Source organism: Rossellomorea marisflavi, from assembly GCF_009806575.1.
Taxonomy (GTDB): Bacteria; Bacillota; Bacilli; order Bacillales; family Bacillaceae_B; genus Rossellomorea; species Rossellomorea marisflavi_A.
Window position 1 is genome coordinate 1,350,578 of sequence record NZ_CP047095.1, and the last position, 56,951, is coordinate 1,407,528.

General features: G+C 49.7%; 55 protein-coding genes, 2 pseudogenes and 1 riboswitch (2 of these 58 running past the window's edge). Of the genes and pseudogenes, 37 read left to right on the forward strand and 20 right to left on the reverse strand.

The window, feature by feature from the left end; genetic code table 11:
• The 7 genes and pseudogenes from gltB to D5E69_RS07145 all read left to right on the forward strand — a co-directional run.
• Positions 1-227: pseudogene (gene gltB, locus D5E69_RS07115) on the forward strand (glutamate synthase large subunit); it begins 4,374 nt to the left of the window's first position.
• A 16-nt stretch (positions 228-243) separates the two neighbouring features.
• Positions 244-1,731 carry a glutamate synthase subunit beta gene (locus D5E69_RS07120; protein ID WP_159129491.1) on the forward strand — a complete coding sequence of 496 codons (1,488 nt, stop codon included), beginning with the start codon at positions 244-246 and terminating at the stop codon, positions 1,729-1,731.
• A gap of 260 nt (positions 1,732-1,991) precedes the next feature.
• Entirely contained in the window at positions 1,992-3,446 is a 1,455-nt protein-coding gene (gene nagE, locus D5E69_RS07125) for an N-acetylglucosamine-specific PTS transporter subunit IIBC (RefSeq protein WP_159129492.1), read from the forward strand.
• 147 nt (positions 3,447-3,593) lie between these two features.
• Positions 3,594-4,301: a DUF2161 domain-containing phosphodiesterase gene (locus tag D5E69_RS07130; protein WP_159129493.1), complete on the forward strand. Its 708-nt coding sequence runs from the start codon at positions 3,594-3,596 to the stop codon at positions 4,299-4,301.
• A gap of 85 nt (positions 4,302-4,386) precedes the next feature.
• The gene (locus D5E69_RS07135) at positions 4,387-6,237 is read left to right on the forward strand and encodes a terpene cyclase/mutase family protein (protein WP_249931577.1); all 1,851 of its coding nucleotides are present in this window, start codon (positions 4,387-4,389) and stop codon (positions 6,235-6,237) included.
• 69 nt (positions 6,238-6,306) lie between these two features.
• Positions 6,307-7,083, forward strand: coding sequence for an arylamine N-acetyltransferase family protein (locus D5E69_RS07140; RefSeq protein WP_159129494.1), 777 nt, complete (start codon positions 6,307-6,309; stop codon positions 7,081-7,083).
• A 51-nt stretch (positions 7,084-7,134) separates the two neighbouring features.
• Complete coding sequence (locus D5E69_RS07145) at positions 7,135-7,410, forward strand: hypothetical protein (RefSeq protein WP_048016220.1); 276 nt, start codon at positions 7,135-7,137, stop codon at positions 7,408-7,410.
• Positions 7,411-7,444: 34 nt separating this feature from the next.
• Here D5E69_RS07145 and D5E69_RS07150 read toward each other — a convergent pair whose 3' ends face one another.
• Positions 7,445-8,041: a hypothetical protein gene (locus tag D5E69_RS07150; protein ID WP_159129495.1), complete on the reverse strand. Its 597-nt coding sequence runs from the start codon at positions 8,039-8,041 to the stop codon at positions 7,445-7,447.
• 113 nt (positions 8,042-8,154) lie between these two features.
• Between D5E69_RS07150 and D5E69_RS07155 the strand changes: the two genes are divergently transcribed.
• The 3 genes from D5E69_RS07155 to D5E69_RS07165 all read left to right on the forward strand — a co-directional run bounded on the left by D5E69_RS07155 (position 8,155) and on the right by D5E69_RS07165 (position 11,653).
• Positions 8,155-9,033: an ABC transporter permease subunit gene (locus tag D5E69_RS07155; protein ID WP_159129496.1), complete on the forward strand. Its 879-nt coding sequence runs from the start codon at positions 8,155-8,157 to the stop codon at positions 9,031-9,033.
• Entirely contained in the window at positions 9,030-10,040 is a 1,011-nt protein-coding gene (locus D5E69_RS07160) for an ABC transporter permease subunit (RefSeq protein ID WP_159129497.1), read from the forward strand. The genes D5E69_RS07155 and D5E69_RS07160 overlap by 4 nt, the downstream gene beginning before the upstream one ends.
• A 104-nt stretch (positions 10,041-10,144) precedes the next feature.
• Positions 10,145-11,653: a flotillin family protein gene (locus D5E69_RS07165; protein ID WP_048005014.1), complete on the forward strand. Its 1,509-nt coding sequence runs from the start codon at positions 10,145-10,147 to the stop codon at positions 11,651-11,653.
• Positions 11,654-11,956: 303 nt separating this feature from the next.
• Here D5E69_RS07165 and ade read toward each other — a convergent pair whose 3' ends face one another.
• Positions 11,957-13,696 carry an adenine deaminase gene (gene ade / locus D5E69_RS07170; protein WP_048005617.1) on the reverse strand — a complete coding sequence of 580 codons (1,740 nt, stop codon included), beginning with the start codon at positions 13,694-13,696 and terminating at the stop codon, positions 11,957-11,959.
• A gap of 73 nt (positions 13,697-13,769) precedes the next feature.
• Positions 13,770-13,871, reverse strand: a riboswitch (purine riboswitch).
• A 219-nt stretch (positions 13,872-14,090) separates the two neighbouring features.
• On the opposite strand from ade, the gene D5E69_RS07175 reads away from it, so the two are divergent.
• The 5 genes from D5E69_RS07175 to D5E69_RS07195 all read left to right on the forward strand — a co-directional run bounded on the left by D5E69_RS07175 (position 14,091) and on the right by D5E69_RS07195 (position 19,230).
• Positions 14,091-14,876 carry a DUF4397 domain-containing protein gene (locus tag D5E69_RS07175; RefSeq protein WP_048005013.1) on the forward strand — a complete coding sequence of 262 codons (786 nt, stop codon included), beginning with the start codon at positions 14,091-14,093 and terminating at the stop codon, positions 14,874-14,876.
• Entirely contained in the window at positions 14,876-15,490 is a 615-nt protein-coding gene (locus tag D5E69_RS07180; protein ID WP_048005012.1) for a class F sortase, read from the forward strand. Before D5E69_RS07175 ends, D5E69_RS07180 begins: the two co-directional genes overlap by 1 nt.
• A 256-nt stretch (positions 15,491-15,746) precedes the next feature.
• Positions 15,747-16,724, forward strand: coding sequence for an alpha/beta hydrolase (locus D5E69_RS07185; protein WP_187427103.1), 978 nt, complete (start codon positions 15,747-15,749; stop codon positions 16,722-16,724).
• Between the two features lie 152 nt (positions 16,725-16,876).
• Complete coding sequence (locus D5E69_RS07190; protein ID WP_063191314.1) at positions 16,877-18,271, forward strand: FAD-binding oxidoreductase; 1,395 nt, start codon at positions 16,877-16,879, stop codon at positions 18,269-18,271.
• The gene (locus tag D5E69_RS07195) at positions 18,268-19,230 is read left to right on the forward strand and encodes a bile acid:sodium symporter family protein (RefSeq protein ID WP_048005009.1); all 963 of its coding nucleotides are present in this window, start codon (positions 18,268-18,270) and stop codon (positions 19,228-19,230) included. Before D5E69_RS07190 ends, D5E69_RS07195 begins: the two co-directional genes overlap by 4 nt.
• A gap of 46 nt (positions 19,231-19,276) precedes the next feature.
• On the opposite strand, the pseudogene D5E69_RS07200 reads toward D5E69_RS07195, so the two are convergent.
• From D5E69_RS07200 to D5E69_RS07220, 5 genes and pseudogenes are all read right to left on the reverse strand, one after another.
• Positions 19,277-20,589, reverse strand: a pseudogene (locus D5E69_RS07200) (short-chain fatty acid transporter).
• Positions 20,590-20,691: 102 nt separating this feature from the next.
• Positions 20,692-21,699: a FecCD family ABC transporter permease gene (locus D5E69_RS07205; RefSeq protein WP_048005007.1), complete on the reverse strand. Its 1,008-nt coding sequence runs from the start codon at positions 21,697-21,699 to the stop codon at positions 20,692-20,694.
• A complete protein-coding gene (locus D5E69_RS07210; protein ID WP_187427102.1) occupies positions 21,696-22,697 on the reverse strand; it encodes a FecCD family ABC transporter permease in 1,002 nt (333 codons plus the stop codon). Before D5E69_RS07210 ends, D5E69_RS07205 begins: the two co-directional genes overlap by 4 nt.
• A 58-nt stretch (positions 22,698-22,755) precedes the next feature.
• Entirely contained in the window at positions 22,756-23,679 is a 924-nt protein-coding gene (locus D5E69_RS07215) for an iron-hydroxamate ABC transporter substrate-binding protein (protein ID WP_048016105.1), read from the reverse strand.
• A complete protein-coding gene (locus D5E69_RS07220; RefSeq protein WP_048005004.1) occupies positions 23,630-24,475 on the reverse strand; it encodes an ABC transporter ATP-binding protein in 846 nt (281 codons plus the stop codon). The genes D5E69_RS07215 and D5E69_RS07220 overlap by 50 nt, the downstream gene beginning before the upstream one ends.
• 159 nt (positions 24,476-24,634) lie before the next feature.
• On the opposite strand from D5E69_RS07220, the gene D5E69_RS07225 reads away from it, so the two are divergent.
• On the forward strand, positions 24,635-25,687 hold the full coding sequence (locus tag D5E69_RS07225; RefSeq protein WP_048005003.1) for an NAD(P)/FAD-dependent oxidoreductase: 1,053 nt from the start codon (positions 24,635-24,637) through the stop codon (positions 25,685-25,687).
• Between the two features lie 46 nt (positions 25,688-25,733).
• Here the strand turns inward: D5E69_RS07225 and D5E69_RS07230 are convergent, their stop codons facing one another.
• Both D5E69_RS07230 and D5E69_RS07235 read right to left on the reverse strand, forming a co-directional pair.
• Positions 25,734-26,429, reverse strand: a complete 696-nt coding sequence (locus D5E69_RS07230) for a TerC family protein (protein ID WP_048005002.1) — start codon at positions 26,427-26,429, stop codon at positions 25,734-25,736.
• 119 nt (positions 26,430-26,548) lie between these two features.
• Positions 26,549-26,854, reverse strand: a complete 306-nt coding sequence (locus D5E69_RS07235) for a hypothetical protein (RefSeq protein WP_082139810.1) — start codon at positions 26,852-26,854, stop codon at positions 26,549-26,551.
• Between the two features lie 137 nt (positions 26,855-26,991).
• Between D5E69_RS07235 and D5E69_RS07240 the strand changes: the two genes are divergently transcribed.
• The 4 genes from D5E69_RS07240 (at position 26,992) to D5E69_RS07250 (ending at position 29,057) form a co-directional block, all read left to right on the forward strand.
• Positions 26,992-27,513, forward strand: coding sequence for a ferritin (locus tag D5E69_RS07240; RefSeq protein ID WP_048012528.1), 522 nt, complete (start codon positions 26,992-26,994; stop codon positions 27,511-27,513).
• Positions 27,497-28,093, forward strand: coding sequence for a DUF3189 family protein (locus D5E69_RS07245; protein ID WP_347566734.1), 597 nt, complete (start codon positions 27,497-27,499; stop codon positions 28,091-28,093). The genes D5E69_RS07240 and D5E69_RS07245 overlap by 17 nt, the downstream gene beginning before the upstream one ends.
• Positions 28,094-28,161: 68 nt before the next feature.
• Entirely contained in the window at positions 28,162-28,296 is a 135-nt protein-coding gene (locus D5E69_RS23810; protein ID WP_258523345.1) for a hypothetical protein, read from the forward strand.
• Between the two features lie 134 nt (positions 28,297-28,430).
• Entirely contained in the window at positions 28,431-29,057 is a 627-nt protein-coding gene (locus D5E69_RS07250; RefSeq protein ID WP_159129498.1) for an FMN-dependent NADH-azoreductase, read from the forward strand.
• 41 nt (positions 29,058-29,098) lie between these two features.
• Here the strand turns inward: D5E69_RS07250 and D5E69_RS07255 are convergent, their stop codons facing one another.
• The 4 genes from D5E69_RS07255 to D5E69_RS07270 form a co-directional block, all read right to left on the reverse strand.
• Entirely contained in the window at positions 29,099-30,373 is a 1,275-nt protein-coding gene (locus D5E69_RS07255; RefSeq protein ID WP_159129499.1) for an MFS transporter, read from the reverse strand.
• A complete protein-coding gene (locus D5E69_RS07260) occupies positions 30,370-31,683 on the reverse strand; it encodes an alkaline phosphatase family protein (RefSeq protein WP_048012525.1) in 1,314 nt (437 codons plus the stop codon). Before D5E69_RS07260 ends, D5E69_RS07255 begins: the two co-directional genes overlap by 4 nt.
• A gap of 131 nt (positions 31,684-31,814) precedes the next feature.
• Complete coding sequence (locus tag D5E69_RS07265; protein ID WP_048012524.1) at positions 31,815-32,603, reverse strand: polymer-forming cytoskeletal protein; 789 nt, start codon at positions 32,601-32,603, stop codon at positions 31,815-31,817.
• Positions 32,604-32,625: 22 nt separating this feature from the next.
• Positions 32,626-33,228, reverse strand: coding sequence for a DUF4004 family protein (locus D5E69_RS07270; protein ID WP_048016099.1), 603 nt, complete (start codon positions 33,226-33,228; stop codon positions 32,626-32,628).
• 180 nt (positions 33,229-33,408) lie between these two features.
• Between D5E69_RS07270 and D5E69_RS07275 the strand changes: the two genes are divergently transcribed.
• From D5E69_RS07275 to D5E69_RS07335, 13 genes are all read left to right on the forward strand, one after another.
• Positions 33,409-33,789, forward strand: coding sequence for a GntR family transcriptional regulator (locus D5E69_RS07275; protein ID WP_048012522.1), 381 nt, complete (start codon positions 33,409-33,411; stop codon positions 33,787-33,789).
• Complete coding sequence (locus D5E69_RS07280) at positions 33,786-35,396, forward strand: ABC transporter ATP-binding protein (RefSeq protein ID WP_159129500.1); 1,611 nt, start codon at positions 33,786-33,788, stop codon at positions 35,394-35,396. The genes D5E69_RS07275 and D5E69_RS07280 overlap by 4 nt, the downstream gene beginning before the upstream one ends.
• Positions 35,393-36,097 carry a G protein-coupled receptor family protein gene (locus D5E69_RS07285; protein ID WP_048012519.1) on the forward strand — a complete coding sequence of 235 codons (705 nt, stop codon included), beginning with the start codon at positions 35,393-35,395 and terminating at the stop codon, positions 36,095-36,097. The genes D5E69_RS07280 and D5E69_RS07285 overlap by 4 nt, the downstream gene beginning before the upstream one ends.
• A 204-nt stretch (positions 36,098-36,301) precedes the next feature.
• Positions 36,302-38,350 (forward strand): catalase, encoded by a 2,049-nt coding sequence (locus tag D5E69_RS07290; protein WP_048012518.1) that lies wholly within the window; start codon positions 36,302-36,304, stop codon positions 38,348-38,350.
• Positions 38,351-38,572: 222 nt separating this feature from the next.
• Positions 38,573-38,734: a hypothetical protein gene (locus tag D5E69_RS07295; RefSeq protein WP_156183417.1), complete on the forward strand. Its 162-nt coding sequence runs from the start codon at positions 38,573-38,575 to the stop codon at positions 38,732-38,734.
• Positions 38,735-38,810: 76 nt separating this feature from the next.
• Positions 38,811-39,155, forward strand: coding sequence for a hypothetical protein (locus D5E69_RS07300; protein ID WP_048012517.1), 345 nt, complete (start codon positions 38,811-38,813; stop codon positions 39,153-39,155).
• 168 nt (positions 39,156-39,323) lie between these two features.
• Positions 39,324-40,334, forward strand: coding sequence for a TAXI family TRAP transporter solute-binding subunit (locus D5E69_RS07305; RefSeq protein WP_048012516.1), 1,011 nt, complete (start codon positions 39,324-39,326; stop codon positions 40,332-40,334).
• 18 nt (positions 40,335-40,352) lie between these two features.
• A complete protein-coding gene (locus D5E69_RS07310) occupies positions 40,353-42,305 on the forward strand; it encodes a TRAP transporter permease (protein ID WP_048012515.1) in 1,953 nt (650 codons plus the stop codon).
• Between the two features lie 176 nt (positions 42,306-42,481).
• Positions 42,482-43,210, forward strand: a complete 729-nt coding sequence (locus D5E69_RS07315; RefSeq protein ID WP_048004986.1) for a FadR/GntR family transcriptional regulator — start codon at positions 42,482-42,484, stop codon at positions 43,208-43,210.
• A 33-nt stretch (positions 43,211-43,243) separates the two neighbouring features.
• On the forward strand, positions 43,244-44,647 hold the full coding sequence (locus D5E69_RS07320) for an FAD-binding oxidoreductase (RefSeq protein WP_430757494.1): 1,404 nt from the start codon (positions 43,244-43,246) through the stop codon (positions 44,645-44,647).
• A complete protein-coding gene (locus D5E69_RS07325; RefSeq protein ID WP_249931578.1) occupies positions 44,640-45,932 on the forward strand; it encodes a (Fe-S)-binding protein in 1,293 nt (430 codons plus the stop codon). The genes D5E69_RS07320 and D5E69_RS07325 overlap by 8 nt, the downstream gene beginning before the upstream one ends.
• Before the next feature lie 16 nt (positions 45,933-45,948).
• Positions 45,949-47,163 (forward strand): L-2-hydroxyglutarate oxidase, encoded by a 1,215-nt coding sequence (lhgO, locus tag D5E69_RS07330; RefSeq protein WP_048012513.1) that lies wholly within the window; start codon positions 45,949-45,951, stop codon positions 47,161-47,163.
• Positions 47,164-47,394: 231 nt separating this feature from the next.
• Positions 47,395-49,524 (forward strand): ATP-dependent Clp protease ATP-binding subunit, encoded by a 2,130-nt coding sequence (locus tag D5E69_RS07335; protein ID WP_159129502.1) that lies wholly within the window; start codon positions 47,395-47,397, stop codon positions 49,522-49,524.
• 49 nt (positions 49,525-49,573) lie between these two features.
• Here D5E69_RS07335 and D5E69_RS07340 read toward each other — a convergent pair whose 3' ends face one another.
• Positions 49,574-50,329, reverse strand: a complete 756-nt coding sequence (locus D5E69_RS07340) for a Cof-type HAD-IIB family hydrolase (RefSeq protein ID WP_048004982.1) — start codon at positions 50,327-50,329, stop codon at positions 49,574-49,576.
• Between the two features lie 530 nt (positions 50,330-50,859).
• Here D5E69_RS07340 and D5E69_RS07345 point away from each other — a divergent pair.
• Together D5E69_RS07345 and D5E69_RS07350 are read left to right on the forward strand one after the other, a co-directional pair.
• Positions 50,860-52,620: an ABC transporter ATP-binding protein gene (locus D5E69_RS07345; protein WP_159129503.1), complete on the forward strand. Its 1,761-nt coding sequence runs from the start codon at positions 50,860-50,862 to the stop codon at positions 52,618-52,620.
• The gene (locus tag D5E69_RS07350; protein ID WP_048007758.1) at positions 52,617-52,934 is read left to right on the forward strand and encodes an MGMT family protein; all 318 of its coding nucleotides are present in this window, start codon (positions 52,617-52,619) and stop codon (positions 52,932-52,934) included. The genes D5E69_RS07345 and D5E69_RS07350 overlap by 4 nt, the downstream gene beginning before the upstream one ends.
• A gap of 52 nt (positions 52,935-52,986) precedes the next feature.
• On the opposite strand, the gene D5E69_RS07355 is transcribed toward D5E69_RS07350, so the two are convergent.
• From D5E69_RS07355 to D5E69_RS07365, 3 genes are all read right to left on the reverse strand, one after another.
• Complete coding sequence (locus D5E69_RS07355) at positions 52,987-53,160, reverse strand: YfhD family protein (RefSeq protein ID WP_082139432.1); 174 nt, start codon at positions 53,158-53,160, stop codon at positions 52,987-52,989.
• Between the two features lie 96 nt (positions 53,161-53,256).
• The gene (locus tag D5E69_RS07360) at positions 53,257-53,379 is read right to left on the reverse strand and encodes a YfhE family protein (protein ID WP_079515356.1); all 123 of its coding nucleotides are present in this window, start codon (positions 53,377-53,379) and stop codon (positions 53,257-53,259) included.
• A 66-nt stretch (positions 53,380-53,445) separates the two neighbouring features.
• Entirely contained in the window at positions 53,446-54,351 is a 906-nt protein-coding gene (locus D5E69_RS07365; RefSeq protein ID WP_148795800.1) for a TIGR01777 family oxidoreductase, read from the reverse strand.
• Positions 54,352-54,441: 90 nt separating this feature from the next.
• On the opposite strand from D5E69_RS07365, the gene recX reads away from it, so the two are divergent.
• Positions 54,442-55,248: a recombination regulator RecX gene (gene recX, locus D5E69_RS07370; protein ID WP_048007760.1), complete on the forward strand. Its 807-nt coding sequence runs from the start codon at positions 54,442-54,444 to the stop codon at positions 55,246-55,248.
• A 17-nt stretch (positions 55,249-55,265) separates the two neighbouring features.
• Here recX and D5E69_RS07375 read toward each other — a convergent pair whose 3' ends face one another.
• Positions 55,266-55,937: an SDR family NAD(P)-dependent oxidoreductase gene (locus D5E69_RS07375; protein WP_148796072.1), complete on the reverse strand. Its 672-nt coding sequence runs from the start codon at positions 55,935-55,937 to the stop codon at positions 55,266-55,268.
• 359 nt (positions 55,938-56,296) lie between these two features.
• Between D5E69_RS07375 and D5E69_RS07380 the strand changes: the two genes are divergently transcribed.
• Complete coding sequence (locus D5E69_RS07380) at positions 56,297-56,626, forward strand: YfhH family protein (RefSeq protein WP_048007762.1); 330 nt, start codon at positions 56,297-56,299, stop codon at positions 56,624-56,626.
• Positions 56,627-56,656: 30 nt separating this feature from the next.
• Here the strand turns inward: D5E69_RS07380 and D5E69_RS07385 are convergent, their stop codons facing one another.
• Together D5E69_RS07385 and D5E69_RS07390 are read right to left on the reverse strand one after the other, a co-directional pair.
• Entirely contained in the window at positions 56,657-56,797 is a 141-nt protein-coding gene (locus D5E69_RS07385; protein ID WP_082139434.1) for a YpzG family protein, read from the reverse strand.
• A 17-nt stretch (positions 56,798-56,814) separates the two neighbouring features.
• Positions 56,815-56,951, reverse strand: partial view of a small, acid-soluble spore protein K gene (locus D5E69_RS07390; protein WP_048007763.1) — the 3' portion only. It continues 28 nt past the right edge of the window; 137 of the gene's 165 nt are visible here — the last part of the coding sequence; the start codon falls outside the window, past its right edge; it ends in the stop codon at positions 56,815-56,817.

The window sequence follows — 56,951 nt, forward strand, 5'->3', positions numbered from 1 at the left end:
AGCGATATGTCTCGTATACCAATAGTGATAACGGACGGAAGATCCTTGCGAACTGGGAGTCTTATCTATCGAAATTCGTACGGGTGATCCCGAAATCCTATCTGAAAATGAAAGAACGGATCAGTGAGTTTGAAAGCAAGGGCCTTGAGAAGTTCGATGCTGAGATGGCGGCATTTGAAGAAGGAACGAAGGAAGAGAAAAAGAAAGTGCTAGAAACGGCGAAGTAGAAAAGGAGGGGGACTCATGGGAAAAGCGACTGGCTTTATGGAATATAGTAGACAAACATTGAAGGAAAGGCATCCTGGGGAAAGGACGAAGGACTGGGACGACTACACACTCCCCCTATCGGAACAGGAAGTCAGGAATCAGGGAGCGCGCTGCATGGACTGCGGCGTCCCCACCTGTCAATCGGGAATGGAAATCAATGGCTCCACTACGGGTTGTCCTGTGTATCACTTGATCCCTGAATGGAATGATCTGGTATACCAGGGGCAATGGAAGGAAGCACTGAAGAGAGAGCACCAAATGAATAACTTCCCTGAGTTCACGGGATTTGCATGCCCTGCACCGTGTGAAGGGGCATGCGTGCTAGGCATCAACGAGCCGCCCGTTGCCATCCGTACGGTAGAACGTTCCATTATCGAGAAGGGATTCCAGGAAGGGTGGGTAATCCCTGAGCCGCCGGAGCACCGTACGGGCAAGCGGGTAGCCGTCGTCGGTTCCGGTCCTGCCGGGCTTGCGTCTGCTGCCCAGCTGAACAAAGCGGGTCATCTTGTAACCGTATTTGAGAAGCATGATCGCGTGGGTGGTCTCCTTACTTACGGAATCCCTGAAATGAAGCTCCCCTATTCTGTTGTGGAGCGAAGGGTCAAGATCCTTGAGGAAGAAGGGATCGACTTTGTGACCAATACAGAAGTCGGGAAGGACTACACCGTCGAACAGCTGCGTGAAAACTTCGATGCCGTCATCCTGTGCGGAGGAGCTGCAGTCCATCGCGATGTACAGGTGGAAGGGCGTGCACTGAAGGGCGTCCACTATGCCATGGAATTCCTGCACTCCAATACGAAGAGCCTGTTGGATTCGAACCACGGTGATGGGGAGTATATCTCTGCCGCCGGCAAGAATGTCATTGTGATCGGAGGCGGGGATACGGGAACAGACTGTCTCGCTACTTCCGTTCGGCACAACTGCAAGAGTCTCACCCAGTTCGACATTTACGATAAAAAAGGTGCCATGCGTGATGAAGTGGGCAATCCCTGGCCGCAATATCCTGTCATCCACCGGGTCGAATACGGCCAGAAGGAAGCGGAGGAAACATTCGGTACCGACCCCCGGGCTTATGCCGTCATGACGAAAAGATTCGTCGGTGACGAGAACGGGCATATCAAGGAAGTCCATACGGTCAACGTGAAGCTTCGTTATGATGAAGAAGGCAACAAAATCCGTGAGGAAATCCCATGTAGTGAAAAGGCATGGCCTGCTGACCTTGTTCTTCTCGCGATCGGATTCAGTGGTCCTGAACAGGATCTCATCAAGGCCATGGAACTTGAAACGAACCAAAATTCAACCGTGAAGGCGGAATATGGCGACTACAGGACCAACGTGGAAGGCGTATTTGCCGCCGGTGACATGCGACGCGGCCAAAGCCTGATCGTATGGGCGATCAATGAAGGCAGGGAAGCGGCGAGGGAATGTGACCGCTACCTGATGGGAACGACGCAGCTGCCTTAATGAGATGGAAAGACTCTTCGGAATATGGAATCCGGAGGGTCTTTTTTTGTGATGGGAGCCTAAAAAACACCCATTCCCCTTTCTTCTAAATTGCACAATCTGCGAATATCGTCTACTATAGGATTTTATGTCCTGTTCGTCTCTTCGTCAGAGGTGGATGCATGGGCAATTTATCATTATGTTCATTTTCCTATAGAATTGCCCCGGTTTATGAAATTATAATGTGTTGAGCATCTTAAAGAAAAAAGGGGGAAATGTGTATGATGAACTATTTGCAGCGAATCGGTAAATCTCTTATGCTGCCGGTTGCCGTCCTTCCAGCGGCTGCCATTCTCATGGGGATCGGATACTGGATCGATTCTGACGGTTGGGGAGGAAATAATCCCTTTGCTGCCTTCTTGATTAAGGGAGGCGAATCGCTGATTAGCAATATGGGCTTCCTGTTTGCCATCGGGATTGCACTCGGAATGACAAAAGTAAAAGATGGATCGGCGGCACTCAGCGGTCTGGTGGCCTTCCTGATCATTACGACCCTTTTGTCCCCGGATAGTGTGGCCATGCTTCAGGGTGTCGACGTTGGCTCTGTCAATATTGCATTTGAAAAGATCAACAACCAGTTTATCGGGATCCTTTGCGGGATCATAGCGGCTTGGAACTTCAACCGCTTCAGTGAAGTGAAGCTTCCTGATGCCTTCGCCTTCTTCAGTGGCAAACGGCTTGTGCCGATCATGACGGCCGTATCCATGCTTGTGGTTTCCGTCATCATGCTTTTCTTGTGGCCGCTGATCTTCTCAGGATTGATCGCCTTCGGGGAGGCCATCAGTTCCCTCAGCTATGTCGGTGCAGGACTCTATGGGTTCTTTAACCGCCTGCTGATTCCGACAGGACTTCATCACGCGTTGAACGCTGTATTCTGGTTCGACGTCGCGGGAATCAATGATATCGGGAACTTCTGGTCCGGAAAAGGGGATAAAGGCATTACGGGCATGTACATGGCCGGATTCTTCCCGATCATGATGTTCGGTCTTCCGGCTGCGGCACTTGCCATCTACCATACGGCAAAGCCTGGCAAGAAGAAGCAGATCGGGTCCCTCATGCTTGCGGCTGGTTTTGCATCCTTCTTCACTGGTGTGACAGAGCCCCTTGAGTTTGCCTTCATGTTTGCGGCACCTGTGCTGTTCCTTGTGCATGCGGTGCTTATGGGCTTATCCCTTGCAGTAGCGGCGTTCTTCCATTGGACGGCCGGATTCGGTTTCTCGGCAGGACTTATCGACTTTTTATTGAGTTCCAGACTGCCGATCGCCAATGCACCTTACATGCTCCTCGTGCAGGGAATCGTCTTCGGTCTGATTTACTACTTCCTATTCCGCTTCATGATCGTGAAGTTCAATCTGAAGACACCTGGAAGGGGAGAAGATGACTTGGAAGAGGCCGTACAAGAGACGGCTCAGCCTGAGACATCAAAGGAAGATAAGTTCTCAGCCATGGCCTCTGAGATCTATGCTGGTCTTGGTGGAGACGAAAATGTGACATCCGTTGATAACTGTGTGACCCGTCTGCGAATCGAAGTGGATAATATGGACGTCGTGGATCAGAACAGGATCAGGCGCACAGGTGTGCCCGGCATACATGTTGTAGGAGAACATAGCATTCAGGTAATCGTCGGTACATCCGTACAATTCGTCGCGGATGAAATCCACAAAATAAGAAAATGATTGGCTGCCCTCCGGATCGTTCAGGATCCGGGGGGTTTTTAGTGACAAGAGGTTTTTCATTTGCTGAAAATGGTCTATACTTTTCACTAACACTAGATTCATAGAGGAATCTGCAATCAACAGGCAGTGCCTGATAGGAGGATCAATATGAAAGAGTCCGATCTGTATCCACCTATACGCGATCATTTCCACTCACTGGGTTACCGTGTCAACGGAGAGGTCAAGGATTGTGATGTAACGGCCATGAAAGGGGAAGAGCTGATCATCGTGGAGATGAAGCTTTCCCTTACGGTGGATCTTCTCGTACAGGCCGCCAAGAGGCTCAGACTGACAGATATGGTATACATAGCGGTCCCGAGGCCGAAACGGACGAGGTCCAAAAGGTGGAGGGATGCCTGTCACTTGGTGAGGAGGCTGGAGCTTGGGTTGATCACCGTGTCGCCCCATGCCAAGGGGGATAAACTAGAATTCGTGCATCATCCGGCTCCCTTTGACCGGAAGGCAAGCCTTTCATATGGAAAGAAAAAGCGTGCGCAACTTGTGAGGGAAATCGAAGGAAGGAGCGCGGATTACAATGTGGGGGGAAGCAATAAGCTGAAGATCATGACGGCTTATAAAGAAAGCTGCATCCACATTGCCGTCCTGCTCGATCGCCATGGACCCCTTTCACCGAAATCCCTCAAAGAACTCGGGACAGGGGATAAAACCCCACTGATCCTTCAGAAAAATTACTATGGATGGTACGACAGGGTCAAGAGAGGTGTATATGAGCTCACGGATAAAGGGAAAAAGGAAATGCTCGACTACCCGGATCTCCTTGAAACGTATGGCACGGAAGAAGGGTCCCCGGATTGATGTCCGGGGTCCTTTTTGATTATTTCTACCACGGCCTACCCTGACATATACATGTGATGAGACCGAGCAAAAGGGGGGTGGCACTGTGAAGAAACGGATGAGGTCCAAGTTGGACAGGATGGCAGAACAACTAGAACAGCGTCAAAATCCTGACGGAAGCTGGACGTTTTGTTTTGAAAACAGCCCCATGACCGATGCGTTCATGATCATTCTTCTCTGTAGCCTGGGTCGAAGGGAAGACCAGTGGGTGGATAAACTTGTGGAGCGTCTCTTCTGTCTGCAAACGAGAGAAGGGACGTGGAAACTGTTCAAGGATGAAGAGGAAGGTAATCTTTCCTCTACAATCGAAGCGTATGTCGCCCTGCGGATGAGCGGAATAAAAGAAAATGATGAGAGGATCACACGTGCTAAGCGTTTCATCCAGGATAACGGCGGTGTAGGAAAAGCTCACTCCCTTACCCGCTTCATGCTGGCGATACTCGGCGGAATGAAGTGGAAAAAGGTTCTTCCGGTCCCGATTGAGTTCGTCCTTATTCCTCCTTCCTCACCCGTGGGATTCTGGGACTTTTCAAGCTATGCCAGGGCCCATATGGCTCCGATCCTGTTATTGAAAAGCCGAGGGTACGCACACGGTCCGCAGGGAATCGCAGGGGAATTGAAGGCGATGAACCGGGAAGGGGAAGAGCGAATACCTGACGGGGAGAGGCACTTCCTGAATAAGATCTCCGGTGCTCTTGGAAGCATGGGAGGACTGTCTTCATCCCTCAAGGAGCGTGCCGAACAGTTCACGCGGGACTATATGCTGGAAAGGATCGAGCCTGACGGGACCTATATGAAATACTTCAGCTCAAGCTTCTTCATGATCTATGCACTCCTGTCCATCGGGTATCGCAAGGATGATCCGTTGATCGAGAAATGCGTTGAAGGATTGAAGGCGATGATCCTTAAGACGGAAAGGGGCTATCATCAACAGAATTCCCCATCCTCCATATGGGACACGGCGTTATTGTCCTATGCCCTTCAGTCGGCGGGGAGATCGGCTGCCGATGAATCCATTCGGAAATCCATACAATTTTTGCAGAAGCATCAGCAGTTCCGATATGGGGATTGGGGAATGGAGTCCCCGGTAGCCCCGGGGGGCTGGGGATTCACCGCGGGTAATACGATTCACCCTGATGTGGATGATACGTCTGCTGCTTTGAGGGCCCTGACATCAGCAGCAGCCGGCCGGCCTGACATGCGGGACTCCTGGCAGCGGGGAGTGGACTTTATGGTAGGGATGCAAAATTCCGATGGCGGATGGCCGGCTTTTGAACCGAACAAGACGAATGAGCTCCTCACGCTCTTTCCCATCAACGGGGCAGAAGCAGCGGCCATCGACCCCTCCACGCCCGATCTTACAGGAAGGGCGCTTGAGTTCCTAGGTAACTATGCGGGACTGAAGAGGAACCGCAGGGGAATCAAGAAAGGAATCAGTTGGCTGAAGAAAGCACAGGAGATCGATGGCTCCTGGTACGGGAGATGGGGAGTCTGCTATATATATGGGACCTGGGCGGCGGTGACAGGCATGAGGGCCGTCGGTGTGCCGGGGGATGACCGTCATCTTGTCCTTGCCAAACAGTGGCTTGAAAAAATCCAGCGCCGTGACGGCGGATGGGGGGAATCATGTCTCAGCGACCAAGTGAAGCATTATATCCCCCTTTATAAAGCAACCATTTCCCAGACGGCGTGGGCACTGGACGCCCTCATCTCATTGGAGGAAGGACCGACACCTGCCATTGATACAGGCATGCAGACCCTGCTTGAACTGTTGGAGGAAAAGGATGATTACCCTACCGGTGCGGGCTTACCGGGAAATCTTTATATCCATTATCACAGCTACCAGTGGATCTGGCCCATGGTAACCATCAGCCGCTACCTGACAAAGTATGGATAAGCATATGTACTGCTAAATGAATGGAATCCTGCCATACTAATAGGAACGAATATGGCAGGAGGAAAGAACATGAAGAATTTACAGCAAGACGTAAATCGTAGAATCGGTATGGAAGAGCGTTGGTCACCCGCTTTTGCAGATATGCCAGTCCTTCTAGAGGCATTTGCCAAGGCGGTTCCCTTTGAGAATATGGCCATCATAGAAGGTCGGCTCACACCATTCTCGGAACAAACCTTGAAGGAGAAGATCCTGGTGCGAGGTGAGGGCGGACTGTGCTACGACTTGAACGGTCTGTTATACCTCTATCTCGAGGAGGCGGACTTCAGTGTCACGCTTGTAAGGGGAGTCGTCTATCATCAGGGGAAAGGGGATTTCCATGATATCGGACGGACCCATGTCCTGATCCTTCTTGAGCATGGAGGAGAAAGCTGGGTAGTGGACGGCGGGTTCGGAGGGAATATCCCGCTGAAACCGGTCCCCCTCACGGGTGAAGTCGTAACGTCTGCAAATGGAGGATTCAGGGTGGCAAAAGAACACACGCCCCATGGTGATTATATCCTCCAAATGAAGCTGTCGCACAAATCCGACGAGTGGCAGAACGGGTATGCATTCGACACAACAAGACCCGTAACCGATCTGCGTGAACTGGCAGAAGTTCAAAAGACAGTGTCTGTTCATCCGGAATCACCCTTCAACCGGTCACCGCTCCTAACAAAGCGGACAGAATCGGGCAGCATCACCCTTACAGAGGGGTCGTTGACGGAATGGAAGGACGGGAACATGGAAAAGAGGGACGTGGATGAGGGGTCCTTCAAGTATTACCGAAAGAAATGGTTCAATGGATGATCCCCCGTCACTTCCATGTGTGATAGACTGGGAGCAAGGAGGTCATTTATCATGTTCGACATACTGCTGGCGATCTTCTTCATCCCGATTTTCTTCTGGACAATCAGGGTCGTCATAAGGAAAAGGAAGGCGTATGGCATGACCGGGATCAAATCGGCCCTTACCCCGATCTGTTTTTTATCCGTCGGGGTCTTGAATATCCTTGCCCTGCTGTTTGATTTCATCGGTCTGATCAGTTGGGGTCTGTCTGTTGCCTTCCTCCTCATCGGTGCCTATTTCACTAAGTATCAGATGCCGGAAGAGGACGGGGCCGAAGGCCATTATTGAAGACGAATCAAAAAAGAGCCCCTTGGGCTCTTTTTTAGTTGGCGGGAGGTTGCATATCGGACGTGAAATGATTTCCGTACCATTCTTCCTCTTCTGAAATGATAGCAGAGAACAGCAATCCACTGCTTTCCTCTCCGTTGGAATAGACGGGAACCGATCCATCTGCCATTGCCTCTTCCACATCCGTCTGGACTTCTTCAGGCTGGTTGTCCGGTATGAGCATGAGATCAACACGATAGCTGCTCTCATTATCGGGTCTTCTCAGCACTGTAAGCTCCATCTCCCCATTGTCACCGATGACGGCTTCTGAGGTCAGGACCGGTTTGGGATCCGGTTCCACCTGACCCGCTTCAATCTGCTCGAATGCATCTTCCTTCGCATACGGCTTCATCTCTACATTCAGGACGGTTCCCGGCGGAAGAGAGGTTTGAGCCCTCAAGATCACCTTGGGGTTATCCACCTGCATGGTGGCCGCAATCAACTCGGAACGCTCGGGAACCTGAGTGTCTTCCGGTGCAGCCGCCATTCCATTCCCTGCGGACGCTTCTTGCTCTGTTGGGGTAAATGAAACCCTGCAGCCTGAAAGGAGCATCGCGGCCGTGGCAGCTAAAATCAACGTTACGTATTTCATATGTGTCACCCTTATTCGTATATTCAGAATAATATTTACAATTCCATTTCAGTATTGTAACATTGTTTTTAGTTTGATTCTACATAAATATGGAAACGAAAAGGGGAGAAGAGATGAAGAGAGTACTATATACTCCTCTACACTTTATTTTAGTTATCATCGGTTTATTTTTATTGAGCGGTCTGGGAGCACTGTTATCCTATGACACCGAGCTTGTCATCAATTTCGGAGACTACGGTGTAAGATTGAAGGAGATTTTCAATCAGATCCTCCACCCTTCCCAGATCGCCATGCCTTGGGGAGAGGGCAATAAGGTTTATCCCATCACGACCGTATTCGGGAAAACATACGGATATTCCGTTTCCATCCTGATTGCCGCGTTTTTCGTGGCCGTGGCGTTTGCCATCGTCATCAGCTATTCCATCATGATGCTGCCGGGCAGGGGCTATCGTTTCACCATGAAAATCGTGAATGCCGTTGATGCCCTTCCCGATGTATTCATCGTCGTCGGTTTCCAGCTTTTCATCATCTGGTTATTCAAGCAGACGGGTCTCCTGGTCTTTGAGATTTACGCATTCGGAGAGGAGAAGATCTACTTCCTTCCGATTCTCTGTCTGTCGCTCCTCCCTGTCGTCTTCCTGGTGAAGCAATTCATCTTTCAACTGAAGGAAGAAGAAAACAAGCCGTACGTCGAATTTTCGTTTGCCAAGGGGTTCAGGAAGTCTTATACGGTATGGAGGCATATTTTCAGGAATGTATGGATTCACTTCTTCCTTCATTTGAAGCCGATCTTCCTATTGATGCTGTCGAATCTGTTGATTATTGAGATCTTATTCAACATCAACGGATTCATGATGACACTCTCAACCGCTGCAATCGCCGTACCTGCAGGCTTTTTTATCGGGCTGCTTCTGATATTCATACCGTTCTTCATTGTATTCCAACTCGGTTCATGGATCTTGAGCCGTTGGCTCGGGGGTGAACACGCATGAAGCCTTGGATGTTGAAACGACTCGCACTGCCCGTATTGTTCCTGACTGGACTCGTGCTGGCAAGCTTTTTACTTCCTTATATGAATCCGGACTTTGATGAAAAGACTAAGTACTTGCAGAACGATGAGGGCAGGGTGATTGCAGCTCCTCCTTACTCGATCAGTGAGATGCCTCCGTTCGGAGGGGACGTGCTTGGGAGGAATCTATTTTATCTATTAGTGGCAGGAGCGAAGTATACCCTGTTGGCTGCTGTAGCCATTGCGCTTCTGAGAATGGTCTTCGGCTTCCTTTTTGCGTGCATATATGCCTTCCTTCCGTCCTTGATCAATCGGATCCTGAAGGGTGTGACCGAAGCGTTTCAGTATATTCCTCTCGTGATCATCGTCTTCATCCTCCTGATTCCCCTAGAAATCGCCTTCTCTGGGGAGGTCTTGTCATCAAGTAAATACTTTGCCATCCAGATTGCCGTCATCGCCCTGGTGACGATTCCTTCTCTTGGAATCTATCTCGGGGAAGAAATGAAGTTGTTCTTGAAGAATGACTTTATCGATGCATCAAAAACCATGGGGGCTAATCGCTTCCATCTGCTGCGACGTCATCTGTTCCCGCAGTTCATGAGGCATTCTGTGGTGCTATTCTCAGAACAGATTGCAGCAGCCCTGGCGTTGATCATCCAGCTCGGTGTCATGCTCATGTGTCTCGGAGGATTGAAGATAGCGGACGTCGGAGTCATGACCCAGGACCTCGTTTATTTTTCCGAGACGAATGAGTGGGGGGCGACGATCGCCATCAATATCAAGGAAGTCTTCAACAGGGTCCATATCGTGCTCACTCCACTTCTGTTCTTCGCCGTCAGCATCCTGTGTGTCAATTCCATCAGTACAACCTTGAAGAGGGGTCTGGTGGACGGGCTTGTTCCTTCCATGAAGAAAAAAAGAGTACGAGATCAAAAGGCAGAGAGAGTAGAAATCACAAGTGAATCCTTTACAATGGATAGTGGAAAATAATTCATTTCGTCAAATCTTGAAACTTTTTGGCAGGTCCTTCCGTAGATAGTGGTGTAGGAATATTCCAATCTATTTATCAACCATCAACAGAAAGGGGTTTTATCATGGCAGGATTAACATTGGCAGGGGTGTTCGTCATTCTCATCCCTCTATTGGTCATCGCCGCAATCGCAGGGGTCGGCTATTATTTCTGGATCCGTTTCCGCTATCGTACGGCGAAGTCGAATCAGGCACTTATCATCACTGGACCGAGATTGGGTGATCCGGAGAAAGAAACGAATATATTCACCGATAGTGAAGGACGATCGATGAAAATCATCAGAGGTGGAGGATACAGGCTGCGTCGATTCCAGACGTCCACTCCGGTAAACCTTACGTCATTCCAGCTCAAACTATCGACGCCGCGTGTGTATACGAACGGAGGCGTCCCGATCGTGGCAGATGCCGTGGCCATGGTGAAGGTGGCCGATTCACTGAACGGAATCGCCAACTACGCCGAGCAGTTCCTCGGAAAAGATCAAAAGGAAATCGAAGATGAGATCATTGAAGTATTGGGAAGCAATCTGCGTGCCATCCTATCAAAAATGACGGTTGAAGACATTAACAGCAACCGTGAGAAATTCAATGCCGATGTGCAGGAAATCGCACAGCAACAGCTTGATCTCATGGGCTTCAAAATCACATCTCTCGGGTTGACAGACATCCGCGATGCGGATGAGGAAAATGGATACTTAAAAAATCTGGGTCGTCCAAGGATTGCCGAAGTGCGCAAGCTGGCTGAAATCGCCGAGGCCAACACGGAACGTGAAACACGGATTCACCGTGCCCAGACCGATCAAGAGGCAAAAGAGGAAGAATACAAACGCCAGATCACGATTGCAGAATCCAAGAAGGAAAAGGACATCAAGGATGCCTCCTTCAAGGAAGAAACAGAACGTGCACGGGCGAAATCAGAGCAGTCCTATGAACTGGAAAGAGCAAAACTTGCCAAGGAAGTAAAAGAAGAAGAATTGACTCTTCAATTCCTCGAAAGGGAACGTGCCGTCAAGCTCGAGGCCGAAGAATCCAAAGTGAGAAAAACCAAAGCCGATGCCGAGTACTATGAAACGACCCGTAAAGCGGAAGCCGAAGCACGCAAAGCTGAAATCGACGGGGAAGCAAAAGCGAAGATCCGCAGGGAAGAAGGATCCGCAGAAGCAGATGTCATCAGGGAGCGCGGTAAGGCCGAAGCGGAATCACGTAAGCTATTGGCAGAAGCGATGGAGAAACACGGAGATGTCATCATCACCGAGAAACTCATCGAGATGCTACCGGTCTTCGCCGAGAAGATTGCACAGCCGCTTAATAATATCGACTCTGTGAAGATCATTGACTCAGGCAACGGCCAGGGTGTCCCGTCTTTCGGGAAAAGCATCACCCGCACCATGCTTGACATGCAGGAGCCGTTGAAGGAAATGACGGGGATCGACGTGGGAGACCTCTTGAAATCCTACGCCAATCGTACACAGAAAATCGAAGTCAACCAGCCGGTCGCGTCCCAGCCGAATCACGCGGAAGCAGCGGCTGCGAAAGAAAGCGACGAAACGGAAGAGAGTCAAGAACCGAAAGAATAATCTCATACAACCCTTGTCCACAAAAAAATCCGAACGATCATTCGATAGTCTCCAAGATATCGAATGCGTTCGGATTTTTTGTGTCGGATGGCTTCAAGTTAGTGGTCGAAAAGCTTGAAGGATCGTGCAGATGTTCTTGCCATTACTGAGTGGATTGGAGCGGAAGGCGCTTGACTCCTGCGGAAATGGAGGAATGATCGAGACCCCGGAGGCGCTCTTCAGCCGAGGAGGCTCGACTTCCTCCCCGCGGAAAGCAAGTACCTGCAGCGGAAAGGAACGGACGGCTTCAGAACATCCTCACGTTCAACCTTCTGCACGGACCGGGATATGCTTCATCTCATCGACGTCGAACAGGCCGAGGTCGGTGAGCTTGATGCTCGGGATGACGGGTAAGGTCAGGAAGGACAGGGTGAGGAAAGGATTGAAATCTCCAGTGAATCCGATATCCTTCAAGGACGTATTAAGCTCCTCCAGCCCCTTGAGTACTTCTACATGACCGGCACTGGACATCAATCCCCCGATCTCAAGGGAGAGGGATGCAATCACCGATCCGTCCTTCACCATTACAAGTCCGCCCTTCATGTCGCGCAGAGCCTTGATGGCGGCAAGCAGGTCGGAATCGTTGGTACCGACGGCAACAAGATTATGTGAATCATGGGCAACCGTCGTAGCAATGGTCCCTGCCTTCAGTCCGAAGCCCTTGACGATGCCGAGCCCGATATTGCCTGTTGCGTGATGCCTCTCCACCACGGCCATCTTCAATTGATCATCTTCAATCGAAACGGAGAAGATACCTCCGGCTGTGTCCACGGTCTCGACCCGTTTAATGGTTTGAAGCTGATTCGGGATGATCTGAATGACGTTTGCTGTGCTGCCGCCATCCATTCGGATTGAAAGGTCTTCTGCCGCTACATCAGGAAAGTGGAGGGTATCGGCCAATGACATGGGCGGGGTTATATTCCCACCATTGATGGAAAGGGTCTCCCCGTCCCGGGCAACCAGGCGCCCTCCTTTATAGACAGAAGCGATGCGCAAGGCATTTAGATCGTCAAGAAGGAGGAAATCGGCATCGAATCCAGGTGCGATGGCCCCCTTGGTGTAGAGACCATAACATTCCGCTGCATTCAGCGTGGCCATTTGAATGGCCATGAGAGGGTCCATCCCTTCACCGATGGCCAGGCGGATATTGTGATCGATGCTTCCTTCTTCGACGAGATCATCAAGATGCTTGTCGTCCGTGCAGAACAGACAACGGCGCACATTCCGTTCATTCACTACAGGTAGCAATTTTTTCAGATCCTTCGCCACGGACCCTTCACGGATGAGAAGGTACATTCCCCGTCGGAGTCTTGCCTTTGCGTCTTCCACTGTATTGCACTCATGGTCGGTTGATACGCCTGCTGCACGGTACACATTGATGGCTTCCTGGGGAAGACCGGCCAGATGGCCGTCGACAAGACGGCTGTACTCAGAGGTCAAGGCAATCTTGTCTATAAGGCCGGGGGAGGCTGATCGCAGGGAAGGATAATCCATCACTTCGGCAAGCCCGATGACGCGATCATGCTCGAAGAGTGGGCCAAGGTCATCAGCGCCAAGTTCCGCTCCCGAATTCTCAAATGGCGTTGCAGGTACACAGGATGGCAGCATGGTCAACGCATCAAGTGGAAGGTTTTCTGAATCATCGAGCATGAACTGTATGCCTTCGACTCCTGAGACATTCCCGATCTCATGCGGGTCGGTGATGACCGTTGTCACACCATGGGGGAGGACCACTTTTGCAAATTCCGATGGCGGTACCATGGATGATTCGATATGCACGTGACCATCGATGAACGAAGGGCAGAGCCACTTCCCTTCTGCATCAATCGTTTCCTTTCCTTGGTAGTTTCCGATTCCCACGATGATGCCATCTGTGATCGCGACATCACCTTCTGCGATCTCCCTGTTGAATACATCTATGATTCGGGCATTCTTTATCACGATATCAGCCGTGGCAGTACCGGCGGCTGCCTGTATCCGTCTTGTCAAATCAGTCTTTTTCATCAACGTTTTCTCTCCTTTATAAACAAAAAGCCCCGGGGTTCACCCAGGGTTCGACGTTGGAGAAGGACAGGGCATACGGCCCCTGTCTCCTCGTAGTCAAACCATTTACGGTAGTTTGGTAGAAACTTTTGGACCATATTTCCAATATTATACGAGAACACTCATGCTGCTATTAAAATGTTTAAGGAACATTGTATATCCTGCTCTTTAGAAATGTCAATGAAAAATGGAAAGAACGGACCGGAAAAGGGCGGATTCAGGGTTCCGAATGGATCAGCACATCCAATGTGCTCAATCGGCAGGTTTAGAGTTGCAGGAAAAATGTAACCGTTATACATTAGATGTACAAGGTTCGATCAAACCTTGCATAAAACATATACAAGGAGTGGAGTGAATGAAAAAGCTTTTTGCAATGTTGGTCGCAGTGTTGATGACGTTTGGTGTATCGGGAGCTGCTTTTGCGGCAGATGGAGATGCCATGGTGCGAATCGTGCACGCATCCCCTGACGCACCGGCTGTCGATGTTTATGTAGATGGTAATGCAGTGGTTGAGGGAGCAGAATTCAAAGCCGCCACTGACTATATGGAGCTTCCTGCAGGTGACCACAAAGTGGAGATCTTTGCAGCTGGAACAAAGGAAGATCCGGTGATTTCACAAGATCTTACTGTTGAAGCTGGTATGGCTTACACGGTCGCAGCCGCCAATACCCTTGAGAATCTTGAACTTGTCGTAGCCAATGATTCCATGGACGTAACCGAAGGCAAGACAAAAGTAAGGGTCGGCCATTTATCCCCTGATGCACCAACAGTCGATGTTGGACTGAAGGATGGAGATGCGTTGTTCGAAGGAGCAGAATTCAAAGCCATCACGGATTATCAGGAATTGGATCCTGGAACGTATGATCTTGAAATCCGCACACCTGAAGGAGAGCAAGTATTGGATCTTTCCGGAACAGAACTAGCTGAAAATACCGTATACAGTGTGTTTGCCATCAATACAGCAGACAAACTTGAAGTACTTGTATTGAAAGATTACACGCTCATGCCAGGTGGAATGCCTGAAACCGGTATGGGAGGAGCGGCTGATCAAAATACAATGCTTCCGATCGTAGCAGCTGTTGCAGTGCTTGGTGGAGGAGCACTACTATTCATCAACCGTAAAAAATTATTCTCTTCTTAATGAAGCGGATCGCGGTTGTCCTGTTCATCCCGTTGCTTCTGGCCGCATGCTCCAATGACCCTTCCACTGCACCGGAAGCGGATGAACCCGTCCAAAAGGTACAAGCGGTGAAGCCTGCTGTTCAAACAGCCAACGTGCAGGATGATGAACAATCGATCACTCCGGAATCGATTACGATCCCTTCACTTGATATCGATGCCCCTGTGAAAGCATTCGGTCTGGATAAGGAAGGGAATATGGAGCTTCCCAAAAACGGGAAGGATGTCGCCTGGTTCTCACCTGGGATTCGTCCCGGGGAACGGGGAAATGCCGTCCTGGCAGGGCATGTCGATGACGAAAAGCAGCCTGCGGTCTTTTTCGACCTGAAAAATATCAAGAAGGGGGACAGGATCATCCTGAAGGGAAAGGATGATGAAGAACTCGTCTTTGAGGTGAAGGATAAACAAGCCTATCTGAAAGATGATGCCCCCCTTCGGAAGATTTTCGGGCCGGGAGATCATATCGGTCTTAATATCATTACATGCACAGGATATTTTGACCACGATATTCATAATTATGTCGAGCGCCTGGTCGTTTATACAGAGCTCGTCACAGATGAAAAAGCATCCGGGTGAACCGGATGCTTTTTTTCAGGTGGTAGTGAATCCTTACAGGTATGGAGGCATGTTCCATTTGTGGAATGATCATCTCTCCCGTGCCTTCATCTTCAACACATAATAGGGTTTAACTGCGTAGGGAATAAGGGAAAAAGGGGTAGAGACAATCTAGTTCAGAAATCTTCGGAAGATACCCTTTCCACAACTGACGGGTGATCCTACTTACCATTGACAGGCTTCCATGAGATGACTGACGATCGAAGGAGAACGAGTGATGAAAAGACGAATCATTTGGTTGATCGGTTCATTGTTGGCCCTCGTTGTCATCGTCCTGGGGCTTGCGGGTAACTATATATATGATCTTGCCATCAGCCGCAACAGCGGTGTTGTCCAGCTCTACGGAGGAACGGATGAGGCGGTGGAAGCTGTGAGCGCATTGGAAGAAGAACAAAAAAGGCTGGAAGAACTGCGCAGTTGGACGAGCAGGCAAAAATTCGAACAGGTATCCATCCAATCAGACGACGGTCTGACCTTGAAAGGCCTGTACCTCAAGAATAAGTATCCGAACGGAAAGACGGTCGTTCTTGCCCACGGATACAAGGGAAACAGTGACCAGCTTCCGGAGGTGACACGGTTTTATTATCGCCAAGGCTATAACATCCTTAAGCCCGATGCGAGGGGACACGGGGATAGTGAAGGCGACTATATCGGGTATGGCTGGCCAGACCGGCTCGATTATGTGAAATGGATCGATTTCCTCGTCAAGGAGAAGGGGGAGGAAGCAATCTTCCTTCACGGGTTTTCCATGGGGGCATCCACTGTCCTGATGACGAGTGGAGAAGATCTGCCGCCGGAAGTGAAAGGGATCATTTCCGATAGTGCGTATACGAATCTGGAGGACGAGCTTGCCCATCAGCTGAAATACCTCTATGATCTGCCAGCCTTCCCCCTTGTTGACGCCACTTCCATCGTCACCAAGATCCGGGCAGGGTACTCTTTCAAAGAGGCATCTGCTGTCGAGCAGGTAAAGAAGAATGATCTCCCCCTCCTGATCATTCACGGAGCTGAAGATGAACTGGTCCCAACGGAGATGGCAACGGAAATCTATAAGGCAGCCGGAGGGAAAAAGGACATGTGGATCGTCCCGGAAGCAGGTCATACGGAAGGATTCCTTGTTAATGAAACAGATTATGGTACGAAAGTCATTGACTTTGTCAATGAAGCGATGATGGAACAGGAAGAAAATAATTGAGGATGCTCCGTCCCCTAAGGTAGTCTGGGGACGGTTTTTTTGTATGATAATCGCTAAGTGAGAAGTTTTTGAAAAAAGTTCCTCTCAGATCATTGTAAAATTCTGATTATTAGGTATAATTCGACAATAACCATCATCAGGAGGAGAAGCATATGAACACAGACACAGAAACATTATATGAAGAACTTCAGAACGTACTGGGGAAAGACCAGATATCAACCAATATAACAGTGAGGGAGCAGCACGGGAGAGATGAGTCCTATCACGAACCGAGTAATCCTGATTTCGTGGTCTTCCCCTCTTGTGCAGAAGACGTAAGGGCCATCGTGAAGACAGCGGCTGCTCACGAAGTACCGGTGATCCCATTTGGACTTGGAACAAGTCTGGAAGGACATGTCATTCCGTATGACCGGGGAATCACGATCGATTTCTCCGGAATGAATGAGATAGTGGAAGTAAGGGAGAAGGATTTTTTGGTTACCGTGCAGCCGGGTGTGACACGCTCCCAGCTCAATAAGGAACTCAAGAAACATGGATTGTTCTTTTCCGTCGACCCCGGGGCCGATGCGACCCTTGGTGGGATGGCGGCCACTAATGCCAGCGGGACAACTTCAGTAAAATATGGGGTCATGCGTGACCAGGTCCGTGATCTGGAGGTGGTGACTCCCGACGGTAGTATCATACATACCGGGAACCTTGCACAGAAATCTTCCTCGGGTTACCATCTCAACAGTTTGTTTGTAGGGTCTGAAGGAACGCTCGGATGCATAACGGAACTGACCTTGAGAGTATACGGGATACCAGAGCATATCGTGGCGGCAAGAGCCGCATTCCAGGAGCTCGATGATGCTGTGGAAGCCGTTGTATCGATCCTGCAGGCGGGTGTCCCGATTGCCAGGGTCGAGCTTCTCGATGAAACATCCATGGTTCAGGCAAATCTATTCAGTGAGACGGATTATCGTGAAAAGCCGACGCTCTTCCTTGAGTTTCACGGGAACGAAGCAGGTCTCGCACAGGATGTGGAATTCACAAAGGAAATCGTCGCTGATCATGGGTGTGAGTCTATTGACTTTGAAACGGACCAAGGGGCAAGGAATCGATTATGGGATGCCCGTCATAATCTTGCATACGCCTATATTCATGGAAACAAAGGCAAAAAGATGATGGTGACCGATGTCTGCGTGCCGATATCCGAGCTTTCCGGGGCCATCAGGGACGCCAGGCAGAGGCTTGATACCCTCGGACTCACAGGTGGCATACTCGGTCATGTAGGCGATGGAAACTACCATGTGCTCCTCATGATCGATATGGAGGATCCTCAGGAAGTGGAGAAAGCCGCACAGTTCAACCAAGAGATCGTTGAATATGCCCTCGAGCGCAGGGGTACCTGTACGGGTGAGCACGGCGTCGGGGTAGGGAAGCAAAAGTATCAGGAAATGGAGCACGGTGATTCACTGCGGGTGATGGAGCGGATCAAGGAAGCCCTCGACCCCAAGGGGATCTTCAATCCCAACAAGCTGATCAAACAGAAGGAGGTGGGACAATGAAGATCCTTGAGACCATCAGCAGGGCTGCAGGTAAGTACTTTGCCTTCTGGGTCATCCTTGTAGCGGTCGTGGCCTATTTCATCCCGGCACCGTTCCTTCCCCTTGGCGGGTATATCACGATCCTCCTCGGTGTGGTCATGTTCGGGATGGGGCTGACGCTAAAACCGGTTGATTTTCAGTTGGTTGTGAAGAAGCCGCTTCCGGTCATCGTCGGGATCCTGGCACAGTTCTTGATCATGCCCCTCGGTGCGCTTCTGATTGCCAACCTTCTCGGCCTCTCAGATCAATTGGCTGCGGGACTTGTCCTTCTAGGCTCGGTACCGGGCGGGACAGCTTCAAACGTAATGGTCTATCTTGCCCGTGGGAACCTTGCCTTGTCGGTCGCCATGACGTCGCTATCAACCCTTATTGCCCCTATCGCTACTCCGTTGATCCTTCTTGGACTGGCAGGACAGTGGATGCCGGTGGATCCCGTGGCCATGTTCCTGTCGATCTTCCAGGTGATCATTGTGCCGATCACGCTTGGTATCATCGTCCAAAAGCTTCTGCCTGCACTGGTTGAGAAGAGTCTCGATATCATCCCGCTGATCTCGGTACTCGCCATCATGACGATCGTAACAGCCGTCGTTTCTGCCAACGCCCCGAGCATCCGTACTTCCGGAACAATCATCTTTGTTGCCGTGATGCTTCATAATCTGCTCGGTCTGACCTTGGGGTATGTGGCCGCCATCATCATGAAACTGAAGGAAGGGGATAGAAGGGCGATTTCCATAGAGGTCGGCATGCAGAACTCAGGACTCGGTGTGGCACTTGCCACCGCCCATTTTGGTCCACTTGCTGCACTTCCAAGCGTAATCGGTGCAGTCTGGCATAATATATCAGGTCCGATCCTGGCAACCTATTGGAGTAAGAAACCTGCTAAAGTCGATGAGACGGAAGAGAAGGTGAAAGCTGGATAATCAAAAATGGCTGAAGGGGGATGTATCCCCATCAGCCATTTTTCGATTAATAAAGGAACAACATGAGGACGGTGGTCACGACCCCGACCCATACGGCCAGGATGAAACAGTAGCCCATGATGTGGCGGATATGCAGTCCGACGATGCTGAGGATCGGGAGGGCCCAGAAAGGCTGGATGAGATTGGTCCATGCATCGCCCCATCCGACGGCCATGGCGATGGTGGAAGGCTCCACTCCCAGATTCATCCCTGCAGGTACTTGGAGTGGCCCCTGCAAAGCCCATTGACCGCCACCGGACGGCGCCAGGAGATTGACGATTCCCGCTGTCCAGTACGTGAAGATATCGAAGGTTTCTTTATTGGCGATCGATGTCATCCCCTGAATGATGCTTTCTCCTAACCCCGAACTGGTCAGAACAGCGATGATCCCTGCATAAAATGGAAACTGCAGGATGATGGGGGAGGTGGATCCCGCAGCTTCCTTGAACGCTTCGCCAAATGAACGCAGGGATCCATGGAAGATCAAGCCGAGGGAAAGAAATAAAAGATTGATGATGTTCAGGTCAAGGTCCCGGCCCAATATGAATTCATGGATTACATAGATCATACCGATCAATCCTGTCACGACCCCGAGTATAGGAGTCGTCTCAAGCCTTGATGCAGGAGTCGCTTCCACGCCGGTCTGGACATTGACCTTCTTTTGGGTGATCTTTTCTTCATAAGGGGTCACCTCCCCCTTTGGTGCCATCAGGCAGATGACGACGGGCATCGTTACGAAGAGAACGAGAAATATGATGATGGTGGAAGGGCTGAAAATCGTTTCAGAAGTTGGGATGACGCCCATGAGATCGACAAGGAAATGATCGTTGGTTGCGACGGTGAGTCCGATCGAGCTTGATAATCCTGCTGTATAAAGGGCAGTGGGGAATAAGCAGCTGCTACAAGCAGAGGGAAGTGAACGTTTGGATTGCGCCTGCCGATTTCCCTCACCAGGATGGCACCGACCACCACGGCAAGCCCCCAGTTGATGTAATAGGCGGCGCCCGATAGGCAAAATGTATACACATAGGCCTTTGTCGGGGTGTCGGCCCATTCGGCCAGTTGCTGTAGCCCCTTTTTGACAAAAGGAACGGATGCAAGGACCATGCCGGTCAAAAGCAAAAGGACCATTTGCATGGTAAACGTCAAATATACCCAGAAACCGTCCCCGAATGATTTAACAAGGCTGAGGGGCTCTGCAGGCTTCAGGAAAATCCCGATACCGAAGACGAGGAGCGTAAGCAGGACAGCAATGACGAAAGCATCTGGCAAGTATCGCTGGACAAGTCTTGATAACCTGTCGGCAATGGAAGCTAACATGATGAACAACTCCTTTCGATGATTGACTACAGTATATTGGGATTTGTCCAGGTTCATGAGCACAAAAAAGCCGGATCTTGGAAGATCCGGCTTTGTGCCCTTCTATTTTTTCAGAAGCAGATAAACGAAATAAGGAGCTCCGATCAAAGCGGCCATGATTCCGGCAGGAAGACCATCCGGCTCGAGGACATTTCTGCCGACCGTATCGGCTGCGAGGAGCAGCCATCCCCCGAGTAGCAAGGCTACCGGAAGGTACAGCTGATGGCGCGGTCCCACAAGGGATTTGGCAAGATGGGGAGCCATCAGACCGATGAAGGCGATCCCTCCCGTCACGGAGACGGCCGATGCGGCCAGGGCCACGGCTGTGAACAGAAGGATGATCCTCTCCCGCTTCAGCGCGACCCCGACGCCGATGGTAGCGGAGTCGCTCAGGGCCAGGAGATTCAGTGTACGTGCTTTATAGAGAGTGAACGGAATCAAAACCACAAGCCAGGGAAGGATCGCCCATACGAATGGCCAGTCAGCTCCCCATATGTTACCGGCAAGCCAGTTGGCGATGAAGTCGACTTTTGCCCGTTCCGCGCTGGAGATCATGATGATCATCAATCCGGAAAATGCCGTGGAGAATCCGACCCCTACAAGGATCATCTTGACGGGTTGAAGTCCGCTACCCCGTGTGGACGAGAAGAAATAGATGAGACCCGCAGTCAGAATCGCTCCGGCAAAGGCCACGAGGGGAAGCATAAAGGCGAATGATCCTGCATCGATGGGGAAGAACAGGAAAAAGACCGTGATGGCGACTCCGGCGCCGGAGTTGATCCCGATGATCCCGGGATCTGCAAGGTCATTCTTCGTCATCGTCTGCAGGATGGAGCCAGAGAGGGCAAGGGCCATACCGGCAAGCACGGTGATCACGATCCTCGGAAGCCTGATGGAGAAGAGGATGAATTCATCCTTAAATGAACCATTTCCCATGATGGTGGGGATCAGCCTGTCAATGGAGACCGAGGAATACCCCAGGCTGATTCCGATCAAAACGGTAGACACAATGAAAACCAGAAGAGCGATCAAGATCGCCCGCTGTTTTTTGAGTAGCTTCGGATGGATCATAGTTTACCGCCTTTCCGAACGATGAATAAGAAGAAAGGAAGGCCCATTAAGGAAACGATGGCCGCAACGGGAGTCTCGTAGGGTGCATTCACGGTCCGGCCGATCGTATCGGCCAGAAGCATGAACGTGCTTCCCAGGACGACCGAGACCGGGATGATGGTACGGTAATCGGTCCCTGTCAGTGCCCGGGCGATGTGGGGGACCATCAGTCCGAGAAAGGCCATATTCCCTACTAGGGCGACAGCAGACCCTGCCAGGATGACCGTCAATAAGAAGAGGGCCGATTTGACGAGGACCGTCCGCTGACCCAATCCGACTGCGACCTCCTCATTCAGGCTCAGGATGGTCAATTGCCTTGAAAACCCCATGGAGAAGATCACGCATAAAAGGATACATGGACCGATGATATAGATTTGATTCCACGTCGTACCGATCAGTCCACCTGCGGTCCACATGGAGATGTCTTTTGATAGTTTGAAGTAAAGACCGATGCCTTCTGACACAGCAAATAAAAAAGCAGATACAGCCGCTCCAGCAAGGACGATGCGAAATGGCGAGAACCCGCCCCTTTTTACTGCTCCGATACCAAAGACGAGCCCAGCGCCGACAGCCGCTCCTATGAAACACGCAAGCATGATGCCGAATGGACCGATGGAAGGCAGGAAGGCAAGGGCGGCAGCCAGGGCTGCATTGGCTCCTGCCGTGAGGCCGAGCAGTCCCGGGTCAGCCAGGGGGTTGCGGGTCATCCCCTGCATGATGGCACCGGAAACGCTGAGAGCGGCTCCGACGAGGATGGCAGCCACTTCACGGGGGAAACGGAGTTCCTGGAGAATCGAGATCTTGTCCCCGCTCCCGGTATTGGTCAGCGCCCCCCAGACGTCGGAAAGGGTCGTGTCAGCCGCACCAAAGGTGACGGATACAAGGAATGATCCGCATAATACGATAATGAGAATGGATAGTGTAGGTATGTATGGTAGTTTTCGACTCATAGCCATCATCTTTTCTGTCGTAGTATAAGAGAAAGGAATTCTTATAGTAAGAATTCCTTTCGGGAGATTACTGGTTTCCTAGGAATTTCTCTTTGAAGAACTCGAGCTGATAATCCAGCGTCAGAGGATCATTGAAGTAGAATTCCATCATGTTTACTTCATATACGCGGTTATTCTTCACAGCAGGTATCGAACGATACGTATCCGTCTTGGTGAAAGAATTCTCTGCATTCGGATCCCTGCTGACGATCAGGTAGTCACCAGCGAAGTCAGGGAGTACTTCCGTGGAGAGGGCGAAGTAACCTGGCTCAAGCGCTTCTTCTTTTACTTTGTCAGGCATGTTCAATCCCATTTCCTGATAGAGGATCTCGGTTCCGCGCCCCCAGTTGTTTCCGTATACATAGAGTTGTTTATTGAAGCTTTCGATGACGGAAACAGTGGCATCATCACCGATTTCCGCTTTGATATCTTCACCGGCATCAGCTGCCCGTTTTTTGAAATCATCCACCCAGGCTTTCGCTTCATCCTCTTTGTTCAGGAGCTTTCCGATCTCAAGATGCTGCGTGAGGTAATCGACTTTTCCATACGTATATGTAACGGTAGGGGCGATTTTTTTGAGCTTATCGACGTTCTTGATATTGGATAGTCCGATGATGAGATCCGGGTCCAGCTCGATGATTTTCTCAAGGTCTTCATCGCTGACTTCCTTGACATCTTTAAGGGAATCATCCCAGCGGGGGTTCATTTTGGACCATGAATCCACCCCGACAAGAGGGACGTCGAGGGCCATGACATTACCGGCGAAGGACGACAGGACGACGACGCGTTTAGGGTCGGCCGGAACTTCTACGGGCCCGTTTTCAGATTGATAGGTAATGGTTCCCTTGTCTTCTTTCTTTTTCTCTTCCTTTTGATCCGTTGATGTTTGATTGCCGCATGCACTAACTAGTAGCACGAATAGCAGAATGATAGGTGCCAGCCATTTCTTCATGTTGTTCTTCTCCTTTAATTAAGTTGTATGTGATGCACATTGGTTTGAGGGTCCGGGGATCGCGGCCGATTTCGGCGTCGATGTTGAACACCTTCCTCAAGGTCTCGCGGGTAATGACCTGCTCCCCTGTACCGGAACTCACCAGATCACCGTCCTTCAGGGCGATGATGTGATCGGCGAACCGGGCTGCCTGATTCAGATCGTGGAGGACCATGACGATCGTGCGTCCTTGCTCCCGATTGAGCCTTTCCAGGAGCTCAAGGACCTCGAGCTGGTGGGCCATATCGAGATACGTTGTCGGTTCATCCAGGAAGATGATGTCCGTTTCCTGGGCGAGGGCCATGGCGATCCACACGCGCTGACGTTGCCCACCTGATAAAGCATCTACTTCCCTGTGTTTAAAAGGAAGCGTGCCGGTCTCCTCCATTGCCCAGTGGATCATATCCTGATCCTTCTTCGTTAAGCGGCCCAAGCCTTTCTGATGCGGGAATCGTCCGTAGGATACAAGTTCACCGACGGTCAATCCGCTTGCGCTTTCAGGGGTCTGGGGGAGTATGGCCATTTTCTTGGCCAATTCCTTCGTACTCTGTTTATGGATGTTTTGTCCATCAAGAAGGATATTCCCCGTCTGATGGGGGATGATCCGGGTAATCGCTTTCAGCAAGGTCGACTTTCCACAGCCGTTCGGACCGATGATGGTGGTGATCTGTTTATCCGGGATGCTTACGCTCAGATTCTTCACGATGAGTCGATCGTCATACCCAACGGAAAGCTCGGTAGAAAAGAGACGATTCATCCTATCCCTCCTAATTGGTGATAATGATTCTCAGTGTCAACTAATACTCATCGTATATTCCTTTTTGCCCATTGTCAATAGAAAATTGGTTGTCAAAGCGGTTGAAAAGAGGTAGGATGTAATTGAGAATGATAATCATTTAGATAGCGGGGGATTAGGATGAGTGAGAAGGAGATCTATGATGTCACGATAATCGGCGGAGGACCAGCCGGTCTATATTCCGCTTTCTATAGTGGATTGAGGGAAATGAAAACGAAGTTGATTGAGTCCCAGCCGCGATTGGGAGGAAAGATCCATGTGTATCCTGAGAAAATGATATGGGATGTCGGGGGCCTTACTCCTTTGTCCGGAGCCGACCTGATCAAGCAACTCGTGAAGCAGGGTCTTACATTTGATCCGACCGTCGTACTCAATGAAAAGGTTTCTTCCATCAGGAAGGATCCGGAGGGGATCTTTATCCTCGAAGGAGACTCGGGTGATGTCCATTTGTCCAAGACGGTGATCGTGGCGGTGGGGAGCGGAATCATCAATCCTCAAAAATTGAAGATTGAAGGCGCAGAGCGGTTCGAGGTGTCCAACCTTCATTACACAGTGAAATCCCTCAAACAATTCAAGGGCAGGACCGTCTTGATCTCGGGAGGCGGGAATTCGGCTGTTGATTGGGCGAATGAGTTAGAGCCTGTGGCAGGGAAGGTCATGGTCACTTACAGGAAGGCCTCCTTCACAGGACATGAAGCCCAATGCTCCCAGCTCATGAACAGCTCGGCCGATTGCCTATTCAACACAACCATCACGCGCTTGATCGGTTCTGAAGATGGGGAGAAGATCGAGAAGGTGGAGCTGATGAATGTAGAGACGGAAAATACAACCATCGTGTCGGTCGATGACGTCATCGTCAATCACGGGTTCGAAATCGACTCATCCCTCTTGAAAGATAGTTCCCTTGGAATCGAAATGCTGGATGACTTTTATTTGAAAGGAAATGTCGTGAGCGAAACATCCGTGAAAGGATTATACGCGGCAGGCGATATCTTGAAGCATGAAGGGAAGGTCCATTTGATTGCAGGAGCGTTTCAGGACGCAGCGAATGCCGTCAACCGTGCAAAGAGCTTCATTTCCCCCGATGCAGACAAGTCCGGAATGGTGTCATCCCACAATGAAGTATTCAAAAAGCGGAATCGTGAGTTGATTAAAAAGATGGTAGGGAAATGACCGGAAGTCATAAAAAAATCCAGACAGGTGTCTGGATTTTTTTTAGTTACCCATATTGATTCTCACGTTTAGAAGATCTGCGCTTATTTACGAGGAAGCCGATCAAAAGGATGGCAATGGTGAGGGCGATGGTGATCGTCATGGTCGTAGCACCTTCATGAAGATTCAGGAACTTCAGGAACTTTTCATCCCCGACGATCATTTCCCCAGCCGTATAGGCTAGGATCCCAGAACCGAGATAGGCGATCCAACGATACTTTTCAAGGACCTTGACGATGAGTTTCGAGCCAAAGATCATGATCGGGATGCTGATGAAAACCCCGAGGGCGATCATGCCGATATGACCATGTGCGGCTCCTGCCACTGCCACGACATTATCGAGGCTCATGACTGCATCGGCAAGGATGATGGTCCCGATGGCCTGTCCCAGTTTGGAATGCGATTTGATATCGGCATCGCCTTCATCCTCGACGAGGACATTATAGGCGATCCACAGTAAAAGGATTCCTCCGAGTAGATGGACATAAGGGATCTTTAAAAGATAAACAATGATAGCTGCAAATAATATCCTTAGTATGACTGCGCCGCCTGTGCCCCAGAAGATCGCTTTATTCTGCAGATCTTTTGGAAGTCTTCTCGTTGCCATCGCGATGACTACGGCATTATCGCCAGATAAGATGATGTCAATGGCGATGATCTTCAACAGCGCAATGATGGCTTCGGATGAAAATGATAAATCCATAATGGTTCCTCCTGTATTCTTCTCTCAAGCAGTATGTTGCCCACTTATTATAGCACTAAAACCATCCCCATCCCATTTTCCCGAATTGAAAAAAGGCCGGCAAATGACCGGCCGACAGCCTACTGCACTGGATAGGGGTATGGATACGGGTAAGGATAGGGATATGGGTAAGCGGGCACGGGGACTGGGTAGGGTCCTGGTGATGCAGCTGTCCCGACGGCAAGACCGGTGACCGTTCCGGCGGCAAAACCTGCACCGGGATATCCCCAACCATGATTCCAACCCGGTCCCCAATTTCCACCGTGGTTCCAACCTCCTGTATTCCATCCGCCGCCGTGATGCCAGCTGGCCGAGCCATTGCCCCAGTTGACGTGACCGCCTCCGCCGTGGACGGGTCTTTGATTCCTGATTGCATAGATGTTCATATCATCCACCCTTTCTCATTCTGTACAGTATATGCCCAACGAATCTTCAAGGTTATTTGTTCATATCCTGCTTCCATCCCCTATATATATTAATGTAATGGGCATGAGTCCGGAATGAACAAAGGAGGAATAAAATCATGAACGAACAGATGCAAAAACTTATCAATAACCTGATTCAGATTGAACATGTCTCTACCACCCTGTACCTTGCTATGTCTGCTTACCTTGCCAATCAAAATTACACAGGGATGGCCAATTGGCTCCGTGTCCAATCGGAAGAAGAAAGGACGCACTTATTGAAGCTGATCGATTACCTGACCGATCGTGGAGGTGTGGTGGAACTGGCGGCTCTTCCTGCACAGCCGAAGACATTCGGGACACCGCTCGAAACCTTCCAGAAGGTATTGGAGCACGAACGTTTCGTCACGGATGCATACCGGAAAGCCTATGAGTACGCCGCCCAGAATGATCAACAGTCTGCCATCATCATTCAGGAATTCCTCCGTGAGCAGGTCGATGAAGAAGCTCAGTCCAAAACGATTGTAGACCGGTTGACGCTTGCCGGTAACAACTCAGCCGCCCTGCTGGTCCTCGATCAGGAGCTCGGTCAAAGGACACCGGCCGGAGCCGCAGGAGGAGCGGGTGCAGCCGGGGGATAAAAAGAAGGAAAAGGCCCATACTGATAAAAAGACGATCGGTAAGGGTGATGAGATGATTTTTATTTACCATGATTTCGGAGGGACCCACACGACCTCCATGGCTGCAGCGATCCACCTGAGATTGCTGCCTGATAGAGAGTGGACCGATGAAGAAATCCTTTCCATCCCTGACTTCAATCAGCTGAAGAAAAAAGATGCCGGTCATCTTTTTTTCAAGGGAACGGATCATGACGGTCATGATGTATATACGATAGGGAAAAGGTCTTCTAAGTATGTGCTCCCCGCCATGAAAGATGTAAGCAAGATGCTTCTTTCCCGCTATGATCGTGACGGAAAGATCATCTTTTCCAACACTTCCCCCGTTGTGCCCCCGGTCATGACCGCAGGTGGTTTTTTTGCCAGGGGACTCGGGCTGGATGCCATCGGTGTCCCATTGCTGTTAAGGGGAGCGAAGCAATGCAGGGTGTATCTGGAAAAGCTTGTGGAAGAAACAAAACGCAACGCATATGAAACACATCAGGGACAAATACTTGACCTTGAAAATAAATATTATCAGTACAAAAAAGGGAAAAAGTTGTAAGAAGGAGAAATAGGTATAAAGAATCAGTCATCCGGGGATGCGAGCGATTAAAACGGAGGTGTGATCATATGGAAGGAAAACCATTGCATTATGATGGGAGTCATCCTGTAGTCAAGGAAGGCGAAGGGGTACAGGAGCCCTTCGTTTTGACCGAAGAGATGCGGAAGAGCATCTCAGGGAATCCCTACGGAATGGAAGAATGAAAAAGAGCGACCCCACGTTCATACAACTGGGGTCGCTCTTTTTTTGAAAAACGGGATAATCATTTGCCGAAAGAGAAAACTATGGAGGTTCTTTCTTCAATTGAGAAGAGAGCATAAAAGGAGGAGTTTCCGACATGGCAAAGGTTCTATATATCACCGCACACCCGCACGATGAAACCCAATCTTACAGCATGGCGGTTGCATCCGCGTTCATGACGTCCTATCAAGAAAGCCACCAGGATGACCAGATCACCCATCTTGATCTCTATAAGGAACATATACCGGCCATCGATGCCGATGTGTTCAGTGGATGGGGGAAACTCCAATCCGGAGGAGATCTGTCCCCGGATGAGCAGACAAAGGTAAGCCGCCTGAATGAGCTTTCCAAGCAGTTCGTGGAAGCCGATAAATATGTGTTCGTCACGCCACTCTGGAATTTCTCATTTCCACCGGTCATGAAGGCATATATAGACTCGGTTGCCGTCGCAGGGAAATCATTCAAATATACCGAGAATGGTCCTGTCGGTCTCTTGACGGACAAGAAAGCGATCCACATCCAGGCAAGGGGAGGCATCTATTCCCATGGGCCCCAGGCCGAGCTTGAGATGGGTCACCGATATCTTGGGATTATCATGCAATTTTTCGGCGTCCCGTCTTTTGAAGGGATTTTTGTCGAAGGGCATGCGGCCATGCCGGATAAAGCCGAGGAAATTAAAGCGGATGCCATTGAAAAAGCCAAAGCTGCTGCTCCGAAGTTCTAATAAGAAAATCCGGCCGAAGTGATTTCGGCCGGATTTTTCTATCAGATGATGGCGGAGCGATCGACGGATTCTTCCTTAGTCTCAGGTACGAAGGCGAGGATGACAATCCCGATCACAAAGAGGATCACCAGGGAGAACACCCCGCTGTTAGACTGCCCTGTCACCTGGGACGTCACGGCCACGAGCAATGGCCCCATGATCGAAGCGAATTTCCCGAAGATATTATAGAAACCGAAGAACTCATTGGCGTTCTTTTTAGGGACCATCTTGGCAAAATAAGATCTGCTCAGTGCCTGGATACCCCCCTGAGAGGAGGCGACAAGCATGGCGAGAATCCAAAAATCAAGGGTCGTTTCGAGGAAGTAGGCGTAGATGCAGACGCCGATATAGACGATGATTCCTGCGTACAACATTTTCTTCCCCGTGAACTTCTCTGAAAGTCTTCCGTAAAGGATGGAAAATGGCCCTGCCACCACCTGGGTGACAAACAGGATGATCAACAGGTTGGTAGAAGTGATGCCTAGATCACTTCCATAGGCTGTGGACATGGTGATGATCGTACCGACTCCATCGATATAAAAGAAATAAGCCAACAGGAATAGAAAAAGGGCTCTGTATTTCCGGATTTCTTTAAAGGTCTTACCGAGGCGTTTAAAGCTCTTCGCAACGGGGTTTTTTTCGCGTTTGATGAAATAGTGCTGTTTGACATGCTTGAGGAGAGGGATGGTGAAGATTCCCCACCATATCGCTGTTATCACAAAGGCGATGCCACTGGCCGTGTCGACGGCGATGGGAATGACCTGGCTCTGGGCGAGCACAATGATGGCGATGGCGATGATGAACGGGATCGTGCTTCCGATGTAACCGAGCCCATAGCCCCTGGCAGAAACACGGTCCATCCGGTCTTCGCTTGTTACATCGGTGAGGAAGGCATCATAAAATACGTTGGCTCCCGCAAATCCCACGGTGGAAACCGTGTAAAAGATGAGGAGGAGGATCCACTGCTCCCCTGGAATGAAGGCGAGGGAAGCTGTAAAGATGATACCCAGGGTGAAGAAGAAGGTGAAGAATTTTTTCTTGTAGCCTTCGTAATCAGCAATCGTGCCCAATATCGGACCGAGCATGGCCAAAATGAACGTCGCGATGGCAATGGTGTAGCCGAGATACGCCGTGGAGTCCACGGAGCTCACTCCTGCACTTGTAGCGGCTGCCTTGAAGAAAAGCGGGAAAACGGCCGTGGAGATGATGATGGAATAGGCTGAGTTCGCCCAATCATAAAGGATCCAACTATTCTCTTCTTTTGTGAACTTTTTCATCCTTTTCCGTCCTCCTGTTCAATGTTCGCTGCATCCAGTAATTCATGTCGGCATACCCCATCTGTATCCCCGAGGTCAAGGCCGAGGAGGCGTGCCATGGTAGGACCCTCATCCACAAGATTCATCAATGGGATTTCCGTCTTTCTGATTCCGTTGCCCATGGCCATGAACATCGTCCCGTACTGTTCCTTGGAAGGGGAGTAACCATGAGAACCCCATGTATAGTTGCGATCCTGGACATCTTGAGGGGTGATGCGATGAAGGAAGTCGCCCTCGGTAAAGTCCTTGAAGTAATAGCCCTTCTCTGCCTCGAGCATGAATGCGGCACTCCCATCTGCACCCATGAGTCCCGCTTCATATCCCGTGAAGATCTCTTCGATTCCACCTTCTTTTTGAAGCGCTCGCAACAATCGGTGTACCCTATCCATAAGCCCTTCGTCTCTCACATAAACATACGATGAGCCGTCGCACCCCTTAGCATAAACCTGCCAATCGGTCACTTTCCCCTTTTGATTACATGTGATCCACCCTTGCTCCTTGAAGCAAACGTTCAGTTGGATGGCCGTATCTTCGTCGAGTGCACTGTGATCTCCCAATGCAATCAACGTATACTCACATCCGCTTTCATCCAGTGCATGCATGATCCTTCCCAGGCGATCATCATGACGGTGGATGGCATCAAGGGCTTCCTTGGAAGAGAATCCGTGATAGTGCCTCATCGTATCAAGGTCGGTGAAATGGATGAGTGTCAGGCCTGGCTTCTTCGTACGGATCGTATGGATAGCGGATTCCAGTACAAAATCATCCAAAGCGGGTTGTTCAAGACCGTTCCTTATTGAACCGAATCGCCGTTGAAGATCCATTTGGTAGAGCGGGGTCCCATTCATGAGTGAAACCATGATCTGGTGGTGCCACGGACGGTTGGCGAATATCTCGGGAAGATTGTAATCGATGTTTGCTTTCGCAGTTACGGGCCATAGAAGGGCGGCCGTTGTAAGCCCGGCTGCCTTTGCTTCATCGTAGAGGGTGGTTCCCTGGATGTGAGAGCGGTGCCAGTACCAGTCGGGCGAAGGGCGTCCCGGCTGGATGAGCGTATTATTGATGATCCCATGACGCTTCGGATAGTTACCCGTCACGATCGACGCATGACAAGGGTAGGTGACCGATGGATAAATGGTGCGCACATTCCGGCATAATGCCCCTTCATCGAGCAGGCGTCTGAAGTGCGGGAGCTCTTGCAAAAGGGGATAATCCAGTGAAGACAGGCAGTCAAATGATACGACGATAAGATGCTCAGTCAGGCGGGTCATGTGTACCTCCAACAGGGAAATATACTATATATCTATTAATATAGCAGAAGATTCAGAATGTACATAAGGACTTTTGTTAATAACAGGTAAAGGGAACAAGAAAAGCTCCGTAGAGCCCGGAGCCTTGGTTGTTAAATCTTGGTCGAACGCATGACCTTTGCATTTTCTTTCGTGTCTAGTTCATGGGAATATTCCACGTTTTCAATTTCACAATTCTCTCCGATGATGATGTGCTTCCCGCGAACGAGCTTCGCTTTAGTATTTTCCAGGGTGATGAGATCCCCCTCAATGAGGTCACAGTGGAGGAACTCATCTTTTTGTGTGAAGAAATTGACCACCTGCTTGAAGAATTTCCCCGTGCGGCTCTGTTTGACCACCACTGTTTCGCCGCCGATTTCCTTGATGGAGGAGTGATGATGCAGCTTGATATCAATCTTATCCGCATTCAGCAATCCGTCGATATGGACGGAGCCTGAAGAAGTGAAGCTTTCCACTTCGCAGTCCTTGCCGACCTTGAGGGAACCGCTTGTCTCAAGGGACTGCCCCTGGATCCTTCCGTCCACTTTACATGCTCCGCTGCTCTCGAGCGTCTGTGCGAATAAATCACCGGCGATCTTCACCGAACCACTGATGTCAACTTCTTGTGCTGTAAGGTTTCCATTACATTTGGAAGAACCGCTTACGGTGAAGGTCCCTGTTTGGATGTCGCCTGAAAACACGGAAGAGCCGCTCGTTTTCATATGTTCCGCATCCACTTTTCCATCCACCTTACCCGAACCAGACATATGGAAATCCTTGCAGGATAAGTCGCCATGAATCTTTCCGCTTCCGCTAATTTTCACATCTTTGAATGTGCCGCCTCCCGATGTCCCGCTTCCACTGATCTTCAAGTCATATAATTTCGTTTGAGCTGCACTCATCGTTATCCTCCTTAGAATATCTTCACTTTGTTGCAATGCTGCCGTTCACTTGTTCCATCAACGAACCGATGTCCATCTCCACGGCTTTCACGGATTCTTCCATGACCCACTTACTGTCACCGGGAAGCTGCATCCACATCCATCCCGAGCCTTTGCTCATGCCGATGAGCCTGTAGTCGAGGGGAGGAGGGGAAGATTCCAGAAAGGAGACCAGCTCCTTCAATGCTTCTTCCTCCACGCCCTCCTCTTTGGCAATGTGCAAAATCTTGCCGTGCAGCAGATCCTGACCGGTAAAGGTTTCCCTTGCTTGGAACAAGTTCCAGAGATCTTCCGGTATCAGGTTCAGTTCCCTTACCTGCTTTCCACTCAGTTGGATGGTGGACGAATCAGGAGAGAAGATCGCTGAAAGCTCATCGAGGGAGTGGTCATCCTTCAGCTCTTTGATCTTTTGTATGCGTTCGAGCACTTTCTCCTTTGGAAAGTAGGTTTCTTGTCCCGTGAAGCTGGACTTTTTGATAAACCAGCTTTCAGGGAGGATGTTCTTTCTTTTCCACCGGTAGAGCTGTCCGTAGGAAATGCCGGTCATATCGAGGACTTCACGTTTGGAAATCAATTCTTCACTCATACTCAACCTCCTTGTAACAAAACATTGTTACGCTGTATCTGTATTCAGAATAGCAGAACAATGTTACGTTGGCAAGTGAGTTTGAAAAAAATTCCTCTGTGCCTATTGCAAAACAACGTAAATCGGTATATAGTACATTACATCAGTAATGCACTATGGCAGGGAGAGGTGAATGCACTCTTGATCTTAAATTCAAACAGTTCGAAGCCGATTTACGTCCAGATTGCCGAATGGATCGAAACGGAGATCCTTTCTGATGCCCTACAAGCAGATCAGAAAGTTTACTCACAATATCAGCTTTCCGACATGCTCAATATCAATCCGGCGACGGCTGGAAAGGGACTATCACTATTAGTAGATGAAGAAGTGCTGTACAAAAAAAGGGGGCTGGGTATGTTTGTATCGGAAAAGGCCAAGAACATCATTTTGATGAGGAGAAAAAATGAGACGCTTGGGGAACTCATCGGGAATCTGGTGAAGGAAGCCGCGTATCTGAATGTATCGGAAGACGAACTGATCCGGTTGATCAGGGAAGAAATGGGAAGGGGGAATGAAGAGTGAGTGTCATCGAGTGTAATCGAGTCTCAAAGACCTACGGTGGGAAAAAGGCCGTGAATCAGGTGACCTTCACGATCGAGGAGAATGTGATCACGGGTTTGATCGGGAGGAACGGCGCAGGGAAAACGACTTTATTGAAGCTCCTGGCAGGCTTCATACGGCCGACGGATGGGGAAATCCGCATTTTTGAAGAAACTCCCTTCAATTCCTTGAAGGTATCCGCCAACAGTATCTATGTGGATGACCAAATGACCTTTTCCCCTTATCTGAACCTGAAGGAAATCCTCCATGCCATGAAGGATTTCTATCCCAATTGGGATATGGAGATCGCCCGAAAGCTGATGGCCCATTTCTCCCTTGACGGAAAAACGTATCATAGCCAGCTCTCCAAAGGCATGAAAAGCACTTTCAACGTCATTGTCGGCCTTGCTGCACGCTGTCCCTTGACCATCATGGATGAACCCGTCACGGGGATGGACGCTGCCGTAAGGAAGGACTTCTATCGCATGATGCTGAAGGATTATCTCGCCCATCCGAGGACCATGCTCCTCTCCAGTCATCTCCTGACCGAGATGGAGGATCTTATTGAAAACATCCTCCTCATGAAGGACGGCGGGCTGTGCCTTCATAAGAGTGTAGATGAAATCAGGCAGCTTGTCATCGAAGTGAGCGGACCGAAAGAAGAACTGGAAAAGTGGGCTTCCGCGCAGGACGTGCTGCACATGAAATCCACCACCCCTCACCTGGCACTTGCTGCTGTAAGAGGGGACCGGCTTGAAGGGCGCATCCCTGAAACGTTTGCGGTCAGGGAAGTAGCGGCAGAAGACGCATGTGTATACATCACAGGAAGAGGAAAAGGGGAATCGATGATGTCTATCGCTAAGGCGGACTTTTGGAGCACCGTCATGAAACAGCTTCGATACAAACTGAAAGCTTATAGAGGGGTTTATACATCGATGATCATTGTTCAAGTTGTCGCGCTTTTACTATCCCTCGGGAGCACCGGTGGGTCGGTCGGATCCTCTTCCATGGGCTATTCCTTCGAGGTGAACGGATTTTCCGGGAACCTGATCCTGGTCTTCACGATGATCTGGTCATTCATGACGGCCATCGTCATCACGACGAAGGCGTATCGATACAGTGACTTTTTAATGGTTAGTAACAGGCTGACCAGTCAGGTTTCATCACTGCTGTGTCTATTGATCATATCCATCATCGGGGCACTCACAGCGATCGGTGCAGATTATTTACTCCGTGATCTGTTGATTTTGTTCCGGGATGCAGCGTTTATTTTTGAGGGGGCGGCACCGACGATTCAAGGAATCCTTGGAACTTGTATGTACCTGATATTGTTCGCCCTTTCAGGGTATACGTGCGGTATGCTGGTTCAGATGAATAAGCTGTTCCTCTTCATCATTCCTGCCATAGTCATCGGCGTCCCCATGACCACTTCATTTATGTTGGGAGTCCGATTCTTAACAGAAGATCTTTTCCTATTCTTTTTGGATGAGACCTCATTCAGTCTATTCGTTGGAAAGTTCCTGCTCGTCAGCCTCCCACTTTTCGCGGTGAACCTGATAACAGGAAATCGCTTGGAGGTGAAATCATGATGGTCCTTGGCCTTATACTCCCCATCTTCATCATCGCCCTACTTGCAGTGCTTATTGGTTTTTCTCTCAAAAAGACGAAGGTTGCAGGGTTAGGCAAACGGATCTTACCGGAAAAAATCTTGCTGGTATATGGGATCATACTGGTTGCTTCCATCCTCGTATTCGTATTCTTGCCTGACCATATGAAGGACACAAGGTATGCAGCAGCTGATTATACAAATGAAAAAGACTACAACCGATTTATGACCGGCCTGATGGACGGCACCATTGAACAGGTGCCAACAGCTGTTTTGCAAAAAGAATGGAACTTCCCCGGTAAGGAAAAATCGTTCGATGTCAAAACGATGGGATGGCAAGACGGCGACCCTTTCATCATTGTAGACGACCGGGGGAAATCAGACGAAATTACGGTAAAGCATATTGTATCCCGGAGCGTTCTTCAGAATCTGGATATCACGAGCGAAGTACCTTCTCCAAAGATAGCATTTAAAGATGGGGTCCTGACAGTGAAAAGTCAGCCCGAGAAGAAGATCGTCATCAATCAGTACACAGGCTCTTTTGTGACCAATCAGTTTAAAGGTGTGACCGCTTTTGGAGGTGAATCGTTTGAATCCTCCATCGGCACCGACGCCGTTTACATCACGGTGCCAAAGGGAACCCTTGTATCCGGCCCTGTAGAATGGATAAGGGATCATGAATGATCGATGAAGAATCGATGAAGAATGAATAGAGGATGAACGGAAGGAGGCATCTTTGGAAGATGCCTTTTTTTCTATGGAAATAATAGGTTAGGAGGAATACCTCTCCAGAAAATCATGTTTATTCTACCAATAGAAGGGTAGTTTGTAAGTGGATTTGTTTACATAGTAAACAGCATTAAAAAACAGGTGGAGAGGGTTGAGAGAATGAGTAATGAACGTCATGGCAAGGTGAACGGGAATAGCAAGGATGAACAGCTGGAACAGTACCGTGTGGATGATAAGGATAAGCATCTCACCACGAATCAGGGACTGAAGGTATCGGAAGATGAATTTTCCCTCAAGGCGGGGGAACGCGGTCCGACCCTGATCGAGGATTTCCACTTCCGTGAAAAGATGACACACTTTGACCACGAGCGGATCCCGGAGCGCATCGTCCATGCCAGGGGCTATGCCGCACACGGTGAGTTTGAAGTGTATGAATCGATGAAAGACTATACAATGGCGAAATTCCTTCAGGATCCGTCCGTGAAGACGCCGGTATTCGTGCGCTTTTCCACGGTGGCAGGATCGAAGGGATCTGCTGAAACCGTGCGGGATGCCCGCGGATTCGCCACGAAGTTCTATACAGAAGAAGGGAATTATGATCTTGTTGGGAACAACATCCCTGTCTTCTTCATCCAGGATGCCATCAAATTCCCTGATTTCGTCCATGCAGTAAAGCCGGAGCCTCATAATGAAATGCCACAGGCGGCTTCAGCCCATGATACATTCTGGGATTTCGTCGCCAACAACCAGGAATCGGCCCATATGGTCATGTGGGCCATGTCGGATCGTGCCATCCCTAGAAGTCTCCGCATGATGGAGGGCTTTGGCGTCCATACGTTCCGCTTTGTCAACGATGAAGGGAAGGCGCACTTTGTGAAATTCCACTGGAAGCCGATCCTCGGGACACATTCCCTTGTGTGGGATGAAGCACAGAAGATCAACGGGAAGGACCCTGACTTCCATCGCCGCGATCTTTATGAATCCATCGAGAACGGAGACTATCCGGAATTCGAGCTTGGCGTTCAGCTCATCAAGCAGGAAGACGAATTCAACTTCGACTTCGACGTATTGGATCCGACCAAGCTATGGCCGGAAGAAGATGTACCGGTCAAGATTATTGGGAAGATGACCCTCAATCGGAATGTGGATAACGTATTCGCCGAAACGGAGCAGGTGGCATTCCATCCGGGATCTGTCGTTCCGGGCATCGACTTTTCCAATGACCCGCTGCTTCAGGGAAGGCTCTTCTCCTACACGGATACGCAGCTCATCCGTCTAGGCGGACCGAACTTCCATGAACTCCCGATCAACCGTCCGGTCTGCCCGTTCCATAATAATCAGCGGGACGGTTACGGCCGCCAGACGATCAATCGTGGTCAGGTGAGCTATCACAAAAACTCACTCGCCAACAATACTCCGGCGCCGGCAAGTCCTGAGGAGGGCGGCTATGTCCACTATCAGGAGAAAGTAGAGGGCCACAAGGTCAGGGCCAGGAGTGAGAGCTTCAAAGACCACTTCTCCCAGGCGACGATGTTCTGGAACAGTATGAGCCGCCCGGAAAAGGATCACATCATCCAGGCATTCAGCTTTGAGCTCGGGAAAGTGGAGAGTGTGGACGTGAGGAAGCAGATTGTGGCCATGTTTGCCAATGTCAGTAAGGAACTGGCCGCAGGTTTTGCGGAACAAATCGGGCTTGAAGCTCCTGAGGATGCCGGTTCCAATATAACGAAATCATCTCCTGCACTCAGCCAGGAAAACACGAAGAAGAAGCCTCAGACCCGAAAAGTCGGTGTCATCGTGACAGGAGGATTCAACAGTGCAGTATCTGCCATCCTTAACTCACTTAAAGAAGAAGGGGTGCAGCCAGAGATCATATCCGGCAAGCTCGGTGTTGTCAAAGGAGCTGACGGGGCTGAGCTTGAGGTGGATCATACATTCCTGACAGGCGAATCGGTTCTGTTCGACAGCATCTTCCTCGCGGGTGGAACCGAAACAAATAAGAAGTTTACAAGTGAAACACAGTATTTCGTGAAGGAAGCCTTCTCACACTTCAAGCCGATCGGTGCCGTCCATGAAGGAGCTGAATGGCTTGCTTCTGCCGGTATCAAAGAAGGGTCAGGTGTCGTGACGAATGAAGGAGATGATTTCTCCAAACGCTTCGTCAAAGCCATTTCCGAGCACCGCCACTGGGATCGTGAAGTGATTTAAATATAAGATACACCGTGCTGGGCCCACTAAGGGTCCAGCGTTTTTTTTGTGCTCCCATGAGGATGGGAGGGGCTGGCGTCAAGGGGACTATTCAATCTATGCTGACGTCTATTTTCGCCCGTTTTAATAGAAATAGGCTTCTATCAGATGCGAAACTACCAGTTCTACATAGAATAAGGGTGTAAGGTGATTTACTAGAAAAGAACAAGGAGGTGACTGGATATGGGTTACTCAAAATCTCAACCAAGCTATGAATTTGATTTCTACAGCCTTTTGTTGGTGATTCTTGTGGCTGCGTTCCTTATCACGCTTGCTATTGCCCCTCTTGCGGCACTAGTAATCGGAATTGCGCTACTTGTATTGTTAGTGGTAGGCGAGTTGTAAGAATGACGCTCCTGAAGATGGGACAGGCTCCCTTCTTCAGGAGATAATAAGAAGACCCTGAAGGGAGGAACGGAGAATGAGTGAAAAAGGAAATCCACTTGAAGGATTATTCGAAATGATCAACAAAGTATCGAAGGATCAAGGACAATCCATCGATATGGATACATTGAAGGAACAGATGAATTCCATCATGAATGAAGACAGTCTGAAAAACCTGATGAAGGGGACAGGACTGGGATCAACGGAAAATCTCCTGGGAATGGCAAAGAACTTCGATATCTCATCGATGCTGAACAATGTCATGAGCAAACGGATGAACCGTGGTGCGGGCAATGTAAACGCGGATATCGAGAAGATGAAGTCCGATATTCAAATGATCAAGAAGTATATCAAATCAAACAACTGGGAGCAATGGTACTAAAATTCTCCTTTAATAAGGATTCACATAGATGAATGATCTCTGAAAAATCAGGGGTCATTTTTATTTTGGACACAATGTCAGAATTTTCTTTCGCTTAACCTTGTCTTATTGTATACTTGTATTACAAGTTTTGAAGCGCTTACATAAAGGAAGGTGGGAACGTTATTTATGAAGAAATGGAAGATCATCCTCAGTATCGTGTTTATCTTCATTGCCGCCGTTGTGGGGGTCAGAACCGCTGAAGGCAATAAGGGGAAAAAGTTCGTCTCTGTTGCAACTGCCTCTACAGGTGGAACCTATTACCCGATAGGGGTCGGAATGGCGAATATTTGGAGCAGCCATTTAAAGGGGGAAAAAGTTCAAGCAAGCGGGCAATCTTCTGCGGGATCCATTGAGAATATTGAATTGCTCCGGGAAGGGGAAGCGCAGCTCGCCATTTTGCAAGGGTTGATTTCCACCCAGGCTTATGAGGGGGAGAGTACGTTCTCGGGCAAGCCCTATAAAGATCTGCGATCAGTCGCCATGTTGTGGCCGAATGTCGAGCATTTTGTGCTCATGAATAACAAAGTGAAGTCGGGAACGATCGAGGATATCGATGGTACAAGGTTTTCTGTGGGACCGCAGGCAAGCGGTACAGAACAATCAACGCTGGTAATGATGGAAGGACTTGAGCTCTCCAAAAAGGATATCTCCCCTGAGTATCTCGGCTACAGCGATACGGTATCCGCCATGAGGGATGGACGTCTGGACGGAGGGTCACTGCCTGCCGGCATACCGATTTCCGCTGTTACGGATATGTACGCAAGCAATGTCAAAGCGACTGTACTCGAAGTGACGGATGAAGAATTGGATGCCATCAATGAAATTTCGAACAGCTGGTATCGTTACACGATCCCTGGCGGAACGTATCCTAGAATCGATGAAGACATCCAAACCATCGCACAGCCAAATCTTCTCTCTACTACAAAAGAAATCGACGAAGACACCATCTATCTGTTGACGAAGACCCTTTATGAAAATTTGGATGAAATGTATGAGGTTCATAGTTCAGCGAAGGACATGACGTTAGAAACAGCTCTCGACGGAGTCACGGTCCCTCTTCATGCAGGGGCGTATAAATATTTCAAAGAAGCTGGATTGGATATTCCGGAAGAATTGATTCCGCCGGAAGCACAATAAAGGAAGGAAGTGAAGACGATGTCAACGAATACGGAAGCAGCGAATCTTGATAAGGAAGCAGGGGGCGGGGCAAGGGAACTGACTGGCATATATAAGACCATCGCCGGATCGGTTGCCGTGTTGTTCTCGGTCTTTGCCATCTATACAAATGGTTTATCCAACATACAGGAAATCTATCGGAATCTGATTTTTCTCGGTCTACTTTTACTTCTAACGTTCTTTTTCTACCCCTCAGGAAAGAAGTCAAGCAATACCCGGTTCACTCTTCTGGACTATGTTTTTATCGCCCTTTCTTTGGCAGGGATCGGGTATCTTCTTTTCAATTATTCCGTTATCCACGTGGATCGTGCTTCACAGGCGATTACCATCGATTATGTCTTTGCAGGAATCACGATCATCGTCCTGTTGGAGGCAGCGCGCAGGGCAGTCGGTGCATTCATTCCGATTCTCTGCCTCATCACCATCGTATATGCCCTGTTTGGCACCTACTTTCCGTGGATCTTCGGTCACGCAGGATTCTCGTTGGAACGCCTTTTGTACCGGCTCTATATGACAACGGAAGGGATCCTTGGACTGACGCTCTCGACTGCTTCCACCTTTATCGTCATGTTCATCCTCTTCGGTGCATTCCTTTCTGTCAGCGGGGCCACACAGCTGTTCAATGATCTCGCACTGGCCATTGCCGGAAGAAGACGGGGAGGACCCGCACAGGTAGCGGTGTTATCGAGTGCATTGACGGGGTCATTGAGTGGTTCGGCGGTTGCCAATGTGGCCACAACGGGCACATTCACCATTCCCTTGATGAAATCCATCGGATTGAAACCGAAATTCGCAGGAGCTGTGGAAGCAGCGGCCTCCACTGGAGGAATGATCATGCCTCCTATCATGGGGGCCGCAGCGTTCATCATGGCCGGGTTCCTCGGGATCTCCTACACGACGGTCATTCTGGCTGCCATCATTCCGAGCTTCCTGTACTATATCGCCTTGATCTTCGCCATTGATTTTGAAGCGAAGAAGCTAGGGCTGAAAGGTATTGCAAAAGAAAATATACCGGATGTCGTGAAAATCCTGAAGGAGAGAGGAGTTCTTCTCATTCCGATCCTTGTGGTCATCGGGACACTCTTGGCAGGAAAGACGGCATTATTCGCCGGTTTCTCCGGAATCGGAGCTGTTATTCTTGCAAGTTGGATCGCGAAGGACAAAACCTCCAGGATCACATTCAGGAAAACGATCCAGGCCTTCATTGACGGAGGGAGGGGGACCATACAGGTGGGAATCGCCTGTGCAGCCATTGGGATCATCATCTGTGTGGTTACGATGACGGGCATCGGTTCTACGCTCGCCTTTAATATTGTCGAGTTGACCGGTGGGAAGCTTTGGCTCGTCCTGATTGTCGTCATGCTTACCTGCATCGTGTTGAGCATGGGGCTTCCATCGACAGCCCTCTATATAGTCGTAGCTGTTACCGCTGCGCCAGCCCTTGTAGCGGCAGGTGTGACTCCGATTGCAGCCCATTTCTTCGTGTTTTGGTTCGGTGCCCTGTCCAATATCACGCCGCCTGTAGCCCTCGCTTCTTACACGGCCGCAGGACTTGCCAGAGCCAACGCCATGCAGACATCCTGGGAGGCGCTGAGAATCTCCCTTCCAGGGTTCATCATTCCGTTCATGATTGCCTATAATCCGATTCTTCTTTTACAGCCGGCTCAAGATGGAGAAGCGCTGAGTGTCTTTTCCATTGCCATCGTTGTCATCACAAGTACCATCGGGGTGTACGCCCTTGCGAGTTCATTGGGGAACTTCCTGATCACCAGGCTTGCCCTTCTTGAACGGGGCCTGCTCTTCATCGGGGCTTTGCTTTTGATCAAGCCCGGACTTCTGACAGACGCTGCCGGGCTGGTGATATGCGCTTTGACAATCCTGTACCACGTGCTTACCCATAAAAAGCGCAGTTCCTACGAAGTAGCTGCATGATGTTCATGAACGAGAAGTAGTAGTTTAAAGAAAAGGATCCGGACCTTATTCATTATTGATGAAGCAGGGTGTCCGGATCTTTTTCTATGCGAGTGAAATTTTTCTGAATACTCTATCTATCCAAAGGTGATTGTTGTATACTTGTAATACAAGTTGTTCACTAAAGGAGCTTTCATATGATATCACCGATTGAAAGAAAAAAAGTATCTGAACAAGTCCTTGATGAATTGAAAAGGATGATCAAAGATAAAGAATTCCCGCCAAACTCAAAGCTGCCATCTGAAAATGAACTGGCAGGCATGTTCGGGGTCAGTCGTTCTCCGATCCGGGAGGCGCTGAGAGTACTGCAGGCAGGGGGGATGGTAGAGTCGAGGCAAGGTGGAGGAAGCTACGTGAGAGAGGTCAACCTTGCGAATATGCTGGATCCGGTCACCTTCGATTTCATCCATATCGATCAGGTCTATGAGCTTCTGGAGATGCGTACCGTCGTAGAGACAGAGGCCGCCTCTTTTGCAGCCATGAGAAGGACTGAAGATGAACTGGAGGCCATCCGGAAGGCGCTTGATCTGTTCGCCGAAAAGATGGAAGACGAAACGTCTGTCGGATCCGAAGCAGACTTTGCTTTCCACCATGAAATCGTGAAAGCTTCAGGGAATCGCTTCCTCCTGCAATCAGTGGAGGGGCTTAGGGGACTCTACGAGAGGGCTCTTACATTTTCATTGAAGCAGAATGTCGGCCTCGCCAGGAAGAGGCAGCAGATTTATGAAGAGCACGTGAAGATTTATGAAGCCATTGAACGTCAGGATGAGAAGGCAGCAGCTTACTATATGAAGAGGCATCTGATCAACGCCAGAATCAAACTCGGAGATAAGCGGATCAATCCCATGAAAGAGAGCATGGATTGATTCGGAAAGGAGGCTCGGAAAATGGAACTGACAATGGAATGCCGTCATGAACTGAAAGCAACCATGAAGGATCCCAAAAGATGCCTCGAGGATGCGGCCGATCTTTATAGCTATGCCTATGATGCATCATTCGGGATCTTCCAGCCGGATCTCGTTCTTCAGCCTATGTCGACGGAAGAAACGGCTGCGATCGTGAAAATCGCCAACATTCACCGTGTGCCGCTGTACCCGAGAGGAAGGGGAACATCTTTGAGTGGTGGGCCCCTTGCCGTCCATGGGGGTGTCGTACTCGATTTTTCCCTTTGGGATCAAAAGCTTGAGATCCACCCTGATGATATGATCGCCATCGTCTCCCCAGGAGTGTTGACCGGGTCCATTGACACCGCAGCCGGTAAGCACGGGCTGATGTATCCGCCTGATCCGAGCTCGGCTCATGTTTCCACTATTGGAGGAAATCTTGCTGAGAACTCCGGTGGACCGAGGGGGTTGAAGTATGGGGTGACGAAGGACTATGTGATCGGTCTTGAGGTGGTCACTCCAGAGGGGGAAGTGATCAGGACCGGTGGGAAGACGGTGAAAAATGTAACCGGTTACGATTTAACCAAGCTCATTGTCGGGTCGGAAGGGACCCTTGGAATTGTGACCGAGGCCATCTTGAAGCTCATTCCGAAACCCGTGGCGACGAAGACGGCCCTTGTTCCTTTCAAGGATCTGGTCGATTCGGGCAAGGCAATCTCAAAAATCCTCACATCCGGGATCCTTCCTTCAAAAATGGAGATCATGGACCAGTCATCCCTCCTTGCGGTAGAGGAATATGAGCCCCTGGGACTTCCAATCCATGCTGAAGCCGTCCTCCTTCTGGAACTCGATGGCCATCCAGAAGCCATTGCTCAAGAGATGGAGGTCGTGGAAAAGGTATGTCTCGACGCGGGAGCTGAAGAGGTGAAAGTCGCCCGGGATGCCATAGAAGAAAGGGAACTGTGGAAGGCGAGGAAACTTGTATCCCCTGCAATTGTCAAAATCAAGCCAACAAAGATCTCAGAAGATGCGACGGTTCCCCGCAGCAAAATCCCGGAGATGTTCAGACGTTTAAAGATCATCAGGGATACCTATGGGGTTCATCTGGTGGTCTTCGGACATGCGGGTGATGGAAACCTTCACCCGAATATCATCGCAGATCAAAGGGATGCCGAGGAAATGCGCCGCGTGGAAGAAGCGGTCGGTGAGATTTTCAAAGCGGCGGTGGAACTAGGGGGAACATTGTCAGGTGAACATGGGATCGGTGTCATGAAATCCCCCTTCATGGAAATGGAAGTCGGCAAGGAAGGCCTTGATATGATGCACCGGATTAAACGCGCATGGGATCCGAATAACGTCCTCAATCCAGGGAAGATCTTCCCGGAGCCAGGTCAAAGGCTGGTGCTGTCCAATGAGTAGCACAATGGATTACACCACGTCCCTTGCCTACGATGAAACCTTTGCCTGCGTCCAGTGCGGATACTGCCTTCCTTCCTGTCCTACATATATCACAATGAAGAAAGAATCCCATTCCCCGCGGGGTAGGATCAATTTGGTGAAGATGGCTGCTGAAGGGAAGATCTCGATTGACGATCTGGCTGGCCCCATGGAGCTCTGCCTGGGATGCAGGGCGTGCGAACCGGCATGTCCCACCAATGTCCAGTACGGAAAGATCCTGGAATCTGCCCTCAGCACGGTTTCTGCTTATCGAAAAGAATATGAAACGGTGAAGCAAAAGACGATAAAAAAGGTGTTATTCCACCATGTTTTTCCGAAGCGAAATGTTCTGGGCTTCATCGGGTCGGGTCTGCACTGGTATCAGTCATGGCATCTCGATGACCTGGTCAAAAAGCTGAATCTGACAAGGGTCCTCCCTGAATCAATGAGGGAAATGGAGGCTATCATGCCTGAGGTCCTCTCCGGTAAACGAAAAGAAGAAACCACGGCGGTCAAAGAAGGGGAGACCCGCTTCAAAGTCGCCTTTTTCACAGGATGTGTCATGGACACCTTCTTCAGGAAAGTCAATGATCTCAGTATGAAGCTTCTTACGGCATCGGGCTGTGAGGTTCACTTCATTGAAGAGCAAACATGCTGCGGCGCGCTTCATCAGCATAGTGGTGAAAGGGACAAAGCAAAGGAACTCGCAATGGCCAATATTGAGGCATTCGAACAACTGGATGTTGATTTCGTCGTCAACAGCATAGGAGGCTGCGGGGCAGCCATGGTCGAATATCATCATCTTTTCGAGCCGGAGGACGCATGGTATGACCGGGCAAAGCAATTCGCTTTGAAATCGAAGGATATCAGTACGATCCTTCACCAAGTGGACCTTCCTTTCAAGGAAGGGGCTCCTTTGAACGTTGCGTACCAGCCTTCCTGCCACTTAACGAATGTCCAGCGTGTCGTAGACGAACCCCAGGAGCTCATCTCGAAGATCCCGGGGGTTAAGTTCCTCCCGTATCCCGATATGAATATGTGCTGCGGATCAGCCGGCATCTATAATCTGGTGCATTATGAAGAATCCATGGAAATCCTGGATATGAAAATGAAAAATATCTCATCGGTCCACCCGGATGTGATCCTCACCTCTAATCCAGGCTGCCATCTCCAGATGCTCCTTGGGGTCAAAAGGGAAGGTCTTGAAGGCAAGGTCAGGGTGATGCATCTCGTCGAATTGCTAGCAGAATCCTGCAATATCCAATAAGAAGGGCAGTGGTCATATGTATGATTTCATCATTGTAGGCGCAGGAATCGTCGGTCTTTCCGTCGGGCTTGCCATACATGAAAAGAATCCGGGAAGCAAGATCGTCCTGATTGATAAAGAAAAAGAGGTGGCTTCTCACCAGACCGGGCACAATAGCGGGGTGATCCACTCGGGGATTTATTACAAGCCGGGCAGTTATAAAGCCCGCTTTGCCAGACAGGGAAGCCGCACCATGACCGAATTTTGCAGGCAACATCAGATTGAGCACGATATTTGTGGAAAGGTCATCGTGGCCGCAAATGAGAAGGAGATTCCTCACTTGGAAGATCTTTATCAACGGGGCCTCCAGAATGAATTGAGTATTACGAAGCTCTCAAAAGAAGAACTTCTCGAAAAGGAACCCCATGTCAACGGCGTAGGAGCCATTCACGTTCCCATGGCAGGCATCGTGAATTACAGGCAGGTTTCAGAGAAAATGGCAGAAATCCTTTCAACTAATAATGGAGAGATCAAACTTTCGAAAGAAGTCAGAGCGATCCAGGAAGGAAAGGATGAAGTAGTGGTTGAAACCGAACGGGAAACGATCAGAGGCAGGTACCTCATCAACTGCGCGGGTCTTCAGAGCGACAGGATTGCCAACATGACGGGCTATCACGTCGATATGAAGATCGTTCCCTTCCGTGGTGAGTACTACAAGCTGAAAGAGGACAAAAAGGACCTCGTGAACAACTTGATCTACCCTGTACCGAATCCGGACTTCCCGTTCCTCGGTGTCCACTTCACCCGAATGATCGGAGGGGCAGTCGACGTCGGACCCAATGCGGTCCTTAGCCTGAAGCGGGAAGGATACAGGAAGACAGACTTTCATCTGAAGGATTTTGCAGAAGTGATGACCTACCCTGGATTCTGGAAGATTGCATCAAAATATATGAAGGAAGGGATGGGGGAGATGATGCGCTCTTTCAGCAAGAAAAAGTTTGTTGAAAATGTACAGGTGCTCATGCCCGCAATCCAAGAAGCCGACCTGGTGCCGGCAGATGCGGGAGTTCGCGCTCAAGCTTTGACAAGTGATGGTGAGCTCGTGGACGACTTCTTCATCGTGAATGGCAAAAGGAGCATCCATATCTGTAACGCTCCCTCTCCAGCCGCCACTGCTTCCCTCGAGATCGGAAAGGAAGTCGTGCGAAAGATTCCATCCGATCATTTCGAACGAACGAAACAATTCACATAATCACGAACCGTCATAGGGCGGTTTTTTTTGAGCAAAATCCTTGAGAGAAGATCCCCTAGATCTTATACTGTTGCTCACACTCCAAAGCAGTCGGAGTGACATTAAAAAAAAATGAGCAAAAACCTTGAAAGTCAAAAAAGGTCAGAGTATACTATTGTCATAAGGTCAAAGTTAGTCAAAGTCAAATTAGACCTTACCCATTGATGAATCTTGAACAGGAGGTCATACACAATGAAATGTGAAGTTTGTCAACAACATCAAGCAACCATTGAATTGTTTACTCAAGTGAACGGAACGAAATCCAAAGTGCATATGTGTTCAACATGCTTTCAACAGCAGACCGCACCTTCTGGAATGCACGGTGGATTCCCGTTCGATGAATTATTTAAAGGAATGAATATCGGAGGCAGCCAGCAGTCAGGATTCAAAGCCGGGCAAGGAAGCCAACCGCAGACTCAACAAAGGGGCGGGGGAATGCTCGACCAGTTCGGACGCAATGTGACGGACGGAGCAAGAGCAGGACTGATCGACCCTGTCATCGGACGCGACAAAGAAGTCGACCGGGTGATTGAAATCCTGAATCGCCGCAACAAAAACAATCCGGTCCTCATCGGGGAACCGGGTGTCGGTAAGACGGCTATCGCGGAAGGCCTTGCGTTGAAAATCGTAGCTGGAGACGTACCTTCGAAATTATTGAATAAAGAAGTATATGTAATGGATGTTGCTTCCCTTACAGCGGGAACAGGTGTAAGAGGTTCGTTTGAAGAGCGTCTGAAAGGCATCATCAATGAGCTTCAAAGCCGGAAAAACGTCATGCTCTTCATCGATGAGATCCACCAACTGGTCGGTGCTGGATCTGCAGAAGGAAGCATGGATGCAGGAAACATCCTGAAACCTGCACTCGCCCGCGGTGAGCTTCAGGTCATAGGGGCGACAACCCTTAAAGAATACCGCCAGATCGAAAAAGACGCGGCTCTCGAACGCCGCTTCCAACCCGTGATGGTCCATGAGCCTTCACTTGAGGAATCAATCGAAATCCTGAAAGGCCTCAAGGATAAATACGAAGCCTACCATAAAGTCACATTCACGGATGAAGCCATTGAAGCTTGTGTGAAGCTTTCACACCGCTACATCCAAGATCGTTTCCTTCCTGATAAGGCGATCGACCTCATGGACGAAGCCGGTTCAAAAGTGAACTTGCTTTCTGAAGGGAAAGATACAGCCGAACTTCATCAAAAACTAAATGACATCAAGATTAAAAAAGAGCAGGCTACAAAAGCAGAGAACTATGAAGAAGCAGCCCGCCTGAGAGACCAGGAAGCGGCTCTTGAAAAAACCTTGAACGAGGGACATCAAACTCATGATGCCACTGTCGAAACCGAACTTATTCAATCGCTCGTGGAATCCAAGACAGGGATTCCTGTCGGCAAGCTCCAAAGTGACGACCGCGAGCGCATGAAATCCCTTGAAGAAAATCTTGCAGGTAAAGTCATCGGCCAAGAGGAAGCCGTGAAGAAAGTGGCTAAAGCAATCCGCCGCAGCCGTGCAGGACTGAAGGCAAAACATCGTCCTATTGGTACATTCCTCTTCGTCGGCCCTACCGGTGTCGGGAAAACCGAGCTCACGAAGACGCTTGCAGAGGAACTCTTCGGGTCCAAAGATGCGATGCTCCGACTCGATATGAGTGAGTATATGGAGAAGCACTCTGTTTCGAAGCTTATCGGATCACCACCTGGATATGTCGGTCATGAGGAATCAGGCCAGCTAACGGAAAAGGTAAGACGGAACCCGTATTCCATCATCCTTCTTGATGAAATCGAAAAAGCGCATCCAGATGTACAGCATATGTTCCTGCAGATCCTGGAAGATGGCCGTTTGACTGATAGCCAGGGCAGGACAGTCAGCTTCAAGGATGCTGTCATCATCATGACAAGTAACGCCGGAGTGACGGATGTGAAGGAAAAAGTTGTCGGTTTCGATACAGGCGGAACGGATGCCATCAAAGAAACCAACATTCTGACCTCTCTCGGAGCGTACTTCAAACCGGAATTCTTGAATCGCTTCGACAGCATCATCCAGTTCCAATCACTCGAAAAAGAAGAACTTCTTACGATTCTCGACCTTATGCTCGATGATCTAAGGAAAGATCTATCCGAACAGGGCATCACGATTACGGTCGATGCGGCCGCAAAAGAAAAACTGGTGGACCTTGGTCACCATCCTGCATTCGGTGCACGTCCTCTCCGTCGTGTCATTCAAGAACAGTTGGAAGATCGCATCGCGGATCTCCTTCTTGATGAAGACGGTGTGAAGGAAGTAAACGTGTCTGTGAAAGATGACACCATTATCGTCGGCTCATAATGAAGAAAAGGCGTATCGGTATTGACCGATACGCCTTTCTTGTATGGAATTATTGCTCATCCAATAGTTTATGGATGGCCTGCGCCACTCCGTGATCCGTGTTGCGGCCGGTTACCCAGTCTGCCGCCTCCTTGACGACTTCCTGCGCATTGCCCATGGCGACACCGATTCCGGCTTCACGTATCATGGCTATGTCATTCAGGCTGTCTCCGCATGCCATGACCTGGTCCATGGAAAGCCCGAGCCATTCACATACCTTGACGAGTGCTGCGGCCTTGTTCACGCCGGCAGGATTGATTTCAATATTGGTCGGGCTTGAGTTCGAAACTTCAAGTGCTTCATTATTCATGAGCTCGTCCAATACGACCTTCCTTACTTCATCATCCTTGATATCAAAACCGAATTTGAGCCAGTTATAATCCTCGATCTTTCCATCAAAAGGGTTATGGCTGTTAAAAAGGCCTTGAGAAGTGGAAGACCAGAAGTAGACACTATCTTTATCGTGGGTTTCCTTCAGTTTCCAAAGTTCCTTCACAAGCTCGGTATCCAAAGGAGTACCGTGGACAAGATTGTACTCCTTGTCGTAGATCTCCCCACCGTTTACGGTCACAAGGTAAGAAGATCTGCCAAGCTGGTCCGAAATATCGCGGCATGTGCGCAAGGAACGTCCCGTACTCAATACAACATGGATGCCTTTTTCTTTGGCGAGCTCAATAGCCTTCTCATTCTCTGGAGAGACCATTCCCTCGTCATTTACAAGCGTCCCGTCCATATCGAGGGCGATCAATTTAATATCTGTTGGCATTGACAATCACGTCCTTCTTAGAATTCTTCTCTAGTGTAATACAAAAACCACCATCCTTCTAGGAAAGAAGCTTTAGTCAGAGAGTAAAACAGTATAAAATAAAGAAAAGCGGAGGCGGGTTGGGATGACCCGACAAGCATAAGGTGAGGAACCCGGAAAGGCGTTCTGTGCCTTTTTGGGTTCCTTGACTTATGACCTCGAGGGTCAACCCGCCGGAGCTGGACAATAAAGAAAAGCGGAGGCGGGTTGGGATGACCCGACAAGCATAAGGCGAGGAACCCGGAAAGGCGTTCTGTGCCTTTTTGGGTTCCTTGACTTATGACCTCGAGGGTCAACCCGCCGGAGCTGGACAATAAAGAAAAGCGGAGGCGGGTTGGGATGACCCGACAAGCATAAGGTGAGGAACCCGGAAAGGCGTTCTGTGCCTTTTTGGGTTCCTTGACTTATGACCTCTCGAGCCCCAAGCGCTCCGAACTGACTCCCGCTCCATAGGTACCCAATACATGACAAATCCCTGAAAGGAAGACCCAATGAATCCGTCAAATGAAAAAAATTCCTGGAAGCACCTATTCACCTTGATTCGTGAAACAAAACCGCCTAAATTATTATTTGGCATTTCCCTGGGACTTAGTCTCCTTACGACACTGGCAGGACTTGCGATTCCGCTGCTTACAAGCAGGCTCATTGATGACTTCAGTTTAGACTCGCTAAGCAGGGGTGTGATCATTGCGATGATTGCCGCCTTTTTCATCCAGGCACTCGCTGGTGGTGTCTCGGTCTATCTGCTCGCCAAAGTAGGTCAGCACGTCATTGCCTCCCTGCGTGAAAAGCTATGGGGAAAACTTCTGACGCTGCCGGTCCCTTATTACGATACACACGAAACGGGGGACTCTGTCAGCAGGATGACCAACGATACAGGAGTCATCAAAAACCTGATCACAGAGCATCTCACCGGATTCATTACAGGCATCATTTCGGTTGTCGGGGCGATCATCGTCCTCTTTTACCTTGATTGGCCATTGACCCTTGTGATGTTTTCCATCATCCCGCTTGCTCTCTTGTTCCTGATTCCTGTCGGCAAGAAGATGGCGGAGATCTCAAGGGGGATCCAAGGTGAAACGGCCAGCTTCTCAGCCAACCTTACACGTGTCCTCTCGGAAATACGACTGGTGAAATCTTCGAATGCAGAAGCCATTGAATATGATAAAGGGAAGACCGGAATCAAGAAGCTTTACCGGTTGGGGATAAAGGAAGGAATCATCCAGTCCCTCATGTCTCCTGTCGTCTCGTCCATGATCATTATCGTGCTTGTCCTGATCATCGGATTCGGCGGTATTCGCGTAACGTCCGGCGCCATGACGGCAGGAGAACTGGTGGCATTTTTTATTTACCTGTTCCAGATCATCATGCCAATCACACAGATCATCGTCTTTTTCACCCAGTTCCAAAAAACAGTGGGGGCGACGGAAAAAGTCCTTTCGATCCTCCAACTTGGAGAGGAGCGCCTCGATGAAGGTGAAGAGGTGAAGGATCTGGATGAGGCTCTCATCCTCGAAGATGTATCATTTGGCTACGAGCCCGACGAAATGGTCCTTAAGGAAGTAAATATCATAGCTGAAAAAGGAAAGGTAACAGCCATCGTCGGACCGAGCGGAAGCGGAAAGACCACATTGTTCTCCTTGATCGAACAATTCTACCGGCCACAGCATGGTTCCATCCGTTTTGGGAATACCCCTATCAGCACCTTCTCCTTGAAATCATGGAGGAGCCTGCTTGGTTACGTTTCCCAGGATAGTCCGATCTATTCCGGATCCATCAGGGATAATATCGCTTACGGGCTTGAAGGGGAAATACCTGAAGAAAGAATGATCGAAGCCGCAAGGATGGCATTTGCCCATGACTTCATCAAGGACCTTCCGGAGGGATACGATACGGAAGTAGGGGAGCGGGGTATCAAGCTTTCAGGTGGTCAGCGCCAGCGTATTGCCATTGCGAGGGCGCTTCTCAGGGACCCTGATATCCTCATGCTCGATGAGGCGACATCGAGTCTCGATAGTCAGTCTGAGATTGTTGTACAGGAAGCGCTCAAGAATCTGATGCAGGGGAGGACGACGATTGTGATCGCTCATCGCCTGTCAACCATTGTCGATTCCGACCAGATCATCTTCCTTGAGAAAGGGAAGGTGACAGGAAAGGGCAATCACGAAGAATTATTTGCTTCACACGCTCTGTACCGTGATTTTGCCAGGCAGCAGCTGAGGATCGGGGACCGTGAGGGGCTGGAGCATTGAAGCCATTTACGGAACGTGCAGTCAGCATCATCAAGTCGATTCCACACGGAAGGGTCATGACCTATGGACAGGTAGCTGCGCACGCAGGGAGTCCCCGGGGAGCAAGACAGGTGGTCAGGATCCTGCATTCCATGAGTGCAAAGCACGGCTTACCCTGGCATCGGGTCTTGAATGCGAAGGGGGAGATCAGTCTGGGAGGGAAAGAAGGTCAGCATCAAAAGGATGCTCTTTATCAGGAAGGGATCCTCTTTCAGAACGGGATCGTGAACCTCGATTACTACCGCTTTGAACCAGTGCCTTTTGAAGAGGAATAATGGAAAGCCCCCGTTCACAAAGGTGAGCGGGGGCTTCTGTCGTATGATGGTGCTATTTCTTCGCCTGGGCACGCTGATTGGCAGCGTTAGCGCGGGCTTGGGCTTCTAGATCGGCCTGGTCGGCAAGTTCACGTGAGAACTCTTCGTCGACGCCCATTTTGTTCTGGGCCGGAGTCTGAGGCAATGAATTGGCATTCTTATCACGATTCTTATGCGATCTTCCCATTCGAAACATCCCCTTATCATACATAGTCGGTACAAGCGCTGGCGCCTGTACGTATAGTGTGGGTCATTGTCACCCATTTTAATAAGGGGAAATTTCCTAGCGATTCCGTTTCGGCGCATAGCCCGCAGCCCGGTCAGCTGCCTTGAACTGATGGGAATAGGTGACCTGTTGAGCAGAGGTCAGTGTGGCCTTGTTTTGATCGCCCTTTTTCTTGTCCATATCTGTACACCCCTTCCAAACAATCTACTACCATCTTTTCCTTGAAGAGGTTGGGGTATACGTAAGTTACCTATAAATGGCCTGAAGTGCATCCTTCAAGTGGGGGTATTCAAATTCATATCCGTGATTCAGAAGGACTTCTGGAATGACTTTCTGTCCGTCGAGTACGAGGGTACTCATATCCCCCATGGCCGCTTTAAGAGCCAGGGAAGGAACCGGCAGCCAATGGGGCCTTCCGAGGACCTCGGCAAGTACCTTTCCAAACTCATTCATCTGAAGCGGGTGGGGTGCCGTCAGATTGACAGGGCCCTCAATGTCTTCGTGTTGCAGAGTATAGGAAATTCCCTTGGCAATATCCTGTATATGGATCCACGACATCCACTGTTCCCCGCTTCCGACTGGACCTCCGGCGAAGAGTTTGTAAGGAATGGCCATCTTAGGCAGAGCCCCGCCGTCTTTACCCAATACGATCCCGAATCGCATGAACGCGACACGGATACCCATCTCCCGGGCCTTTCCTGCTTCGCGTTCCCATATCTGCACCGTCTGCCCCAGGAATTCCTCGCTGTGCTCGGTAGAGGCTTCTGTATAGGTCTTGGATACGGATGAAGGGTAGATCCCGATGGCGCTTGCATTAATGAAGGACGTCGGCTTGTTTTCCAGATTCCTTATGATGCGCAGTGCTTCCTGGGTCGAATCGATCCTGCTTGCAAGGATCCTGCGCTTTCGTTCTTCCGTCCACCTGCCGCTGTTGATGGATTCACCTGCCAGGTTGATGAAAGCATCGATCCCATCAAGATGGGTTTCAGGTGTGGCTCCTTCGGTCATCCAGCCGATAAAGGTCATGTTTTCGTGTGCGGATTGTTTGTCAGGATTACGGGTCAAGATGAATAGCTCGTGTCCATCTTTGAGAAGTTCATCCGATAACACGTTCCCCACAAATCCTGTCCCGCCGGTAATCGCAATTTTCATGATCATCCCTCCAGTTAATACTTATTATTTTACCTCTTTACGGAATTAAAAACATAAAGGATGTGTTACGATTGAAATGAGGTGATAAAGATGGGAACCATCACAAAGATAACAAGGCAGGTCAAGAATACAGAACGTTACAACTTATTCATAGATGGAAAATATGCATTCAGTGTAGATGAAGGCATACTAGCCTCACATCACCTGAGAAAGGGTCTCGAAGTTGATGAGCTTGCCATCAGCGAGCTTCAATATGCGGATGACGTGAAGAAGGCTTTCAACAAAGCAAGCCACTATCTTTCCTACCGGATGAGGACGGAGAAGGAAGTACGTGACCACCTTCTTGAGTCGGAGTGGGAGGATGGAATCGTGCAAGAGGTGATGGATAAACTGAAGGAATTAAAATATACAAACGACGCGGAGTTTGCCCATGCCTTCACGGGGACACATATGAACACATCGGATAAAGGGCCGAAGTGGATAAGCGGAGAACTGAGAAGGAAAGGCGTGGATGCCCGGTATATCGAGGAAGCTCTTGAAGCCTTCTCTCAGGATCAGCAGGTTGAAAAGGCTGCTGCACTTATGGAGAAGATGCTGAAGAAGTACAAAAATGACTCGGTGACCGTGGCAAAACAAAAAATCGAGCAGAACTTGATGAGAAAGGGCTACACCGGCTCCATCATGAAGCTGGCATGGGAAACGGTCGACAACCAGCGGGATGATGACGAAGCGTGGCAGGCAGTCTACCATCAGGCATTGAAGGCCCATCGCAAGCTGAGCACTAAGTATGAAGGATATGACTATAACCAGCGGATGAAGCAGGCGTTGTACCGTAAAGGATTTTCCATGGAGGATATCGACAGGGCAATAGAGGAAATCAAGAACCAGGAAGCGTGACTTCCTGGTTCTTTTTCTTATTTCTTGGATTCAATGATGATTGCTTCAGTTTCCGCGTACTGGGATACAATCATCTTTGCCACTTCTGCGGGTGAACGGAATCGGCTGGGATCTTCAACATGATCGCTTTCATCCCAGAAGGGTGTATTCATTCCCCCCATAAAGGCATTCACGATTCGGATCTGGCTCCCTTCGTATTCTTTCTGAAGGCTTTCGCCGAATCCCCTCAGTGCAAATTTACTGGCGGCATAAAGGGTTTCATTCTTCTTGCCACGGAGCCCGGCCGTCGAGATGACATTGATAACAGTAAAAGCGCGATGGGGGACAGCTTCGATCATGGCCTTGGTCAGGCGGATGGGACCGAATACATTTGTTTCAAAGGTGGCGACCATCTCTTCGTCGGTGGATGATTCAAGTGGTCCGAAATACCCCACGCCTGCGTTGTGGACAAGCAGTTCAATATCTCGCGAGCCCCATGTCGATAGCGTCTGTTCAATCTCAGTTCGGGAGCGGACGTCCATGATGTCATATGTAGCATGACCACCTGATGCGAGGATGCTTTGAACAGTTTCTTTTAAGGGTTGTTCCCGGCGGCCGACAAGTAGAATGTCATACCCCTTATCGCTTAATTGTTTTGCAAGTTCTTTTCCTAACCCGGTACCTCCACCGGTTATGACTGCTGTACCCATGATGATCAATCCTTTCGGCGTATGTACTATTGATGAGTAAATGGTGGATGTCTGCGCTTTTCTTTTGGCTAGCTCCGGCGGGTTGCCCCTCGAGGTCATAAGTCAAGAAACCCAAAAAGGCACAGAACGCCTTTCCGGGTTCCTCGCCTTATGCTTGTCGGGTCAGCCCAACCCGCCTGCGCTTTTCATTGTCCAGCTCCGGGCGCTTGGGGCTCGAGGTCATAAGCCGTGATGGCCAAAAAGGCAAAAGACGCCTTTCCGTCCACCCCGTCTTATGCTTGTCGCCCCAGAGCAAGCGCCCTGCGCTTTTCTTATTATACCATTTTCCTTATACTACAATAGTAGGGAGGAGTGAGGAAATGGATCAGGAGAGACGTTATAGTGAGATGACGGAGCATGAGTTGAATCAGGAGATTGCTTCGTTGAGGGAGAAGGCACGTAAGGCAGAACAGCTGGGCATTGTGAATGAGTTCGCGGTTTTGGAGCGAAAGGCACTGATGGCTCAGGCTTATTTGAGGAATCCTGCCGATTATGAAGCGGGTGGCGTGTATGGGATCGAAGGAGATCCCGGTGTGTATTTTAAAGTGGATTATTTAAACGGGGTGTTTGCGTGGGGCTACCGCCTAGGTGGCAACGGGGAAGAGGAAGCGCTGCCTATTTCACTGCTGGCCCCTGATAAGAAAAAGTGAAGCCCATTCCGATAAGGAACGGGCAACAGATTATGAACGCTTTTTTGTATCGCGTTCAAGGATGATCAGATTTTGTGTCTGGGTTGTTTGTCCATTTGCCTGTGCATGGGCATGCTTCGGGTTATAGAATGCCTTTTTAAATGGACTGTTGTAATCACGATTGAATTTCATCAACTATTCCCCCTGCTCTAGAGTGAATCCTGCTTGCGATTGTTTGAAGCCTTCATTCGTTCTTGAGGGTGGGTATTGATGGTCCCATCCGCCCTTTTGGATGCAAATTCCGCTTTAGCACGGGGCTCTCCTTCAAACTTATTGCCGTGTTCAT

Excerpts from the sequence above, each read along its gene's own strand:
- D5E69_RS07205 (WP_048005007.1), bottom strand. The coding sequence starts at position 21,699 with ATGATCCATCCGAAGCTACTCAAAAAACAGCGGGCGATCTTGATCGCT.
- D5E69_RS07175 (WP_048005013.1), top strand. The coding sequence starts at position 14,091 with ATGAAAAAGCTTTTTGCAATGTTGGTCGCAGTGTTGATGACGTTTGGT.
- D5E69_RS07195 (WP_048005009.1), top strand. The coding sequence starts at position 18,268 with ATGAAGATCCTTGAGACCATCAGCAGGGCTGCAGGTAAGTACTTTGCC.
- ade (WP_048005617.1), bottom strand. The coding sequence starts at position 13,696 with ATGAAAAAGACTGATTTGACAAGACGGATACAGGCAGCCGCCGGTACT.
- D5E69_RS07380 (WP_048007762.1), top strand. The coding sequence starts at position 56,297 with ATGGATCAGGAGAGACGTTATAGTGAGATGACGGAGCATGAGTTGAAT.
- D5E69_RS07290 (WP_048012518.1), top strand. The coding sequence starts at position 36,302 with ATGAGTAATGAACGTCATGGCAAGGTGAACGGGAATAGCAAGGATGAA.
- D5E69_RS07215 (WP_048016105.1), bottom strand. The coding sequence starts at position 23,679 with ATGAAGAAATGGCTGGCACCTATCATTCTGCTATTCGTGCTACTAGTT.
- D5E69_RS07185 (WP_187427103.1), top strand. The coding sequence starts at position 15,747 with ATGAAAAGACGAATCATTTGGTTGATCGGTTCATTGTTGGCCCTCGTT.
- D5E69_RS07365 (WP_148795800.1), bottom strand. The coding sequence starts at position 54,351 with ATGAAAATTGCGATTACCGGCGGGACAGGATTTGTGGGGAACGTGTTA.
- D5E69_RS07140 (WP_159129494.1), top strand. The coding sequence starts at position 6,307 with ATGAAGAATTTACAGCAAGACGTAAATCGTAGAATCGGTATGGAAGAG.
- D5E69_RS07310 (WP_048012515.1), top strand. The coding sequence starts at position 40,353 with ATGTCAACGAATACGGAAGCAGCGAATCTTGATAAGGAAGCAGGGGGC.
- D5E69_RS07335 (WP_159129502.1), top strand. The coding sequence starts at position 47,395 with ATGAAATGTGAAGTTTGTCAACAACATCAAGCAACCATTGAATTGTTT.
- nagE (WP_159129492.1), top strand. The coding sequence starts at position 1,992 with ATGATGAACTATTTGCAGCGAATCGGTAAATCTCTTATGCTGCCGGTT.
- D5E69_RS07160 (WP_159129497.1), top strand. The coding sequence starts at position 9,030 with ATGAAGCCTTGGATGTTGAAACGACTCGCACTGCCCGTATTGTTCCTG.
- D5E69_RS07340 (WP_048004982.1), bottom strand. The coding sequence starts at position 50,329 with ATGCCAACAGATATTAAATTGATCGCCCTCGATATGGACGGGACGCTT.
- D5E69_RS07225 (WP_048005003.1), top strand. The coding sequence starts at position 24,635 with ATGAGTGAGAAGGAGATCTATGATGTCACGATAATCGGCGGAGGACCA.
- D5E69_RS07260 (WP_048012525.1), bottom strand. The coding sequence starts at position 31,683 with ATGACCCGCCTGACTGAGCATCTTATCGTCGTATCATTTGACTGCCTG.
- D5E69_RS07320 (WP_430757494.1), top strand. The coding sequence starts at position 43,244 with ATGGAATGCCGTCATGAACTGAAAGCAACCATGAAGGATCCCAAAAGA.
- D5E69_RS07120 (WP_159129491.1), top strand. The coding sequence starts at position 244 with ATGGGAAAAGCGACTGGCTTTATGGAATATAGTAGACAAACATTGAAG.
- D5E69_RS07270 (WP_048016099.1), bottom strand. The coding sequence starts at position 33,228 with ATGAGTGAAGAATTGATTTCCAAACGTGAAGTCCTCGATATGACCGGC.
- D5E69_RS07220 (WP_048005004.1), bottom strand. The coding sequence starts at position 24,475 with ATGAATCGTCTCTTTTCTACCGAGCTTTCCGTTGGGTATGACGATCGA.
- D5E69_RS07305 (WP_048012516.1), top strand. The coding sequence starts at position 39,324 with ATGAAGAAATGGAAGATCATCCTCAGTATCGTGTTTATCTTCATTGCC.
- D5E69_RS07255 (WP_159129499.1), bottom strand. The coding sequence starts at position 30,373 with ATGAAAAAGTTCACAAAAGAAGAGAATAGTTGGATCCTTTATGATTGG.
- D5E69_RS07315 (WP_048004986.1), top strand. The coding sequence starts at position 42,482 with ATGATATCACCGATTGAAAGAAAAAAAGTATCTGAACAAGTCCTTGAT.
- D5E69_RS07295 (WP_156183417.1), top strand. The coding sequence starts at position 38,573 with ATGGGTTACTCAAAATCTCAACCAAGCTATGAATTTGATTTCTACAGC.
- D5E69_RS07150 (WP_159129495.1), bottom strand. The coding sequence starts at position 8,041 with ATGAAATACGTAACGTTGATTTTAGCTGCCACGGCCGCGATGCTCCTT.
- D5E69_RS07165 (WP_048005014.1), top strand. The coding sequence starts at position 10,145 with ATGGCAGGATTAACATTGGCAGGGGTGTTCGTCATTCTCATCCCTCTA.
- D5E69_RS07180 (WP_048005012.1), top strand. The coding sequence starts at position 14,876 with ATGAAGCGGATCGCGGTTGTCCTGTTCATCCCGTTGCTTCTGGCCGCA.
- D5E69_RS07155 (WP_159129496.1), top strand. The coding sequence starts at position 8,155 with ATGAAGAGAGTACTATATACTCCTCTACACTTTATTTTAGTTATCATC.
- recX (WP_048007760.1), top strand. The coding sequence starts at position 54,442 with ATGGGAACCATCACAAAGATAACAAGGCAGGTCAAGAATACAGAACGT.
- D5E69_RS07375 (WP_148796072.1), bottom strand. The coding sequence starts at position 55,937 with ATGGGTACAGCAGTCATAACCGGTGGAGGTACCGGGTTAGGAAAAGAA.
- D5E69_RS07190 (WP_063191314.1), top strand. The coding sequence starts at position 16,877 with ATGAACACAGACACAGAAACATTATATGAAGAACTTCAGAACGTACTG.
- D5E69_RS07145 (WP_048016220.1), top strand. The coding sequence starts at position 7,135 with ATGTTCGACATACTGCTGGCGATCTTCTTCATCCCGATTTTCTTCTGG.
- D5E69_RS07325 (WP_249931578.1), top strand. The coding sequence starts at position 44,640 with ATGAGTAGCACAATGGATTACACCACGTCCCTTGCCTACGATGAAACC.
- D5E69_RS07240 (WP_048012528.1), top strand. The coding sequence starts at position 26,992 with ATGAACGAACAGATGCAAAAACTTATCAATAACCTGATTCAGATTGAA.
- D5E69_RS23810 (WP_258523345.1), top strand. The coding sequence starts at position 28,162 with ATGGAAGGAAAACCATTGCATTATGATGGGAGTCATCCTGTAGTCAAG.
- lhgO (WP_048012513.1), top strand. The coding sequence starts at position 45,949 with ATGTATGATTTCATCATTGTAGGCGCAGGAATCGTCGGTCTTTCCGTC.
- D5E69_RS07210 (WP_187427102.1), bottom strand. The coding sequence starts at position 22,697 with ATGATGGCTATGAGTCGAAAACTACCATACATACCTACACTATCCATT.
- D5E69_RS07250 (WP_159129498.1), top strand. The coding sequence starts at position 28,431 with ATGGCAAAGGTTCTATATATCACCGCACACCCGCACGATGAAACCCAA.
- D5E69_RS07265 (WP_048012524.1), bottom strand. The coding sequence starts at position 32,603 with ATGAGTGCAGCTCAAACGAAATTATATGACTTGAAGATCAGTGGAAGC.
- D5E69_RS07355 (WP_082139432.1), bottom strand. The coding sequence starts at position 53,160 with ATGGGAAGATCGCATAAGAATCGTGATAAGAATGCCAATTCATTGCCT.
- D5E69_RS07285 (WP_048012519.1), top strand. The coding sequence starts at position 35,393 with ATGATGGTCCTTGGCCTTATACTCCCCATCTTCATCATCGCCCTACTT.
- D5E69_RS07300 (WP_048012517.1), top strand. The coding sequence starts at position 38,811 with ATGAGTGAAAAAGGAAATCCACTTGAAGGATTATTCGAAATGATCAAC.
- D5E69_RS07360 (WP_079515356.1), bottom strand. The coding sequence starts at position 53,379 with ATGGACAAGAAAAAGGGCGATCAAAACAAGGCCACACTGACCTCTGCT.
- D5E69_RS07235 (WP_082139810.1), bottom strand. The coding sequence starts at position 26,854 with ATGAACATCTATGCAATCAGGAATCAAAGACCCGTCCACGGCGGAGGC.
- D5E69_RS07130 (WP_159129493.1), top strand. The coding sequence starts at position 3,594 with ATGAAAGAGTCCGATCTGTATCCACCTATACGCGATCATTTCCACTCA.
- D5E69_RS07230 (WP_048005002.1), bottom strand. The coding sequence starts at position 26,429 with ATGGATTTATCATTTTCATCCGAAGCCATCATTGCGCTGTTGAAGATC.
- D5E69_RS07345 (WP_159129503.1), top strand. The coding sequence starts at position 50,860 with ATGAATCCGTCAAATGAAAAAAATTCCTGGAAGCACCTATTCACCTTG.
- D5E69_RS07385 (WP_082139434.1), bottom strand. The coding sequence starts at position 56,797 with ATGAAATTCAATCGTGATTACAACAGTCCATTTAAAAAGGCATTCTAT.